This is a genomic window from Brevibacterium moorei, from assembly GCF_024580735.1.
Classification (GTDB): Bacteria; Actinomycetota; Actinomycetes; order Actinomycetales; family Brevibacteriaceae; genus Brevibacterium; species Brevibacterium moorei.
Window position 1 is genome coordinate 1 of the sequence record NZ_JANIJX010000009.1, and the last position, 57,671, is coordinate 57,671.

46 protein-coding genes (1 of these 46 running past the window's edge) are annotated in these 57,671 nt (G+C 64.9%); 24 read left to right on the forward strand and 22 right to left on the reverse strand.

Features of this window, described 5'->3' with window-relative positions; all coding sequences use genetic code 11:
* Positions 1-107 precede the first annotated feature (107 nt).
* Positions 108-1,253 (reverse strand): hypothetical protein, encoded by a 1,146-nt coding sequence (locus NQ034_RS07540; RefSeq protein WP_257048040.1) that lies wholly within the window; start codon positions 1,251-1,253, stop codon positions 108-110.
* Positions 1,254-1,618: 365 nt separating this feature from the next.
* Between NQ034_RS07540 and NQ034_RS07545 the strand changes: the two genes are divergently transcribed.
* From NQ034_RS07545 to NQ034_RS07565, 5 genes are read left to right on the forward strand one after another with little or no spacing between them, the layout of a single operon-like run.
* Positions 1,619-3,871 (forward strand): CocE/NonD family hydrolase, encoded by a 2,253-nt coding sequence (locus NQ034_RS07545; protein ID WP_257048042.1) that lies wholly within the window; start codon positions 1,619-1,621, stop codon positions 3,869-3,871.
* 11 nt (positions 3,872-3,882) lie between these two features.
* The gene (locus NQ034_RS07550) at positions 3,883-4,884 is read left to right on the forward strand and encodes an ABC transporter substrate-binding protein (RefSeq protein WP_257048043.1); all 1,002 of its coding nucleotides are present in this window, start codon (positions 3,883-3,885) and stop codon (positions 4,882-4,884) included.
* Between the two features lie 20 nt (positions 4,885-4,904).
* On the forward strand, positions 4,905-5,909 hold the full coding sequence (locus NQ034_RS07555; RefSeq protein WP_257048044.1) for an ABC transporter ATP-binding protein: 1,005 nt from the start codon (positions 4,905-4,907) through the stop codon (positions 5,907-5,909).
* On the forward strand, positions 5,902-6,621 hold the full coding sequence (locus NQ034_RS07560; protein WP_257048045.1) for an ABC transporter permease: 720 nt from the start codon (positions 5,902-5,904) through the stop codon (positions 6,619-6,621). Before NQ034_RS07555 ends, NQ034_RS07560 begins: the two co-directional genes overlap by 8 nt.
* Positions 6,622-6,624: 3 nt before the next feature.
* Positions 6,625-7,284: an ABC transporter permease gene (locus NQ034_RS07565; RefSeq protein WP_257048047.1), complete on the forward strand. Its 660-nt coding sequence runs from the start codon at positions 6,625-6,627 to the stop codon at positions 7,282-7,284.
* Positions 7,285-7,297: 13 nt separating this feature from the next.
* Here NQ034_RS07565 and NQ034_RS07570 read toward each other — a convergent pair whose 3' ends face one another.
* Genes NQ034_RS07570 through NQ034_RS07585 form a run of 4 tightly spaced genes read right to left on the reverse strand, consistent with a single transcriptional unit; the run spans position 7,298 to position 12,650 of the window.
* The gene (locus tag NQ034_RS07570; protein ID WP_257048049.1) at positions 7,298-8,995 is read right to left on the reverse strand and encodes a thiamine pyrophosphate-binding protein; all 1,698 of its coding nucleotides are present in this window, start codon (positions 8,993-8,995) and stop codon (positions 7,298-7,300) included.
* Complete coding sequence (locus NQ034_RS07575; RefSeq protein ID WP_257048050.1) at positions 8,988-10,187, reverse strand: Glu/Leu/Phe/Val dehydrogenase dimerization domain-containing protein; 1,200 nt, start codon at positions 10,185-10,187, stop codon at positions 8,988-8,990. Before NQ034_RS07575 ends, NQ034_RS07570 begins: the two co-directional genes overlap by 8 nt.
* Positions 10,188-10,209: 22 nt before the next feature.
* A complete protein-coding gene (locus NQ034_RS07580) occupies positions 10,210-10,821 on the reverse strand; it encodes a TetR/AcrR family transcriptional regulator (protein WP_257048053.1) in 612 nt (203 codons plus the stop codon).
* Positions 10,822-10,823: 2 nt separating this feature from the next.
* Positions 10,824-12,650: an ABC transporter family substrate-binding protein gene (locus NQ034_RS07585; RefSeq protein WP_257048054.1), complete on the reverse strand. Its 1,827-nt coding sequence runs from the start codon at positions 12,648-12,650 to the stop codon at positions 10,824-10,826.
* Between the two features lie 110 nt (positions 12,651-12,760).
* Here NQ034_RS07585 and NQ034_RS07590 point away from each other — a divergent pair, with 110 nt between their 5' ends.
* The 3 genes from NQ034_RS07590 (at position 12,761) to NQ034_RS07600 (ending at position 15,184) form a co-directional block, all read left to right on the forward strand.
* A complete protein-coding gene (locus tag NQ034_RS07590; protein WP_257048055.1) occupies positions 12,761-14,512 on the forward strand; it encodes a DUF885 domain-containing protein in 1,752 nt (583 codons plus the stop codon).
* 61 nt (positions 14,513-14,573) lie between these two features.
* Positions 14,574-14,891: a type II toxin-antitoxin system RelE/ParE family toxin gene (locus NQ034_RS07595; protein WP_257048056.1), complete on the forward strand. Its 318-nt coding sequence runs from the start codon at positions 14,574-14,576 to the stop codon at positions 14,889-14,891.
* Positions 14,888-15,184, forward strand: a complete 297-nt coding sequence (locus NQ034_RS07600) for a helix-turn-helix domain-containing protein (RefSeq protein WP_257048057.1) — start codon at positions 14,888-14,890, stop codon at positions 15,182-15,184. Before NQ034_RS07595 ends, NQ034_RS07600 begins: the two co-directional genes overlap by 4 nt.
* A gap of 315 nt (positions 15,185-15,499) precedes the next feature.
* Here the strand turns inward: NQ034_RS07600 and NQ034_RS07605 are convergent, their stop codons facing one another.
* The 5 genes from NQ034_RS07605 to NQ034_RS07625 are packed head-to-tail and all read right to left on the reverse strand — an operon-like array spanning position 15,500 to position 25,366.
* Positions 15,500-17,260, reverse strand: coding sequence for a hypothetical protein (locus NQ034_RS07605; protein WP_257048058.1), 1,761 nt, complete (start codon positions 17,258-17,260; stop codon positions 15,500-15,502).
* Positions 17,257-20,532, reverse strand: a complete 3,276-nt coding sequence (locus NQ034_RS07610) for a type I restriction endonuclease subunit R (RefSeq protein WP_257048059.1) — start codon at positions 20,530-20,532, stop codon at positions 17,257-17,259. Before NQ034_RS07610 ends, NQ034_RS07605 begins: the two co-directional genes overlap by 4 nt.
* A 60-nt stretch (positions 20,533-20,592) precedes the next feature.
* Entirely contained in the window at positions 20,593-21,738 is a 1,146-nt protein-coding gene (locus tag NQ034_RS07615; RefSeq protein WP_257048060.1) for a restriction endonuclease subunit S, read from the reverse strand.
* Entirely contained in the window at positions 21,735-23,324 is a 1,590-nt protein-coding gene (locus NQ034_RS07620; protein WP_257048068.1) for a class I SAM-dependent DNA methyltransferase, read from the reverse strand. The genes NQ034_RS07615 and NQ034_RS07620 overlap by 4 nt, the downstream gene beginning before the upstream one ends.
* A gap of 2 nt (positions 23,325-23,326) precedes the next feature.
* Entirely contained in the window at positions 23,327-25,366 is a 2,040-nt protein-coding gene (locus NQ034_RS07625) for a helix-turn-helix transcriptional regulator (protein WP_257048069.1), read from the reverse strand.
* Positions 25,367-25,538: 172 nt separating this feature from the next.
* Here NQ034_RS07625 and NQ034_RS07630 point away from each other — a divergent pair, with 172 nt between their 5' ends.
* The 3 genes from NQ034_RS07630 to NQ034_RS07640 all read left to right on the forward strand — a co-directional run bounded on the left by NQ034_RS07630 (position 25,539) and on the right by NQ034_RS07640 (position 28,169).
* Positions 25,539-26,153, forward strand: coding sequence for a hypothetical protein (locus NQ034_RS07630; RefSeq protein ID WP_257048070.1), 615 nt, complete (start codon positions 25,539-25,541; stop codon positions 26,151-26,153).
* Between the two features lie 134 nt (positions 26,154-26,287).
* Positions 26,288-27,256: a hypothetical protein gene (locus tag NQ034_RS07635; protein ID WP_257048071.1), complete on the forward strand. Its 969-nt coding sequence runs from the start codon at positions 26,288-26,290 to the stop codon at positions 27,254-27,256.
* Positions 27,257-27,317: 61 nt separating this feature from the next.
* A complete protein-coding gene (locus tag NQ034_RS07640; RefSeq protein WP_257048072.1) occupies positions 27,318-28,169 on the forward strand; it encodes a hypothetical protein in 852 nt (283 codons plus the stop codon).
* A 464-nt stretch (positions 28,170-28,633) separates the two neighbouring features.
* Here the strand turns inward: NQ034_RS07640 and NQ034_RS07645 are convergent, their stop codons facing one another.
* The 3 genes from NQ034_RS07645 to NQ034_RS07655 form a co-directional block, all read right to left on the reverse strand.
* Positions 28,634-30,343: an AMP-binding protein gene (locus NQ034_RS07645; protein WP_257048073.1), complete on the reverse strand. Its 1,710-nt coding sequence runs from the start codon at positions 30,341-30,343 to the stop codon at positions 28,634-28,636.
* Positions 30,343-31,308: a cyclase family protein gene (locus tag NQ034_RS07650; RefSeq protein ID WP_257048074.1), complete on the reverse strand. Its 966-nt coding sequence runs from the start codon at positions 31,306-31,308 to the stop codon at positions 30,343-30,345. The genes NQ034_RS07645 and NQ034_RS07650 overlap by 1 nt, the downstream gene beginning before the upstream one ends.
* A 175-nt stretch (positions 31,309-31,483) precedes the next feature.
* Complete coding sequence (locus tag NQ034_RS07655; RefSeq protein ID WP_257048075.1) at positions 31,484-31,972, reverse strand: HPP family protein; 489 nt, start codon at positions 31,970-31,972, stop codon at positions 31,484-31,486.
* Between the two features lie 118 nt (positions 31,973-32,090).
* Here NQ034_RS07655 and NQ034_RS07660 point away from each other — a divergent pair, with 118 nt between their 5' ends.
* On the forward strand, positions 32,091-33,626 hold the full coding sequence (locus tag NQ034_RS07660; RefSeq protein ID WP_257048076.1) for an OFA family MFS transporter: 1,536 nt from the start codon (positions 32,091-32,093) through the stop codon (positions 33,624-33,626).
* Between the two features lie 69 nt (positions 33,627-33,695).
* Here NQ034_RS07660 and NQ034_RS07665 read toward each other — a convergent pair whose 3' ends face one another.
* Together NQ034_RS07665 and NQ034_RS07670 are read right to left on the reverse strand one after the other, a co-directional pair.
* Positions 33,696-34,478, reverse strand: coding sequence for an enoyl-CoA hydratase (locus tag NQ034_RS07665; protein ID WP_257048077.1), 783 nt, complete (start codon positions 34,476-34,478; stop codon positions 33,696-33,698).
* A 3-nt stretch (positions 34,479-34,481) separates the two neighbouring features.
* Positions 34,482-35,684 carry a CaiB/BaiF CoA transferase family protein gene (locus NQ034_RS07670; RefSeq protein ID WP_257048078.1) on the reverse strand — a complete coding sequence of 401 codons (1,203 nt, stop codon included), beginning with the start codon at positions 35,682-35,684 and terminating at the stop codon, positions 34,482-34,484.
* Positions 35,685-35,757: 73 nt separating this feature from the next.
* Here NQ034_RS07670 and NQ034_RS07675 point away from each other — a divergent pair, with 73 nt between their 5' ends.
* From NQ034_RS07675 to NQ034_RS07700, 6 genes are all read left to right on the forward strand, one after another.
* Positions 35,758-36,519, forward strand: a complete 762-nt coding sequence (locus tag NQ034_RS07675; protein ID WP_257048079.1) for a GntR family transcriptional regulator — start codon at positions 35,758-35,760, stop codon at positions 36,517-36,519.
* Between the two features lie 59 nt (positions 36,520-36,578).
* Positions 36,579-37,925, forward strand: a complete 1,347-nt coding sequence (locus NQ034_RS07680; protein ID WP_257048080.1) for a GntP family permease — start codon at positions 36,579-36,581, stop codon at positions 37,923-37,925.
* Between the two features lie 266 nt (positions 37,926-38,191).
* Entirely contained in the window at positions 38,192-39,691 is a 1,500-nt protein-coding gene (locus tag NQ034_RS07685) for an aldehyde dehydrogenase (NADP(+)) (protein WP_257048081.1), read from the forward strand.
* Positions 39,688-40,881 (forward strand): fumarylacetoacetate hydrolase family protein, encoded by a 1,194-nt coding sequence (locus tag NQ034_RS07690; protein WP_257048082.1) that lies wholly within the window; start codon positions 39,688-39,690, stop codon positions 40,879-40,881. The genes NQ034_RS07685 and NQ034_RS07690 overlap by 4 nt, the downstream gene beginning before the upstream one ends.
* Positions 40,878-41,630 carry a GntR family transcriptional regulator gene (locus NQ034_RS07695; RefSeq protein WP_257048083.1) on the forward strand — a complete coding sequence of 251 codons (753 nt, stop codon included), beginning with the start codon at positions 40,878-40,880 and terminating at the stop codon, positions 41,628-41,630. Before NQ034_RS07690 ends, NQ034_RS07695 begins: the two co-directional genes overlap by 4 nt.
* Before the next feature lie 4 nt (positions 41,631-41,634).
* Complete coding sequence (locus NQ034_RS07700) at positions 41,635-42,327, forward strand: FadR/GntR family transcriptional regulator (protein ID WP_257048084.1); 693 nt, start codon at positions 41,635-41,637, stop codon at positions 42,325-42,327.
* Between the two features lie 124 nt (positions 42,328-42,451).
* Here the strand turns inward: NQ034_RS07700 and NQ034_RS07705 are convergent, their stop codons facing one another.
* The 7 genes from NQ034_RS07705 to NQ034_RS07735 all read right to left on the reverse strand — a co-directional run bounded on the left by NQ034_RS07705 (position 42,452) and on the right by NQ034_RS07735 (position 49,380).
* Positions 42,452-43,222 (reverse strand): SDR family NAD(P)-dependent oxidoreductase, encoded by a 771-nt coding sequence (locus tag NQ034_RS07705; RefSeq protein WP_257048085.1) that lies wholly within the window; start codon positions 43,220-43,222, stop codon positions 42,452-42,454.
* Positions 43,223-43,224: 2 nt separating this feature from the next.
* Complete coding sequence (locus tag NQ034_RS07710) at positions 43,225-44,121, reverse strand: fumarylacetoacetate hydrolase family protein (protein WP_257048086.1); 897 nt, start codon at positions 44,119-44,121, stop codon at positions 43,225-43,227.
* 96 nt (positions 44,122-44,217) lie between these two features.
* Complete coding sequence (locus tag NQ034_RS07715; protein ID WP_257048087.1) at positions 44,218-45,207, reverse strand: aldo/keto reductase; 990 nt, start codon at positions 45,205-45,207, stop codon at positions 44,218-44,220.
* Positions 45,204-46,178, reverse strand: coding sequence for an amidohydrolase family protein (locus NQ034_RS07720; protein ID WP_257048088.1), 975 nt, complete (start codon positions 46,176-46,178; stop codon positions 45,204-45,206). The genes NQ034_RS07715 and NQ034_RS07720 overlap by 4 nt, the downstream gene beginning before the upstream one ends.
* Complete coding sequence (locus tag NQ034_RS07725; protein ID WP_257048089.1) at positions 46,178-46,591, reverse strand: RbsD/FucU family protein; 414 nt, start codon at positions 46,589-46,591, stop codon at positions 46,178-46,180. Before NQ034_RS07725 ends, NQ034_RS07720 begins: the two co-directional genes overlap by 1 nt.
* 23 nt (positions 46,592-46,614) lie before the next feature.
* Positions 46,615-47,976, reverse strand: coding sequence for a sugar porter family MFS transporter (locus NQ034_RS07730; RefSeq protein ID WP_257048090.1), 1,362 nt, complete (start codon positions 47,974-47,976; stop codon positions 46,615-46,617).
* Positions 47,977-48,018: 42 nt separating this feature from the next.
* Positions 48,019-49,380 carry an enolase C-terminal domain-like protein gene (locus NQ034_RS07735; protein WP_257048091.1) on the reverse strand — a complete coding sequence of 454 codons (1,362 nt, stop codon included), beginning with the start codon at positions 49,378-49,380 and terminating at the stop codon, positions 48,019-48,021.
* A 253-nt stretch (positions 49,381-49,633) separates the two neighbouring features.
* On the opposite strand from NQ034_RS07735, the gene NQ034_RS07740 reads away from it, so the two are divergent.
* The 6 genes from NQ034_RS07740 to NQ034_RS07765 all read left to right on the forward strand — a co-directional run.
* The gene (locus tag NQ034_RS07740; protein ID WP_257048092.1) at positions 49,634-50,959 is read left to right on the forward strand and encodes an MFS transporter; all 1,326 of its coding nucleotides are present in this window, start codon (positions 49,634-49,636) and stop codon (positions 50,957-50,959) included.
* 49 nt (positions 50,960-51,008) lie between these two features.
* Complete coding sequence (locus tag NQ034_RS07745) at positions 51,009-52,067, forward strand: Ldh family oxidoreductase (RefSeq protein ID WP_257048093.1); 1,059 nt, start codon at positions 51,009-51,011, stop codon at positions 52,065-52,067.
* 9 nt (positions 52,068-52,076) lie between these two features.
* Positions 52,077-54,740, forward strand: a complete 2,664-nt coding sequence (locus NQ034_RS07750) for a UxaA family hydrolase (RefSeq protein WP_257048094.1) — start codon at positions 52,077-52,079, stop codon at positions 54,738-54,740.
* Positions 54,741-54,901: 161 nt separating this feature from the next.
* Positions 54,902-55,966, forward strand: a complete 1,065-nt coding sequence (locus NQ034_RS07755) for a DctP family TRAP transporter solute-binding subunit (RefSeq protein ID WP_257048095.1) — start codon at positions 54,902-54,904, stop codon at positions 55,964-55,966.
* The gene (locus tag NQ034_RS07760) at positions 55,966-56,556 is read left to right on the forward strand and encodes a TRAP transporter small permease (RefSeq protein ID WP_257048096.1); all 591 of its coding nucleotides are present in this window, start codon (positions 55,966-55,968) and stop codon (positions 56,554-56,556) included. Before NQ034_RS07755 ends, NQ034_RS07760 begins: the two co-directional genes overlap by 1 nt.
* Positions 56,556-57,671: the 5' portion of a TRAP transporter large permease gene (locus tag NQ034_RS07765; RefSeq protein ID WP_257048097.1), read on the forward strand. It continues 165 nt past the right edge of the window; the window shows 1,116 of its 1,281 coding nt (coding positions 1-1,116); it begins with the start codon at positions 56,556-56,558; the stop codon falls past the right edge of the window. The genes NQ034_RS07760 and NQ034_RS07765 overlap by 1 nt, the downstream gene beginning before the upstream one ends.

The window sequence follows — 57,671 nt, forward strand, 5'->3', positions numbered from 1 at the left end:
GGGATCGGCCCGGGCATGGATGACGAGCGCGACGGCGCGAGCCTTGAGTTCGTCGGTGTATTTCACTGGCACGAGAGAATCTCCTTCTTCCAATCTCCCTGCCTCTATTATTCCCGGGGCGATTCAGGGATGTGGTAGCTGCGGGCGTGTTCGTCGAGGATGGTGCCAGTTGCTGGGTCGGTGAGGAGGCGGCGCAGTGAGGGTGCTTGTGAGGCGAGGTGGCAGGCGATGTCGGCGGGGATGGGTCCTTTGCCTGCGAGTTGTCCGGGGAGCGGTTCGTCGCCGGTGAGGGTGAGGAAGGGAACCGTGGTGGAGACCTGGGCTTGAGAGGCCAGCCAGGAGTCATTGCGCGGGATGGTCACGGTGACCTGATGGATAGCGTCGACCAGCTGGGCAGGCGCTTGGCCGTCCGCGTTGTTGGTGGCGTCAGACTCCTGCGTGTCACCTGCGGGTGCTTCCGAGGAAGCCGCCGTGGCAACTTCCGTCACCGTGATGTCCAGGCTGTGCGGGGTGTTGATGAGGATGTCGAACATGAGTTGGCCAAGGTTGCGGTCATCCGTGATGGTGTGGGAATCCGCTTCTTCGAGGAGGACGGGATCACCCTTACGGATAAGCCGCGCGAAGGCCCTGAGACGTGCCTCCAGAGCGGTCAGGATGTGGACGGGGCCGGAGAGTTCGAGGAGGCCGAGTCCGTTGCCCAGGTCGGTGAGGTGAACACCTCGTTCTTCGAAGGCGTGTTCCGCCGAGTGTTCGGGGGTTTTGAGTAAAGCGACGGCCGCGCTGAGAGCCGCGCGGTAATGGGTCGCGCTGGTGGTGGGTGCCAGCTGGGCCAGTGCCCGGTCGAGGTAGTCGTAGGAGCCGGCTTCGATGTCTTGGGCGCGGGAGGTTGTGTGGTCGTAGAGGTCGAAGGGTAGGTTCCCGGACTGCATGGCGGTGGTCAGCCGGGGGAGGAGGAACCGTCCTTTGAGGATCCGTGTGGCGAAGGCCCGAACTTGACCACGGGTCTTTCCCAGCGTGGTGGCGAGTTCCATCCAGGTGGTGGCGGGTATGGCGGTGAGTAGGTCTTTGAGGGCTTCGATGATGGCCTGTGGGTTGCGGGTGTTCGGGGCATCATCAGAGTTACCGGCGTGTTCGATTTCCTTCACGGTGGTGCCGGTGGCGGTGAGGAGGTAGTCGATGATGGTGGACCAGCGTCCGGATTGGATGTGTTGGTAGTCGTCTTGTACCGCGCGGAGACTGGGGAGAGTGGTCATCATTCACCTCCTTGACAGGTGTCGTGTCCGTGCCGATTCGTAGTCTGAAGGAGCCGGACTGCGGTGGATCGCCGATGATCTACCGATATCCATATTCTATTACATTGTGAACGCTTTGGGTAGAGCTAATCGAAGATTGTCACAGAGATATTTTTCTATCCACAGACTGTTGACGCACAGTCACATCTAGATACACATCTGTGGATTAGACCTGTGTATATGTGGATAACGTGGGGACTTGGCAGAACTCGCCGCGTCCCCTGGGAACGGCGCTACCGAACACCCTCCAATCGGACCCCGCACCCCATGTCACCTGGTGAGATGCCCTCATTTCCCACAGTCCTCCTTGATAGAATCGGCCCATCATGACTGAACCGACGCCTGAACCGATGACGCCCGCACAGCAGACCTCCACGGACTCCTTCCGCTACCGCAGCGATCCCCTGCCCGTGCACGTCATCGAGAACGCCCGCATCCCCCTGGCCGACGGCGTCGAGCTGTCCGCCCGCGTCTGGCTGCCGGCCGACCGGCACACGCAGCTCGACGCGACCCAGACCTCGGGCGATCGGGGAGACGCCGGTACGCAGGGATTCGAGCCCGTGCCGGCAGTGCTGGAGTACATCCCCTACCGCAAGAACGACATGACCGCCGCGCGCGACCAGACGATCCACCCGGAGTTCGCCCGGGCCGGCTACGCCAGTGTGCGCGTCGACCTGCGCGGCTGCGGCGATTCCACCGGAGTGATGACCGACGAGTACTCGGCCACGGAACTGGACGACGGCCTGCAGACACTGGCCTGGATCGCCGCCCAGCCGTGGTGCAACGGCAAGGTCGGCATCATCGGCAAGTCCTGGGGAGGGTTCAACGGCCTACAGCTGGCGGCCCTGCGCCCGCCGGAACTGGCCGCCGTCATCACCGTGTGCTCGACCGACGATCGCTACGCCGACGACGTCCACTACAACGGCGGGGCCATCGTGGGCGACCAGATGCTGTCCTGGGCCTCGACCATGTGGGCCTACAACGCCCGCCCGCAGGACCCGGCCGTGGCCGGGGCCGGCTGGCTCGAGGACTGGAAGCACCGGATCGACGAATCGCCGAACAACATCGCCGAATGGCTGGGACATCAGCGTCGCGATGCCTACTGGAAGCACGCGTCGGTGTGCGAGACCCCCGAGGCCATCGAGGTCCCCGTGCTGGCCGTCGGCGGCCTGCAGGACGAATACCGCACGACCCTGTTCCGGCTGATGGAGAACGCCGCCGAGCAGCGGCGCACCAACCCCGACTACCCGCCCATCCACGCCCTGCTGGGCGGGCACGCCCACAACTATCCGCACCAGGCCGCGCCCGGGCCCGGTTACGACTTCATCGGCGAGGCGATCCGCTGGTGGGACAAGTGGATGAAGGGCATGGACAACGGGGTGCAGGACGATCCGCAGTTGCGCGCCTTCGTCCCCGACAGTGCGCCGATCGGCTCCGATCGGGAAACCCGGCCCGGCCGCTGGGTGGCCGAACAGGTCTGGCCCAGCCCGCAGGTGGCCGAGGTCGAATACGGCACCGCGGCTCCAACCGGCTCTGCAACCCCTGCTGCACTCACCGCAACCCCCGCCGGTCCCCGGACCCTGTCCTCGTCGGTGCTGTTGGGCTTCGACGGCGGCAGCTGGCTGCAGTTCGGTGAGGCCGCCGGCATCCCGGGAGATCAGGCCAGGGACGACGCCCAGTCCTTCACCCTGAGCTGGCCGGCCGCCGAGGGTCTGGAGATTCTGGGCACCCCGCGAGTGCGGGCCACCGTGTCCTCGAGTGCCGACCGCGGCGTGATCGCAGCGCGCCTGTGCGATGTGGACCCTGCCGGGCAATCCCGCCTGCTGACCCTGGGCCTGTTCAATCTGACCCACCACACCGGCCACGAGTTCCCCGAACCACTGACGCCGGGAACCCCGGTCGAGCTGGACTTCCCGCTGCTGGCGACCGCGGCTCGGCTGGCTCCGGGTCACAGCCTGCGCCTGAGCATCTCCGCAAGCTATTGGCCGAACCTGTGGCCCTCGCCCGGGGAAACCCTCATCACCGTGCACGATGCGAACCTGCTCGCCCCCGTGCGCACGGCTGCGGACCCGGTGGCGGATTCGGCGCTGAGCGCACGGGTCACCGCGGCCCTGGGCACGCCGCCGGAGCCACCGGAGAACACGATCGACGCGGACTATGCGCCGATGACGCGGACCCTGGAGACCGACCTGGTGACGGGCCGGACCAAGGTGGAGACCTTCACCGAATCCTGGCAGACGGACCTCGCCGATGGACTGTTCTACTACTCCTCCGAACGCGACTCCTACTTCCGGACGGCCGGGGACTCCTCCTCTCCCGAGGCCGTGTGCGAGCGCAGCATCCGCTACCGGCGCCCTGGACTGCCCGATGTGCAGGAGGCCCCCGGCCGGGCCCACACCGCGCAGGCGGACGCCCCGGCGGCGGCTGATCACGGCTGGGACGTCGAACTGCGCACGCGCAGCCGGATGACCGGGGACGCCACGAGCTTCACCGTGACGAACGAGCTCGTCGCCTACCACGATGGGGTGCCCTTCCACCGGCGGAGGACCAACACCACGGTGCCCCGCGATCTGAACTGAGGTGCATGCGGATGAATGGACCCGGAAACGACGGAATTGGAAACGACGGACCCAGAACACATAAGTCGCGCAGCCGCGGGCCCCTGACCCGGCGCGGCGCCCTGGGACTGCTGGGCGCGGGCCTGGGCGCCGGGCTGGGGCTGGCGTCCCTGGCCGGGTGCGCGGGCCCGGCAGGGGCCGAGGCCTCGGGGAGGAAGGGCGGGAAGCGGAGTCTGACGGTCGGCTCCAAGGGCTTCGCCGAAAGCTGGGTGATGGGCGAGCTCTATGCCCAGGGCCTGCGGGAGCGCGGCTACCGGGTCGATTTGAAGACCAATGTGGGCTCCAGCGACATCATCTATTCGGCTCTGCAGTCCGGGCAGATCGACATCTACCCCGAATACACGGGCGTGATCCTGGTGAACTTCATACACGAGGACCGGCTGATGGATTCGGCGCGCGAGACCTACGATCTGGCGGCGAAATGGGCCGCCGGCGAGCATCTGAGCATGCTCAAGGCCACCCCGTTCGAGAACAAGAACGCGATCGCGGTGCGCCGGGAGTTCGCGCACGAACACGGCCTGAAGACCATGTCGGACCTCAAGGGGATCGGCGACTTCACCTATTCGACCTACCCGGACAATGTCACGGGCGCCCAGGGCTATGAGGGCATTGTGAAGGCCTACGGGCTGGACAATATGAAGCTGAAGACCCTGAGCATCGGCCTGAACTATCGGGCGATCGAACGCGGAGAGATCCAGGCGGCCGATGTGTTCACCACCGATCCGCAGCTGTTGCGCTCGGACCTGGTGGTGCTCGAGGACGATAAGAAGATCTACGGCTTCCAGAACGTGGTGCCGCTGATCCGCCAGGATGTGATGGATACCGTCGACGATGACCTCACAGAGTTCCTCGACACCCTGCACTCCCTGCTCACCACCACCGCGATCCAGGCGCTCAACGAGGCGCAGGCGATCAACCGGCTGGACCCGGCGCAGGTGGCCAAGACCTTCCTGCAGGCCAACCGGCTGATTTGAGCGGACCCGATCCGATACGAATGCGAGTTGAGAACACGATGATCGAATTCGTCGACGTCACCAAGGTCTATCCCGGCCAGAGCGAACCGGCCCTGGCCGGGCTGAACCTGAGCGTGGGCGCGGGCGAGCTGGTGTGCCTGGTGGGGCCATCGGGCGGTGGCAAGACCACCGCCCTGCAGCTGGTCAACCGGCTGATCGACCTGAGCTCGGGGAAGATCCTGATCGACGGGAAATCCATTATGGACATCTCGCCCATCGAACTGCGCCGCACGATCGGCTATGCGATACAGGCATCCGGCCTGTTCCCGCACTACACGGTCGCGGAGAACATCGCCACGGTGCCGAAGATCCTGGGCTGGGACAAGCAGCGGATCAAGGACCGCACCGTCGAACTGCTGGAACTGGTGGGCCTGACCCCTGTGGACACCTGGCTCAAGCGCTATCCCGGCCAGCTCTCCGGAGGGCAGCAGCAGCGCGTGGGGATCGCCCGCGCCCTTGCGGCCGATCCGCCGGTGATGCTGATGGACGAGCCCTTCGGGGCCCTGGACCCGATCACCCGGGTGTCCGTGCAGGACGAGTTCCTGCGGATCCAGCGGGCCGTGGGCAAGACGACGCTGTTCGTGACCCACGACATCGACGAGGCGATCAAGATGGGCGATAAGATCGCCCTGCTCAAGCCCGGCGGCAGGCTGGCCCAGTACGGCACCCCGCAGGAGCTGCTGAGCCACCCGGCCGATGACTTCGTCGCCGAGTTCCTGGGCGCCGAACGCGGCCTCAAACGCCTGGCCCTGGCCACCGTGGGCGAGGTCCTGGCCGCGCGCCAGGGCGCTGCAGCTTCGGCCGAAACGGCTTCCTGGCCCGAGGCCGCACCCGCCCTGACTCTGCGCGAGGCCCTGTCGCTGGTGTCGGCGGCAGGAGCCGGGGGTGCCAGGGTCGTCGAAGCAGGCCGGGCGCTGGGCACGGTGAGCCTGCATGAGCTGGTGTGCGCACCGGGCACCGGGGTCGCCGAGGGCAGCGATGAGTGAGTTCGCGCCGGCGGGCGATCCCGTCATCCCCGACTACGGCACCGCGACCGACTGTGTGGCCAATGATGGGCTGTTCTGCACCGGCTGGTTCGTCCAGCAGTGGCCCAGCGTGTTCTGGCCCGCCCTGGTCTCCCATATCTACATGGTCGTCATCGCGGTGGTCGTGGGCTTCATCATCGCCTTCGCCGCCGCCCTGCTGGCGTACCGGAAGAAGTGGCTGGCCGGGCCGCTGAACTGGGTCGCGACGATCCTCTACACCCTGCCGCCGCTGGCGCTGTTCCAGCTGCTGGTCCCCTTCACTGGCCTGAGCATGTGGACGGTGGAGATCGCGCTGGTCTGCTTCACCCTGCTCATCATCTTCCAGGCAGTGCTCTCCGGTCTGGCCGGGGTGCCGGCCGAAGTCAAACGGGCTGCGACCGGGATGGGACTGGACTCCGGCCAACTGCTGCGCCAGGTCGAGCTGCCGCTGGCACTGCCCGCGATCATCTCCGGGGTGCGGATCGCCACGGTGCTGACCGTGAGCATCGCGACAGTCGCGGCCTTCGTCGTCGATGCGGGCCTGGGCTCGCCGATCATCAAGGCCGTGTCATCGCCGTTCAACACGCAGTTCATCGCCGCCGGCGCGCTCGCCGTGCTGCTGGCCTTCGCACTGGACGGCCTGCTGGTCATCCTGGGCCGGATCGTGACCCCCTGGACGAAAGCGAGGGCCTGAGCCATGGAATCCGTATTCGGGGCCTTCCCCTTCATCGCGAACAATCTGGGCCTGCTGCTGGAGAAGACCGGCGAGCACCTGGTCATCAGCCTCATCCCGATCGCCGCCGCGATCATCGTGGGCGTGCCGCTGGGCGTGTGGCTGGGCCACATCCACCGCGGCGAGTTCCTGGCGGTGAGCGTGACGAACATCGGGCGCGCACTGCCCAGCCTGGCACTCGTCGCGATCCTCATCGGCCTGGTGGGCATCGGAATGCTCAACGCCGTCATCGCGCTGTTCCTGCTGGCCTTCCCGCCGATCCTCAGCTACGCCTTCCAGGCGGTCGACTCGGTCGACCGGGACCTGAGCAGAGCCGCCAGGGGAATGGGCATGACGCCCCTGCAGGTGCTGACCAGGGTGGAACTGCCCTTGGGCCTGCCGATGATCATCAGCGGCATCCGGACCTCCGTGGTGCTCACGGTGTCATCGGCGACGGTCGCCACGATCGCCGGCTCCGGCGGGCTGGGCGATATCATCCTCAACCAGGTCGCCTACGGGATGGCCGGCGTGGTCGCCGGCGCCCTGTGGGTCGCCCTGCTGGCGATCCTGCTCGACCAGCTGCTGGCCTGGCTGCTGCGCGCGGTATCGCCCTCGGGGGTCAAGTACCTGCAGGCGGCCGGCTAACCGGGGCCCCGGCTCACCAGCGCACGTGCAGCACGGTGGGGCGATCGGCCGCCAGCGCGCGCTGAAGTCCCTCACGCAGCGCTGCGGCGTCCTCGGGCGCTTCGCCGGCACAGCCCATGGCCCGCGCCAGGGCCACGAAGTCCACGCCCGGCAGGTCCACCGCCTGCACGGGATCGTGGCGGGCCACCATCTCATCGCGGATCTCACCGTAGCCGCCGTTGTCGACGACCACGATGGGCAGGGCCAGGCCCAGGTGGGCGGCGCACGCCAGTTCTGAGACCGTGAACATGATCCCGCCGTCGCCCTCGAGCACCACGATGGGGGCCTCGGGTTCGGCCAGTTTCGCGCCGATCCCGGCCGGCAGCCCGTAGCCCAGGGTCCCCAGGCCCGAGGGGTAGAGCAGGGAGCGGGGCCGGTGCGCCGGCAGCAGGCCCAAGGCGCCGTAGTACGAGGCCTGGTTACTGTCCGCGGCCAGCACGGCCCGGCCGGCGGTGGCCCGGTCGATCGCCTCGACCACGGGCAGGTGCCCGCCGGCGGTGCGCAGCGCCTGGGCGCGGATCGCCTGGCGCAGCCGCCCGGCCGACTCCGGCAGCCCGACCGACTCCACCGGCGCGGTCTGCTGCACGGTCGGTTGCGCGGGTGCGGAACCCGCTGCGGCCTCGGCCCCGGCAGTGCGCAGAGCGGCGGTCAGAGCGGTCGTCCCCACCGCCGCATCGGCGAGTACGGGCACGGTGGCCGTGGCATTGGCGCCCAGCCCGTGGGGGTCGACGTCGATCCGGATCACCGGTGTGTCAGGCGGGACGGGGCCGGCCCACATATCCGCCGGTGCCAGTTCCGTGCCGATCGCCACGAGGACCACTCCGGGCCGCGCCAGGTACTCCAGCAGGGCCGGTTCGTGGATCCCGGCCCCGGTGAACAGCGGGTCGTCGGTGGGCACGATGCCCTTGCCATTCGCGGTGGTCAGCACGGGGGCCGCGAGCAGGCGGGCCAGCTCAAGCACCTGCGCGGCCGCGTGCGAGGCCCCGCCTCCGGCGATGATGACCGGGCGCGCGGCCCCCTGCAGCAGGGCTGCGGCCGAGGCGATCGCCCGCTCGTCAGGCGGCAGGGGAGCGCCGAGTACGGGCACCGGAGCGGGCAACCGGGGACCGTCCGCGGGCAGCGCGGCCGGCAGCAGGTCCAGCGGGATCTCCAGGTGCACGGGACGCGGCCGGCCCCCTGTCAGCAGTGCGAAGGCCCGAGTCACGGCAGCCGGGATGTCGGCCAGGGACTCGATCCGCCAGGCCGCACCCGCGACCGCCTCCAGCGCGCCCAACTGGTCCTTGACCTCGTGCAGATAGCCGTTGCCGCCGCTGGGATGGGCCAGGGGCAGGCCGGGGGAGATGGTCAGCAGGGGGATCGAATCGGAGTAGGCCTGGGCGACGGCGGTGACCGCGTTGAGGATGCCGGGGCCGGTCGTGGTGATGCACACCCCGGGCCGCCCGGACAGACGCGCATAGCCGTCGGCCGCGAACCCCGCACCCTGTTCGTGCCGCGGATTGACCGTCCGGATGCCGGAGGCGGCCAGTGCTGCGAAGAGGTCCAGATTATGGGTGCCGGGGATGCCGAAGACGGTGTCGACGCCGTGGGCCGCCAGGGCCTCGACCAGCAGCTGGGCGCCGGTCCTGGCGTCCTGTGGCACGGTGTTCTTAGATGCGGCGGCGTGCTCAGTCATTGTGTCCTCCAGAGGTGTGGGTCGCAGTAGGATCGGCCAGTGCCCGTCGATTGTGTTCCACGATGCACAGGGCACCGGAGCGCACGGTGTGATCGCCGGCCAGCTCGAAGGCCAGGCGCGTCAGCCGGTCCAATTCCCGGTCGATCATCGCGAAGGCCGAATCGACGTTGGGTTCGACATCGCCGAACAGGGTCCACCACCACCAGGCGTTGGTGGCCGAATTGGCCAGGAAGTCCGGCACCACCGGCACCCCGCGGGCGGCCAGCAGGGATTCGGCCACCGGCAGCACCGGCATGTTCGCCGCCTCCACGATGAGCGCTGCGGTGATCCGGTCCTGATTGTCCGGAGTGATGCAGTAGGACACCGCCGCCGGCACCAGGACCTCGCAGTCGATGCCCAGCCAGGCGTCGCGCTCGAGCACCGCATCGCCCGGGCCCAGGGCCGAGCGGTCGATGCGCCCGGCGGTGGTCCGCGCGGCCAGCAGGGCCTCGACGTCCAGACCGGCCGGGTTGGCGATCGTCGCGTCGATATCGGACACGGCGACGATCCGCAGGCCGGCGGCGGCTAGGAACCGGGCGCTCGCCCCGCCCATCGAGCCGAAGCCCTGGACCACGGCGCGCGCGCCCCGGACCGGGATGCCCAGGGTGTCCAGGGCGCTCAGGGCCGCCCGTGCCACGCCGCGCCCGCCCACCAGCAGGTCCAGCCCGATCCCGCCCGAGGTGACGGCCGCCGCGGCGGCCAGCTTCGCCTCGGCCGCGGTTATCGTCTGCGCCGAGGCGCCCAGGCGCTGGTAGGCCGCCTGCACTCCGCTGCGCAGCCCGGCGGCGGTGACGGCCGCGTCGAGGCCCTCCTGGCGGATCCCCAGGTCCTCGCCGACGGCCCAATAGGATTCGAGGATCGGGCGCAGATCGGCGATGAACCGATCGAGCACCGCCTGTGCGTCGGGGGCGTCCGGATCGTAGTCGATCCCGCCCTTGGCCCCGCCGAAGGGCAGGTAGTTCGCGCCAGGCCGGAAGTGCAGGGCCTCCTTGAGCGACATGGCCCGCGCCAGGCCCCTGACCTCGTCGAGGGTGCAGCCGGGGCGCATCCGCAGGCCCCCGCTGGCGGCCCCGCCGAGCAGTTCGGTGATGACGACGTGGGCGGTCGCAGGGGAGTGGCGGTCGTGCCAGGCGATCTCCAGGAAGTTCTGCATGGAGCTCCTTACCGTTGTGGAGTTATTGTTGCGGGATCAGGCGGTCGGCGGGAATGTCGAGTTCCCGGGCCAGCGCCTCGGTCGCCCAGGCCCGCAGGGTGTCGGCGGGCAGGTCGCGGCGGTAGACGACCTGCTGGATGGCCAGCCCGTCGAGCAGCGCATGGACCCGCAGCGTGGCCGCGCGCGGATCGGCCACCCGGAACTCACCGGCGGCCCGCCCTTCGGCCAGCAGGTCACAGAAGGCGGCCTTCCAGCGGTCGTCGAGCTCCCGGGTGATCGCGGTGGCCCGCTCATCGCGGCCGGCGAACGCCCAGCCCTCGATCCAGAAGCGCCAACCGGCTGCCCGCTCGCTGGGCGCATACCAGCGCAGCATGCCGGGCAGGCGCTCGCAGGCGCTGCCGCCGGCGCCGGCCAGGTCCTCGAGCCGGGCGATGTCGCGATCGGCCACGAACTGCAGGGCCTGGGTGATGAGGGCGTCGAGGGTGGAGAAGTGGTACATGATGAGCGCGGGGCTCACCCCCAGTTCGCGTGCCACATCCGCCACTCGCACGCCGCCGGTGCCGTGTGCTGCGATCTGGTCGGCGGTCGTCTCCAGGATCTCCGCGCGGCGCTGCTGCGAGGTTTTGCGCGTCACCGTCAGTCCTGCACGGTCCAGTCCTGGAAGTTCCAGAACAGGGTGGGCATGACGGTGATGGGGTCGACTCCCTGCACCCTGTTGCGGGAGGACACGATTGCGGGGAACTGGTAGAGGATCGTGCCGTAGGCATCGTCGACCAGGTGCTTTTCGACGTCGCCCAGCAGGGCCGTCTGTTTGGTTTCGTCGGTTTGGGTCTGCAGATCGTCCAGCAGCTTGTCCACCGTGGGGTTGGAGTACTTGCCGGCGTTGTTGGTCCCGCCCGTGCGGAAGTAGGAGTCGGTCTCCGTCTTCGCGGTGGTCTCCGTGGCCCAGCCGAACAGCCCAGCGTCGTAGGTCTCCGTGTTGTTCAGGTGTGCGCTCCACTGTGGGTCGGCATTGGCGACGACCTCGAAGCCGGCCTTCTCCGCGCTCTCCTTGATCAGCTGGAAGACCTGTTCGCGGCGCGGATTGTCCTTGGCGTAGAGGATGCGGACCTTCGGTTTGTCCGCGCCGGCCTCCTGCAGCAGGGACTTGGCCTTGTCCGTGTCGAGGGTGCCGAAGCCGTCCTTGAGCCCGTTCTGCGCGACGATCGTGTCGTACGCGGGCGAGCCGGGGACCTGGGTGAAGGAATCGCGGGTGGTGGCGTCCGGGTTCAGCGGCTTGATGATGTCGTCGACGATCTTCTGGCGCGGCACCGACATGAGGAACGCCTGCCTGACCTTCTTTGCCTTCTCCTTGTCCCCGCCGTAGCTGGCCGGATCGAAGGGGCCCTTGTTGTCGAATACCGTGTCGAGGTGTTCATAGGTGCCGTCCAGGCCGTTCTGAGTGGTCACCCCGTCGAGTGCATCCAGGGATTTGCGGATATCGGCTGTGGGCTGCGGGTCGATCACGTCGACCTCGCCGTTCTGCAGGGCCTGGACCGCGGCGGTGGGGTCCTCGTTGTAGCGGATGGTGATCTTGTCCAGCTTGGGTTTGCGGCTGCCCTGGTAGTCATCGCGGCGTTCCAGGGTGACGTACTGGTCCTTTTTGAACTCCGTCATCTTATAGGGCCCCGTGCCGATGAGCAGGTCCGGGTCGTCGGGCAGTGTGGTGAAGTCGAAGCCCGAGTTCCAGACATTGGCGATCTTCGCCAGTGCGGCCTTGTCGTCGTCTTTGAACGCCTTGAGGATGGCGGCGTTGGCCTTGGTGGGATCGTCGATGCCCAGGGCCTTCTTCGCCACGATGTGGGCGGGCAGGCCGGAGTCCTGGATCGTCATATTGATATTCCAGTCGGCGAAGGGCCGGGAGTAGGCGAAGGTCGCGGTCTTCCCGTCAGCGGAGACTTCGGGGAAGTCCTTGATCAGCGCCAGCCCGGGGTCGGCGGAGTTGAAGATGACGCTCTTGCCCTTCTGCTTCTTCACGTAGCCGTCCTCGTCGGTGGCATCGGCGGCCTCCTTGGTGTTGAAGTTGCCACTGCGCGCGCCCCAGGCCAGCACCAGGTCGGCCGCGGAGTAGGGCGTGCCGTCGGACCATTTCGCGGTGTCCGCGATCGAGTACTTGACCTTCATCGGCTTATCGGAGACCTTCTCCACCGTGCCGAAGGAGGGATTGGGCTGCAGCTTGAGGTCCTTGTCGTAGTAGGAGAAGGCGTCGTTCATCATGTAGGTGACGTTCGAATTGGTCACGGCATTGCCGCTGTTGGTCTCCGCGTTCATGGAGTAGAAGACCTGATCGGACATGACCGAGACCTCGGAATTCCCGCCGCCGGCCTCCTGGGCCGGTGAGTCCGCGGTGTTCGGCGTGCACCCGGCCAACAGCAGGGCCGTGGTAGCCGACAGGGCGCAGATCGTCTTGGTGGGCTTGAACATGGGAGTGTCCTCTCAAGGTGGCTTGCGTCATTTCAGCCTATCCTGAATGGCCATTCAGTTCCAGGGGGCCTGCTGCTGTGCGCGAGTGCGGGCCCCGATAGGGTGCAGGTATGAACTCTTCGAAGCCCGTTTCCGGCGTTGGTGCTGATGGCCGCGGAGCCGGCGTTGCTGCCGGCAATGCCGCCGGTCCGGCCCGCGTCCTGTCCGCGATCGACGCACTGGCCGATGAATACGCGGACCGGGTGATCGCCCGGATGCCCTCCTGGCAGGTCTACCTGGGAATCGAGGGGGACCCGGCAGGGCTGGACGACTACTCCCCGGACGCGGTAGACGCGGCGGCCGAGCTGAATGCGCAGACCCTGGCCCGGCTGGAGCAGATCGAGAGTTCCGCCGCCCCCGGAGCCTTCGACGAGGTCGACGCGGTCACCGCCGACGCCCTGCGCGAACGCCTGGGGCTGGCCGCCGATATGCATGCCGCCGGCCTGGATCTGGCGCCGCTCAACAACATCGAATCGGCCACGCAGTTCATCCGCAACACCTTCGACCTGCTGCCGAAGTCCACCGCCGATGACTGGGAGTCCAACGCTGCGCGGATGCACAGCGTGGCCGGCAGCCTGCGAGGCTATGCCGAGTCGCTGCGCCGGGCCGTAGCGGCAGGAAAGGCACCCACCCGCCGGCAGGTCGCCTCGGTCGTGGAGCAGACGGATGAGGTGACCCGGGGCGATGGCTTCTTCGACACCTTCATCGCAGGCGCCCCCGAGGCGCAGGCCGCCCGTCTGCGCACTGCGGCCGACGCCGCCAAGGCCGCCTACGGGGAACTGGCGGAGTTCTTAACGCGTGAGATCCTGCCGGCCACCGCGGCCGATGACGCCTGCGGGCGGGAGGACTACGCCCTGTACAGCAGGCAATTCCTGGGCGCCGAGGTGGACTTCGAGGAGACCTACGCCTGGGCACTGGACGAGGTCGAGCGGCTGCACGCGGCCCAGCAGGCCACCGCCGAGGCCCTGTACCCCGGCGCCACCGTCGCCGAGGCCATGGAACGGTTGGACCGGGAACCGGAGCGGATACTGCACGGGGCCGAGGAACTGCGGGCCTGGATGCAGGGGGTGGCCGACGAGTCGATCCGCGCGGTGAACGGGACGTACTTCGACATTCCCGAACCGCTGCAGCGCATCGAGTGCATGGTCATCCCCAATGGCTCGGGCGAGGTCTACTATTCGGGGCCGACAGACGACTTCTCACGCCCTGGCCGGATGTGGTGGTCGGTGCCGCGCGGGGTCACCGACTTCACCACCTGGCAGGAGAAGACGACCGTCTTCCACGAGGGGGTGCCGGGGCATCACCTGCAAATGGGTGGGGCGACGTACAACCGGGCCACGCTGAACAATTGGCGCCGCAACCTGTGCTGGGTGTCGGGGCATGGCGAGGGCTGGGCGCTGTACGCCGAGGCGCTGATGGCCGAACTGGGCTTTATGGACGAGCCGGGGGACTATATGGGCACCCTGGACTCGCAGATGCTGCGCGCCACCCGTGTGGTCGTGGACCTGGGCGTGCACCTGGGACTGGCTGCGCCGAAGTCAGTGGGCGGCGGGACCTGGGATGCGGACAAGGCCTGGACCTATCTGCGCGCCCACCTGGCCACCGTCGACACGTCCCTGCGGTTCGAGTGGACCCGGTACATGACCTGGCCTGGGCAGGCGGCCAGCTATAAGATCGGCCAGCGGATCTGGGAGCAATTGCGGGCAGACGCCCAGGGTGCTGCCGTTGCCGCGGGCCGGGCCTTCGACCTTAAGGACTTCCACTCCCGCGCTCTGGACCTGGGCTCGGTGGGCCTGAGCACCCTGCAGAAGTTCGTGGGGTAGCAACGCAAGCGAGGTCAAAATATCATTCGACATGTATATGCATCTGAAGTAATGTAGGGGTGTGGAAATATGGACGGTGGTCTACTCCGACGAAGTGCAAGCGTGGCTCGACGGCCTCACCGCTGGGCAGTACGCTACGGTGCGTCGAGTGGTTGCGCGTCTCGAGGTGGCGGGTAATATGCTTCGCATGCCGCTGTCGAAGCCGCTTGGTGAGGGGCTCTTCGAACTCCGCTTCAACTTGGAGAATAAGGCTCGGCGCATCACCTACACCTTTCAGCCAGAGCAGCGCATTATCACCCTGACTACCTTTTATAAGCAGAAGAACAACGAGCGTAGGGAGATTCTCCGCGCTCGCCGTGCACAGAAGGAGCAATCATGACTATCGAAGCCTCTGAATATCACGCCAAGCGTCTCGCGGCCATGCCTCCTGAGGAACGGGCAGAGTTTGATGTTGCTTCCGATGTTGCGGAGCTTTCCCTCGACCTTGCTCAGGCCATTTACGATGCACGGCATGAAGCGGGAATGACACAGGCACAGCTCGCTGCGGCGATGGGGGTTACGCAGTCCTATATTTCCAACCTCGAAGGCGGAGGTAGCCTCCCTACGCTCAAGACTCTGGCCCGGGTGGCTCGTTCCACAGGCGGACACCTGAGCGTCAAGTTCGCGGCTTGAACCGAGCAATCGTGCTTCTTGATCGGTAATTCGATGAAGCGCTGGTGTGGCCTCGCCGCAGACCAGCTGACGAGCTCCGAGGTCGTCAGCTAGTCCGAGGGTTCGTCAGTCGTCGTGGGATGACTGTTTGCGCTGGCCGCGACGATGCGCGGAAACCTCTGCGACCTTCCCATTGGGCATGCGCCGCTTGTGGGCACGGATGACGTGACCGGTGGACGTTTTAGTAGCTTCGACCGCTGGCTCTGGCTGGCCTGTGGTGTTCTCTGACACGGGGCTTGTTTGTGCGTCTGACATGGTTGTTCTCCTTCTGATTGGTTATTTGCGTTTTTTCCCGCCGGTCCGATAGGCGGATACCAGGGTATGTCCCCCGCTGGGAACTCGTCTCTTATACCCACGGGTATTATGAGGTTTCCTTTGTGTGGTTGGCTCCGGTGGTACTGAGATGGTTGTTAACTCTGGCGCGATAGCCCGGGCTCTGTCATTCTCAATTAGATGTTCGATTCGGTACACATCTGTAGGATAGAACTTATTTCCTGACACTTGTTCAGCTCGCCGCCAATATTCAGAAACACTTGTCTTGAATATCGATCCTGTTTCGCCAAAAACATATAGTATTGCGATATTTGTCAAGAGGCGCAATCTGCTGTTGGATCTGTCGCCAGTATCGTTATACGAGGAAAGTCCTAGCTGATCAATAGTGGACCCGGAAGAAAGTTGCACAATTCCGTTGGCCTGGAAGAACTGTACATAGAGGCGGCTTGCTCCGATGACAGATATGTCAATAATGGAGACATTCCCAGACCCGCCTCGCCATTTAACTGGGATTTTCTCACTCAGGTAAAGTCTCCAGTGCTTGTGAATTGTCAGTTCTTCAGCGAGGAAACGGGATGCTTGGTCGAGACGGACATCCTTAAGTGATTGAAACTGTCGCAGTATCTCTTTTGCAACAGATTCGCCTACCAGTACGACTGCACAAGGACGGGACCCCGAGGATACTACCTTAGTTTGAGGTATGCTCCCTGATAATGTGTTGATACCCCTAGTTTCTTGAAGTCGGGTGGGGTTGGAAGACTTGGTTTCTTTCTTGCTTAAGGATTGGGCTACTTCCGACCAGCCTACACTTGTGCATAGATCCGCGAGTGCTTTTTTCTTATTTCGGTCACCTGCGCATCTAACCAGAATTTCGGTAAAATCTTTTTTCCGTGAATTGGAAGATCCTCTTAAGCGAATCTGCACCGTCATTTCCCTGAGCCTCGCTTGTGCGCCGGGAGAGTTTCGTAGTCCTGCTGTTGTTATAAAATCTGCTTGGTCAACCCAAGGCAAGGTTTTAACCCGGGACTGTAGTGCAGACCACAAGATTGAGCTAAGCTCGGTCGATTGTAATCTGGAAATTTCGGTAGGCCAGTCAAAAAGCGGGTTGAATGGCATAGTATGGGCAAAATGGTAGCTTATTACGTCGGCGGGACTTCTCCTGCTGCGAGTCACTGGCGCATGCCCGAGCTGCATGCTCCTGAAGCTTTGCTTGTCAAGAAATTCATTGTACTGAGTGATTATCGCATCTGGGGTGAATGGCTCAGGATTGATAGAGTATACCAGGTCTGCAAATTCGTTCCATCCTAGTCTGTCTGAGATTTCGGAAATTAAGTCATATTCTTTAATCAATTTCGAAATGCGACGTTCGACTTCCTCAACTTGTTCCTTGTTGTAGGGGTTTGATTTGCGAATCAGGTTTTGTATAGCGGTGTTGGTGTGGGTGTTTGGTGATGCGGTAAGGCTGAGGATGAAACGTGCCTGATCCCACCAGCTCTGTGTTTTTACTCTGAGAGATAGGCCAAGCGCTAATGCTGTGCGTAAGGGTGAGTCCGGGAGTGCTATTGTCTCAGATATCCAGTCGGTTTGAACAGGCATGGCGCATATTGTCTGAAAGTCATTAGCCAGGGCGTCGAGGAGCTCTCTGTCTTTAAGGGTCCGGTACGAGTCAAATCGCGTGGTGCTGGTTCGGATCTGGAACTGGTCCAGGAAATTTCGATACTGCTTGATGAGGACGTTGGCTTCGACCCGCTGCTCACCCATCACTGTGCCCTCTTCTTCGCTAGCTGTTCCATTTGATCAATGACCGCGTCCATGGCCTCTTTGCGCCGATCCGGCGGGTACTTGTACTTGGCCAGCAGGATCTTGACCGATGACCTGAGTTTGGCACGGACATCGTCGCGCACAGTCCAGTCCGTCTTGACGTCCTGGTTCATGATCTTCACCAATTCCCTGGCGATCTGCGCCAGGACATCGTCACCCTGCAGCTCAACCGCGGATTCGTTGTCGGCCAAGGCATCGTAGAAAGCCAGTTCGCTATAGGCCAGTGGGGGATCGAAGTGGTCACCGCGGGTCGCCTCGGCTGCAACGTCCTTGGCCATTGCGATCAGTTCCGCCATGACCTCGGCACTGGTCAGCTGCTGGTTCGTATAGCGGTTCATCAGCTCCTTGATCCGTTCGGCAAAGGCCTTCTGCCTGGTCAGGTTGTTGTGGGTCAGCCGGTCGGATTCGCGCACCAACTCATTGCGCAGCTCTTCTATCGCCAGATGAGCCTGGTCCGGATCCTCGACTCGCTTGCGCAGCTCGGGCGCAAGCTCGGTAATCGACTGTGTCTCCAAGCCTGCCAGCGCATAGATGTCGATGACCTCGCCGGTCTGCGTCGCGCCCTCCATCAGAGAGGCCAACAGGCGCTCGACGTCCTCGGGGACGGGCTGTCCCTCGGCCTGGCGTTCCTGGGCGTCGTACTTCGCCATCCACACGCGGACTTCTTCGTAGAAGCGCACGTCCCGGGTCAGTGCCTTCTCCTGGTCCAGGTCGCCTCCGGCCAGAGCCCAAGCGCGGGCTAACTGCCCGGCACGCTCCCGGAACCGACCGGCTAAGGTTGGGGTTGAGGACTCTTCGCCCTCCAGCCCCGAAGCACCTACAGCCTGGTCCACTTTGTCGTCGGCATTTCCACGGTCAGGCGCACCGAGTCCGGCCACGTGTTGGTTTGCCGGCTTGCGCAGGTAGTTCGTCAGTTTCAGCACGGTGCGGATCCAGACGGAATTGCCCTGTTCATCCAAGGCCGTGCGCCAATCAAAGCCGGCGCACAGGGTGTCCAGTTCCGCCAGGACCTGGCGGACGGTTTGCTGCGCCTGAGTCGTGTCGCGCCCGACAGGCTTCTTCCGTTGATCCGTCTCCGTATATTCGGCCAGGGCGTCCTGCAGGTTTTGGGTGATCGGCGCATAGGCCACAAGTAGACCCGCGGGTTTGTCCCTGAACGTCCGGTTGACCCGGGCCAGGGTCTGCATGAGCAGCGCACCCTTGAGTGGCCGGTCCACATACAGGGTGTGCAGCGGGGGAGCGTCGAATCCGGTGAGCATCATGTCCTTGACGATGACCAATTCCAGCTCATCGTCGGGATCGCGCAGACGGTTCTGAATCGCCTGATTCTGCGCCTGCCTGCGGCGGTGCTCAGTTACAATTCCCTGGTCGGTAGCGTCGGACGAATAAACGACCTTGACCTTGCCGTCATCCACCCCGGCGGAGCCGCTGGCTCCCTCCCACGAAGGCTCAAGGGCGATGATCTCCTTGTACAGCCTGGCGCAGATCTCACGGGTGGCGCACACGATCATCGCCTTGCCGCCCGTTGGGTGTCCCGGGGTGGACAGGAATCCCCGCATCGCCTCAGACCGGACCTTCCAATGCGACACGATGTCCCGGGCCAGCACCTTCAGGCGCTTGGGATCACCATAGACCGCGTTGATGACGGCAACTGACCTTTCGACCTTTTCGCGCTCCACGTCGTCGAGACCGACAGTGGCCTCATCCGCGGCGTTGTTCAGATCGTCTTCCGAAACGTCATCGCCCAGTCCCATGGACACCAGACGGGGTTCGTAGATGACGGGGACCGTCGCCCCATCCTCCACGGCGCGGGTCAGATCGTAGATGTCGATGATCGGGCCGAACACGGCTTCGGTGTTCCTGTCCGCGAATGAGATCGGGGTACCGGTGAAGGCGATGAACGACGCATGCGGCAGCGCGTCGCGGATGTGCCGGGCATAGCCGTCGAGGTTGTCGTAGTGGCTGCGGTGGGCCTCGTCGACGATCACGATGATGTTGTGCCGCTCGCTCAGCCGAGGATGGGACAAGCCATTGTCCCTTTCCGCCTTGGTCAGGCCGAACTTCTGCAGAGTGGTGAAGAAAATCCCGCCGGTGGCTCGAACGCTCAGCTGCTCCCGAAGCTGGGAGCGGGTCTCGATGCGGATAGGGGATTCGCCCAGCAATTGCGAGGACGCGAACCCGTCGAACAACTGCGAATCCAGTTCTGTGCGGTCGGTGACGACCACCAGCGTGGGGTTCTTCAGTTCGGGCTGGCCGGCCACCAGGTGCGCGTAAAGTTCCATCTCCATGGACTTGCCACTGCCCTGGGTGTGCCAGACGACGCCCACCTTGCCATCGTTGCGCACGGCATCGACCGTGTTGCCCACCGCCTTCGTCACCGCGAAGTACTGATGCGGCTTGGCGACCCGCTTGACCAGACCATCAGCACCCTGGGAGAAGGACACGTAGTTCTTCACGATCTGATTGAAGCGCTCCTGGTTGAACAGGCCGTCGGTGAGCACCTCGATGGGCAGATTGGTGTTGTCGTCCTTGGGGTCGGCGCCCAATGGTACGGGCACACCGTCATCGTCGACATTCCACGGGCTGAAGTGGTTCAGCGGCGTGAACGGGGTCCCGTACTCGGCCTGCAGACCATTGCTGATCACAGAGAGGACGGGACAGGTGAAGGCATCGGGGAATTCCTGCAGATAGGTCTGCAGCTGGGCGTGCGCGTCCGCGATGGTCGCCGACTCCGACCCAGCCCGCTTGAGCTCCACGAGCACCAACGGAAAGCCGTTGACGTAGAGCACGATGTCGAAGCGGCGTTCGTGGTCGCGGTCGCGGATGGTTACCTGGTTGACCGCCAGGTAGTCGTTGTCTTTGACCCTACTGCTCATCAAACGGATCGTCGGGTTCTGCTCGATTCCCTCGGAATCGACGTAGCTGATTCCGCGATAGCCATCCGTCAGCGCCTGATGGAAACGGAAGTTCTCATGTAGGGCGTCCGAGCTGGCGGTGGCCAGGACCTCTTTGAGTGCTTCCTCCAGGTACCGACCGGGGACGGTCGGGTTGAGTTTGCGCACCGCGGCCGAGGCCCTGGCCCGGATTACCGGGTCGGCCCAGGTAACGCGCCCATCGGGTGCGCCGGGGGCTACGTCCTTGCCTGCCATGGTCTCCCAACCATGGTCGTACAGGCGGTTCAGCATGAACTCTTCCCAAGCATCTTCGGGGATCATCGGTGCTCCTTTGCAGAGGTTCGGGCACGGGTGGGTTCGTGCCCGAACCTCATATGGTCCTTATACGGCGTCCGAGGCGATGGCTTCGGCGTCCTTAACTGTGATCTTGCCAGACATGAGCAAGGGCAGCAGCTCGTCTCGGGTCCTGGCCAGGGCTGTGGATTCCCCATCTACCGCTGAAATGGATGCTTGGAAGGAGGCCGCAAGATTAGAAATCGTCCCTATCTGCTCGCTGGATGGAATCATTATTGGTTGTGAATATGCCTCATCTCTATTCAGCCCTGGTACAGCAGAATCAGAATTCAGGCCAGTGAAGTCGACAGTTTTCACTAGTCTATAAAGTAGTTCATTTGAATAGGGTAGGGAGGATTCGACAAAATATGCGGTATCTATAGGATAGTGAGGGCCATTGACCCAGTATGTGGCGCCTACTGTCCCCTTTCGGCCGATCACTGTTCCCGAATTTTTGACCAAGTAAGTGTCGTGGTAACCGGATATTCCTCCGCTTCCGACCACTGGAATATCTCCTGGGTTACGCAGTTTTGCCGGGAGTGATTTTCCATAGTTAAGAGTGAGAATGTCGCCTACCATCATTCTTTTCCCCTGTGCGACAATTTGATAGACGAGGGCATCAATGAGGGCATCCAACTTTTTTGCGACTCGTTCGTTGGCGGCGATTTTGTCGTCGAGCGCTCCCAGCACCTCGGCAATCGCCTGCTGCTCGTAGAGTGCAGGAATAGAAAGGGGAACGGCTGACAAAATTCCCGTGTTTAAATTGAGCATGGTGGCGCCTACTGCATGTTTACGAATCCACGTGCGCGACTGTTCAAGGCCCAAAGCGTACGAAATAAATCGCGAATCGTGTACGTTCTGGTCCTTAATTCTAACTCGCAGGCAACCGGTGCCGCACAGCCAACCAACGTTCGACTCACGGACGAGTGCACGTCTCTCGACGTCGCCGCGCCGTGAATAGACTATGTCTCCATAGGCCAGTTGGTGACGGGACAGACGGCTGACGTCATCTACGCCAATTCTTGCAATGTTCTCAGTGGTGATGACGTTGTCGCCGATGTCCTGCGGCATGACCACAGGAATGCCCTCGGCGACATAGTCAGATGCATGTAATTGTGATCCAAAAGGTCCGGTCTGGATGCCTCCATCAGCTTGACTGCAGATCTCGCCTAGAGTGACAGTCTCCCAGCTCATCCCAGCCTCCCCAGCTGTTCGCGCACGACACGCTCCAGGCGGGCGGACTCGTCGAAGGCCTCGGCCAGTTCCTTCTTCAATCGGGCGATCTTCTGATCGATCGGCTCCAAGTCCTCCGGCGCCGGTGGGGCACCGACATAGCGGCCAGGAGTCAGCGCGTAGCCGGCAGCCTGGATGTCTGCCAAGGTGGTGGACTTGCAGAAGCCCGGCACGTCCTCGTATTCGGCATCGTCGTCCGAGGTGCCCATCCACCGGTGGAAGGTACCGCTGATCAGCTTGATGTCCTCGGGGCTCAGATCGCGTTCCGCACGGCTGATCATGTGCCCCATATCGCGGGCGTCGATGAACAGAGTCTGACCTTTGCGTGATCCCTTGTCTTTGGCGAAGAACCATACGCACACCGGGATGCCGGTGGAGCGGAACAATTGGGTGGGCAGTGCCAGCATGCAGCTGACCAAGTCAGCCTCCACGATCTGCGCGCGGATATCACCCTCGCCGCCGGAATTCGACGACATAGAACCATTGGCCATGACGACTGCGGCCTTGCCCGAGTCGTTCAGCTTCGAGATGATGTGCTGAATCCACGCATAGTTCGCATTGCGGGCCGGCGGCACGCCGTAGGCCCAGCGCGGATCGTCCTCCCGGCGCACCCACTCCTTGAGGTTGAATGGCGGGTTTGCCATGACGAAGTCCATCTTCACATCCGCGTGGATGTCACGGGCGAAGGTGTCGCCCCAGCGTGCGCCCAGCCCTTTGTTGCTCATCTGGTGGATCGCCAGATTCATCTTTGCCATCCGCCAGGTTTCCTCATTGGATTCCTGGCCGAAGATGTTGATGCTCTGCGGATCGCCGCCGCGGTCGGCGATGAATTCCTCCGACTGGACGAACATGCCGCCGGAACCGCAGCACGGATCGTAGACCCGGCCACTGTACGGTTCCAGAACCTCGACCAGGGTGCGGACCACCGAACGCGGGGTGAAGAATTCCCCACCGCGCTTGCCCTCGGCCCTGGCGAATTCCGCCAGGAAGTATTCGTAGACCTCGCCCATCAGGTCGCGGGCGCGGTGTTCCCCCTGGGCGGAGAACCGGGTGGAGTTGAACAGGTCGATCAGTTCACCCAGGCGGCGCTGGTCGATATTGTCCCGGTTGTACAGACGTGGCAGCGTGTCCTTGAGCGACGGGTTGAAGGCCATGAGCCGTTCCATCGCGGAGTCGATCAGCGAACCGATCGTCCTGTCCGGTTCACCATCTTGACCTTTCAGACCCTTGGCATGCTGGGCCAGGAAGGTCCAGCGGGCCTCGTCCGGGACCAAGAAGACACCAGATCCCTCGTACAGGTCAGGGTCGACCGAGAGGGTTGCCAGGTCCTCTTCGTCTGTGATGCCTTCGGCGGCTAGACGGTCCTTGACGATCTGCTGCTGTTCATCGAAAGCATCGTTGACGTACTTGAGGAAGACCAATCCCAGGATGACGTCCTTGTACTGGCTGGCGGACAGAGAACCGCGCAGCCGGTCCGCTGCTTTCCATAGTGTCGCCTTGAGCTCAGCCATGGTGCTGGGCGCATGTGGAGACTTTTTCTTGGCCATGTTCAGTTGGTGCCTTCCTGTTCCTCCGCGCCGACCCATCCGGACCGGTCAACGATGTTCAGCGTGCCGTCGGAGATCCCCGCAATGAGGTGTTCACTCAGTGAGGAAGCGGCGGCGAGCCGTTGGTTCAATTCTGTTCTATACGCTTGGGCATCCCGCAATGCGGACTCCAAGGCCTCCGCCTGGTCGGTGGGGATCAGCGAGATCTGCCAGGCCAGGTGTTCGGTGCCGGTCTGGCGGTTGATCTGATCCGCCAGGGCATGCGGTCCCACCGTGCGTTTCTGGGGGCGATGTTCGACGATTTGCCCGGCCGCATCCACCTCCGGCTCCGCGGGTGGGTCCTTGTGTACCCGCAGGATTCGGCTGGGACTCATGACGATGGAACCACCTGTCTCATCGACATGGGCTGCCGGTGGATTGCATGTGAAGACCACATCGCCGGGCTCCGTATGTGCTGCTTGCGGGTAGGCCTTCGTCGCGTCGATGGGGTCCAAGTAGAACAAAGGTGTTTCGGATCCGGCGCTGCGCACGGGGACTGTCCCGTTGGAGTCGGAATCCCGAGGATCGATGCGGCTGCCGTTGATCCGCTTGATCTGTGTTTGACGCTTGCCTCCCTTGGTGTCATGGAATCCCAGCAACTGGCCCAAAGGTACGGTCGGAAGCCGCATATGACCGGGTGCGGGCTGCACCGCGACGTCCAAGCAAGGTGCGGATGTGGACGCAGTGAGCACTGTGGCGGCCTGCACCTGATCGATGTGCGTGGTCGTCTCCAACCCGAACCGTTCGGCTATGGCTCCAGCGGGGACTACCGGATGGCCGCTGAAGATGTCGGCTGCACTGTAGCCCTGCAGATATTTGAACGACCGGCCGGAGCTCTGTGCAGTGCCGGCATCCGCTGGATGAATCAAGTGAAGGACTGCAGCCAGATCATTCTGTAGTTCGGTGAGGTCGATGCGCTGGTCGACAAGGTCGGCGACATACGGGTGCTTGATGCCCCCGGTCCCATCCAACAGCCACAGTCCCATGGCCTGGTTGACGGATTCCTTCCACCAGCCCCGGGGCAGGCGCAGGGCCGCTGCCAGACGTCCACTGTTCGATGAGTGCGTGGCGCGGAGGGCCACTGCGCGGTCCTCGGCCGTTGCTCGGTTCTCCGGACGCTCGCAGAGCATATCGGCCGGTCCGATCACGATGGCCCTGTCCTGATCAGTCAGGTTGAGGGCCAAGTCGTCAATAGCGGAGAACACTGACTCGCGGGGGAGTCCATGCACTGACATGATGGCGCAGCATGGGTCCGAATCCGGCGTCGCCAGGGGAATTCCGGTGATATGGGCCCGCAGTCTGGTCAAGCGTTCCTGCGTGGTATCGGTTGCTTCGGTTTCGGAGTCGGCGGCTTTCATCTGCAGGCCGGCGCACATCTTCGCCCTGGTTATCGGGAGGAAGTCCGGGGAATCGACAGACACCGTGACGGGGGACCCACTTGCGTCAATGACAGCGCACAGCGCGTCCATAAGGTCGTCTGTAAAGCCGCGCTTGCCCTGGTTCCTGGCGATCCGGCCAGCATCCAGACGGGCCAGTGCATCGTTTGAACCATAGGAGGCGGAGTACAGCCCGTCGACGAATTGCAGCTCTTCAGGGGTGAACTCCGCGTCCAGGGCTTCCGAGAACAAGAAGGAGTCCTCCGGGTCCAGCTCTACAGCAAGAGTGACCAGCGCATCGGGCGGAAGGTTGACCAGGTCATCGGGCGCAGCAGTCCGCAGAGCGAGTAGCACCAGCGCGGTGGCCTCGGCGATAGCCGGTTCGGGGAGTGCCAGGGAGGGTGCGTCCTCGGCGAATTCGGGGTTGTTGCCCCTTTCCGTTTTGCGTAGCCATGCTGTCACGTCGTCGTAGGCGAAGCGCTCCACGCCGGAGTGACGGGATACGGGGGAGGGGAAGGGGACGTGGGCGCCACGGATGGTGTCGCGGCGGCGCCACTGGGAAACGGCTGGGCGGGACACCTGTGCCAGATTGGCGATGTCCTGCATGGTCAACAACTGTGCCGTCACGATTCCTCCTTCCTGCGGCGGGCTTATCGATATCAACAGTAGTGGAAAAGTGTGTGGATGAGACTCGAAAAAGTGTTAAGGGGGCTTAACGGAATAGCTGAGGACAAATGAGCATGGTCTGTCCCACGATGGATACCGATCAACACACATTCGCTTCCCGGAAGGACCTACTATGAAGACCTCGAAGACCCTCATCACCCGCATGTCGGGCACCCTGGCCGCTATTGCATGCAGCGCGCTCATGCTGACCGGTTGCGGAACCGGCCTAGACTCCAGCACGCCGGTCAAGGACATCGACGAAGTGGCGGACGCACCGGTGGAGACCGGAGCTGGTGCTGCGCCGGCCGGCGATGACGCGCTCTCCGGTGATGCCGGGGAGTCGGACGTCAAGGCATTCGGCGAAACCTGGACCTACGACGACGGACTCGCGGTCACCATCAAGTACTTGGGATCCGGTCGGGTCACGTCATCGGGAATCGGCGCTGAGGACAGCGGCGGTGCCCTGCAGAAGTTCTCCATCACGGTGAAGAACGGTTCGGACAGGACTTTTGACGGAAGGCTTGCATCCATTGATTCCGTCTCTGTCGGCGATGAGGGAACAGAGGCCCAAGAGGTCTTCGATACTGCCGGTGGTCTGGAAGGGGCCGACTTCTCCAAGATCCAGGCGGGGCGTAAGCAGACGCGCACTGTGGCCTACGGGATCAAGGGCGCTGAGACCGTTCAGATCGAGTTCAGCGCGGGTAGCTCCTACGCATCAGTGCTCTACGAAGGAAAGTTGAAGAAATGAGTTGTGTGCGGTTCCAGTCCGCCAGAGGGCCATAGAAGACGTAAAGACCTCGGCAGCACCACCGCGCTATAGAGCACATCAAGAGAAGAAGAGGGAACCGAACCGACAGGCACCATCGAACGGAAGGCAAGAACATGAACGACTTTGTGGAAAGCATCGCCAGCGGAACGATCTCGGCGATCCTAGGCGCACTGTTCGTCGCAGCGCTCCCGCTGGGCAACAAGATGGGTTTCACCCACGAACCGCCCAGCTCGGGCAAACAGGTCAAGGCGAAGAACAAGGACGGGCAACAGGCCGTCGTCACCGATAACTCGGGAACGGTCGATATCGACCAGACACAGAACCACACGACAATCCAGAGAATCCAGTACAACATCCGGCACTCTGTCGGATATACCAGCGGTGGCCAACCGGGCATGAGCAACGGCATGTTGGCTCTGGTGATTGTTCTGCTGCTGGTCGCGGCAGCAGCATTCGGACGCTTCTTCATCCCCGTCCTGGGCGGCATGGTTGGTGCGGCGCTCATGCTGACCGTGGTCACCATCCGGTTCCTGGTGTCCGACCGACGACATGCGAAGAGTCCGCAGACCGCATATGTCGTGGTCGAACTGTGCTTGTCGATCATTGCGACAGTGCTGTTGGGATACTTCATCTTCCAGTTCAGCTGGGACGGCAAGACGATGGTCGATGTAGCCAATGCCTTGCACGATGTCACAGTGGTGCCCAGCATCAATGATGGCGTTCTGCCCTGGATTCTGTCCTTCACTATTGAACCGCCGGCGGAGCTATTCATCCGCGATCCGCAGCTGCTGGTGATGGCCCTGCTCGCACTGGTCGGACTGACAATGACTCTGCTTCTCGATGTGAGCGCCGCGTTGTCACTTGTCGGTTGGGACGCCTATAGCCGGATGAGTCAGAGTCTTTCGCGGTTCTCCTGGGTGACTAAAGCAGCACAGAGCTTTGAGACTACTACTTGGAAGTCTGTCCTGGTTCTGCTGGTCGTGTTCGCGCTGGAGATGGGCTTCCTTTTCGGATTCCCGTCCGTGCTAGACGGGTCGTTCATCGAAGTGGTGCTGGGGCCGGCGGCGAGTGCTGTCCGGTGACGGAACAAAGGTCGGCGGAGGGCAGAATCTCCTGTGGCCGCACCAAGAAGGGTAAGAGAGGATGAAGAAGATGGAAGCGTTGACTCATGAAGCACTGAAGTTGGCAGTCTGGATGGCCGAACACGGGGTGTCCAGTGCCAAGGTTTCGGACGGTGACCTCGCGCTGGAGAACAAAGCCGCTGCGGAACAGAAACTGTTCGAGCGGGGAGTCGTCTCTGGGGAGAAGGACCTGACCGGTCAGCGTGATGTGCACCTGAAGCCTGGTCAGGACGTCGTCCTCAGGCGGAAGGCGAATCAGGTCCGACGCGACGAGATCGGACTGGGGATCTTGGCGGTACTTGAGGAAGACCGAATTGGGGGTTCTGCGGACGAGCTGGCTGCCCATCTGGCGGGTGCTGTCCGCCCAGCCGTCTCTGTGGGCGAATGCGAGCAGGAGGTTCAGGAACTGGAAGAAATGGGAATGGTTAAAGTTTTGGCCTCTTGGGGAGTCCCCTTGGTGCGGTCCTCAATCGAGCGGCGTGGCCGCCGGTGTCTGGAATCCGGCTATGGTCCAGAGGATTTCGACAAAGTGGAAGGAAACCACATGGGAACCAACATCAACAACAACTTCACTGGCAGCAGTATTGCCGCAGTGTCGCAGGGTGACCACAACACGTTGAACACTCAGCAGAACGTGAACACTGACCTGCAGACGGCATTGGACATCGTTGCCGGTATTCGCGCAAAGGTGGCCGAGGCGGCACCCGAACAAGCAGAGCTGGTCGACGGGATCGAAGATGGCCTGAAGACCGGTAAGGGAAAAAAGTTCATCTCAGCACTGGGCACCGGCTTGGCCGGGGCACTCGGTGGTGAACTGGGGCAGTGGGTGTTCGAGCAGATTCAGACCTTGCTCGCACTCCCACTCTTCGGCTGAAGTACCCGACTTTCAGGGCAACGCTTGACTAGCTAGGCGCTCGACCGCATGCTCATACCAGTCACCCGTTACGACGGGACAGGAAGAAAGCCTCAGGCACCAGTAGGACGATTGGTGCCTGAGGCTTTCGTCGTTACCGCTAGTTTTAAGAGGCCAGACAGATCGCCGACCACCAGGCGATTGGAAACGTGTGCCCGGCGGGGGCCGTGCGGGCATAGGCGGTTCCTCCGATGAACCTGAGTCTTAAAAAGACTTAAAAAACTTAAAATTCTAGCAGTGGATCGGCGGTTTGGGCCTGCCGGCGTGCCGGTTTCGAGGCTTTGGAACCAGCGGCGGCTCATTCCCGTCCGTGCGGCCAATTGCGTTCAACGGTATAGGCGCATGATGCTGCGCTTTCCTATGGAAGCGCAGCATCATGCGCTTGCGATGACCGGCCGGCGCTCCCGCCTCGCCGGGACAGCCCGCTACTGATCCCGCAGCACCCGGCGCAGGATCTTGCCGGTGGCGGTCTTCGGCAGCTCGTCCACGACCTCGACCTGGCGTGGGTACTTATAGGCCGACATGTGCTCCTTGCCGTAGGCCACGATCTCCTCCGGCGTCGCAGTCGTCCCGGCCTTCAGGGCCACGAAGGCCTTGACCGTCTCCCCGCGGTACTCGTCGGGCACGCCGACGACCGCGACCTCGGACACGGCCGGATGACCGTAGAGCACATCCTCGACCTCGCGCGGCCACACCTTGTAGCCCGAGGCGTTGATCATGTCCTTCTTCCGGTCCACCAGGTAGAACCAGCCGTCGGCGTCCTTGAACCCGATGTCCCCGGTCTTCAACATTCCGTCGTGGAAGGTTGTCGCATTGGCGTCCGGCCGGTTCCAATAGCCCGGGATGATCTGCGGGCCCGCTGCCGCCAGCTCACCATAGGTGCCGTCGGGCACAGGGTTGCCGTCGTCGTCGAGCACCTTCACGGTCGTATCGTAGATCGCCTTGCCCAGTGCCAGCGCACCCGATTCCGGATCCACCGGTGCCCGCTCGCCCTGTGGCACGGCGACCACGGGCGATGCCGTTTCGCTCATTCCGAAGGCCCCGTGGATGTACGCTCCGAAGATCCCCTCCAGCCGATCCTGCAGTGCAGGGGCGATCGGCGCCCCGCCCGAATACAGGACCTTGAAGGACGCGAAGTCCGGGGAGGGTCCACCATCGGCACCCGCCTGCACCTGCGGGCAATCCGCCAGGGCCATGAGCGCTGTGATCGCACCGATCGTGAACACCGGCTGCCACCGGCGTACCGATTCGAGCATGACCTCGGGCTGGAACCGGTGGCTGAGCACCACCGGCGCACCGATCCGAATCGCCAGGGTGATGTGCCCGACCAGCCCCGTGATGTGGAACAGCGGAGCGATGCCGAGGATCGGCTCACCGGCCTGCAAGCCCGTGAACCCGACATAGGACTCCGAATTGAAGGTCAGGTTCCCGTGCGTGTTCATCGCACCCTTGGGCTTGCCCGTAGTGCCCGAGGTGTAGGACAGTACCGCGACCGACTCGCCCGTCAGGCCCGGGTCGGGCAGCTCGCCGCCGGGTGCGGCGGCCACAGGGCCGGGGGCGACCTCGACCACGGCAACGCGCTCGCAGTCACCGGCGCCGGGCAGGTCCAACTCGACACCCAGACCTTCGGGCAGTGCGACCTCGGTGATCGGGGGAACCGAACCGGCGGGAGCGTCGGTGCCCAGCGGCGACCAGGCGCGGTGCGCGCCGATCAGCGCGAACTCGACGGCGGTATCGCCCACCACTCCGGCGGCCACGGACTCCCACAGGTCGGGGATAGTGACCAGGGCCTTGGCCCCGGAATCCTCCAGATGGTAGCGCAGCTCATGGGCGGTGTTCATCGGGTTGATCGGCACCATCACGCCGCCCACCCGCCAGATCGCGACCAGGGCCAGCAGGAACAGCGGATCGTTCTGCAGATACAGCGCAACCCGATCGCCCCTGCTGACGCCGCGGCGGTGGAGCTCGGCGGCGATGACCCGCACGCGGGCATCGGCCTGCGCGAAGGTGAGCGTGTCCTCGAAGGAGTGGATGAACGGACGCTCGCCGTGTTCTGCCACGGTCGCATCCCACATGGCCGGCATGGTGTCGTGCGGCGGTTCGAGGTGCGTGGAGAACGGAAGCGTCGCACCCATCAGCGGATCGCCACCGGGTTGACAGGGGAGCCCGAGGCACGGTTGATCTTCAGCGGGGCCGCAACGTAGAAGAAGTCCCACTTGCCGTCCGCGGCGCAGGCCGCCGCCAGCTTCTCCAGGTCGCAGATCTCGGAGAAGACCACGCCCAGATTGCGCATCAGCGCATTGTGCAGGGTCAGGGATACCCCGGTGTCCGGGTCGGTGGTGACCTCGTTGCCGATCAGGTCGGTGACCAGGTTGGGGATCTCCATGTCCTGGAACCACTGGACGAGTTCGGGGGAGTACTGCAGGCCCGGCTCGCAGAAGTCCTCGTAGAAGGCGTCGCCCTGTTCGAAGAACAGCTGCAGGTGGTTGGTGCGGATGACCAGGATGTCGTGCTTCTCAATGGTCACGCCCTGCTGTGCAGCCGCGGCCATCAGGTCGTTGTGGTCGAAGGTCTTGCGTGCCGGCAGGGCGTCGACGCCGAAGTAGCGGGCCATGTCGATGAGCACACCGCGTCCGGCCACGCCGCGTTCGGCGATGGGTTCGACGCTGGCCTTGTCCAGGCCGCCCACGGTGGTGCGGGCGTCGTAGCCGTTGTAGATCTTCCCGCCGTACCAGACATGGCCCAGCGCGTCGTACTGCGTGGAGCCCTGCAGGAAGGCGTGCATGGTGTCGTCGGCGTAGTGCAGGCCGCCGGGGAACTGGGGTGCGCCCTCGCCGTCCCAGCTGGCTTCGTCCCACACCATTTCAACGGTGGCGGGTTCGCGGCCGGGCCACACGGGGTCGCCCTTGGGATCGCCGATCAGGCGCTGCAGGGTGAACAGGTCGCCGGAGTTCACGGACTTGATGCCGCGCAGGACCTCGGCGTTGGTCAGGTAGTTCAGAGAGCCGACCTGGTCGTCCGGTCCCCACTTGCCCCAGTTGGTGGGTGAGTCGGCCAGTAGTTCGGTCAGCTCGGGTGCTTTCTTGGTGCTATCGGTCATCATCGACCCCTTTCGGACAACGTCGTCGTTATCTGTGCACTTCCGGATTCGGGCAGTTCGTCTTCGAAACAGCCTTCAAACCGGCCGAACGTACGTTCGGTGTTTAGACACTAACAAGAGATGGGCGGCTTTGGGAAGTGATGGCATGTGGCGGGGCGGTGGAGAACCGTTTGGCCTATGCGGTCCTTCGCCTGGCCAGGAATGCCCGGTAGGCGGCACCTGCGGCTGCCAGAACCACTGCGCCCACCAGGACGGGCAGCAGCAGATACGACCAACCGGCGCCGGCGGTGATGACGACGATGGGGGTCCCGCAGGCCGGAGGATGGGCGATCCGCAGCAGTCCCATCGTGGCGATGGACAGGGTGATCGCGATGGCGATCGCCCACCAGGCGTGTGGCAGGAGGAAACGGACGGCCAGTCCGATGACGGTCGCACTCAGATGCCCGCCCAAGACGTTGATGGGCCGTGCCAGGGGAGAATCCGGGACGAGGAAGATCAGTGCCGCCGAGGACCCGAAGGCCGCCGCCAGCAGGGGTTGACCGGTGAGGGTGGCGAGTAGTCCCAAGCCGGCGATGATGATTCCCGCACCGAGCGCACCCGAGACGACCTGGAACGGGGAGACCGGGGGTTGGGTGCGGGTGATGAGAGTGCGCCAGGTGCTCACCGGGATGTCCTTTCAAGCGATGCGTTTAACACCGTAGCCCAGTCATTGTCACCTCCGGCTATGATCGGGCTGTTCGGACGCCATCCCCAGTGACCTCGGAAAGGTCAGTATCCTCCTTATGCACTCCACGTCCCCCCTGACCCGCTCGCGCCCCGGTATCCTCGACCGCGAGGCGATCGTCGCCCCACTGCGCTTCAATCGCTGGCTGATCCCGGCGGCGGTACTCGCCATTCACCTGTGCATCGGCCAGGTCTATGCGCTGAGCGTGTTCAAAGCGCCGTTCATGGACCGCTTCGCCGCGGGCGAGGTCGCGGTCGGCTGGGTCTTCTCCGTGGCCATCGCGATGCTCGGGATCTCCGCTGCGATCGGTGGTACCTGGGTGGAGCGGGCGGGCCCGCGCAAGGCCATGGTGGTTGCAGGTGTGTTCTGGGTGGTGGGCTTCGGGGTGGCCACTCTGGGGATCGTCACGGGACAGTTGTGGCTGCTGTATCTGGGGTATGGGGTGATCGGCGGGATCGGTCTGGGGATCGGTTACATCTCGCCGGTGTCCACGCTGATGAAGTGGTTCCCCGACCGGCCCGGTCTGGCCACCGGTTTGGCGATCATGGGCTTCGGCGGGGGTGCGCTGATCGCCAGTCCTTTGTCGAACTCGTTGATGAGCATCTTCGGTGGGGGCGGCGCCCCGGAGCAGTTGGCCGCCGGTGCGGCACCGACCTTCGGGACTCTGGCGCTGATCTATGCGGTGGCGATCGCGGTGGGCGCTTTCGTGATCCGCCTGCCGCACCCTGACTGGCATCCGGAGCATTGGGATCCGGCCCGCGTCGCCGCGCACAAGGTGGCGACCACGGGGCAGGTGTCCGTGTCCCGGGCGATGCGCACTCCACAGTTCTGGTTCTTGTGGATCGTACTGTTCACCAACGTCACCGCCGGGATTGGGATCCTGGAGAACGCCGCGCCGATGGTGCAGGGCTTCTTCTCCCAGATCACACCTGCCGCGGCGGCCGGTTTCGTGGGTCTGCTGTCGATCGCGAATATGGTCGGCCGGTTCGTCTGGTCGACCGCCTCGGACTATATGGGCAGGCGGAATGCCTACACGCTGTATTTGGGCGCGGGCATTCTGATGTACCTGTGTGTGGCCCTGTTCGGTGGGGCCAATATCGTCCTCTTCGTCGCGGCCTCCATGCTCATCCTGTCCTTCTACGGCGGGGGTTTCGCCGCGGCTCCGGCGTATTTGAAGGACCTGTTCGGTACCTATCAGGTGGGTGCGATCCATGGCCGGCTGCTCACCGCGTGGTCGGCCGCTGGCGTGGTGGGTCCGCTGATTGTCAATACGGTTATCGAGTCGCGCACCCGGGCGGGCGCGACGGGGCCGGCCGTGTACACCCTGTCCATGGGCATTATGGTCGGGCTCCTGGCGGTGGGCTTCGTGGCGAACCTGCTAATCGGCAAGGTCGCCGATAAGTACCGTGCAGAGCCGGCCGAGGTCGAGGCCGCCCTGGTGCACGAGTCCAATGCCTCCGGTGGGGACTCGCCCATGCTGTCGACCGGGGGCTTCTACCATGTGGCGGCCTATGCGCTGACCGGCGTGGTGATCGTCGGCCTGCTCTATGCGCTGGTCCAGACCGTGATCAAGGCATCCGCGCTGTTCGTGTGAGGGGCGGAACACCGACCAAAGTGCTGGCAGGACCCCTGGGGTCCTGCCAGCACTTTGGTCGGTCGTGGCTTAGCGACCAGACCACTCATAGGATTGCTTGGTCAGGAATGCTTCGACTGCGTGCGCGAAGTCGGCACTGCCGTACACCGCCGATACGACATCTGAATCATTCGGCTCCGCTGATTCTGCAGCCGAGGTCTGTGCAGCCTTCAGTCGCCGCAAGTTCTCTTTGATGGACCACTGGGTCAGGGGTGCTAGGTGGGAAATCCGGTGTTCGTACTCGTCCTGTAGTTCGTCAAGATTCTCGCTCACCTCCGTAAGGAACCCACAGGCAAGCGCTTCCTCGGCTCGCACAGCCCGGGCCCCGATGAGCATGGAGCGGACGCGCGACTCTCCGAAGCCCTGGACGAGCACATCCAATGTCGTCGTATTGAGTGTGTTGCCGAGTGTGCGGGCGATCGGAACGGCGAAACTGGCCCGAGGATTCCCAACGCGGACATCTGCACATGCGGCAAGGCCCAGACCACCTCCAACGCAGTGTCCGTCGATGAATGCGAGAAGGGGTTTCCGCATCATCGCAAGCCGTGACAAGGTATCGGCGATCGTCTGCTCGTACGCTATGCCGTCTTCTCCCGTGAATCCGCGGAACTGCGCGATGTCTGTGCCGGCGACAAAGGCCTTTCCCCCGGCGCCGCGCATCGACACCGCGCGAATTTTCGGATCCGCATCGGCTCTTTCACAAGCCTCCAGTAGACCTGCGTACATGTCCGAGGTCATGGCATTCCTGGCTTCGGGACGGTTGAAGACAACTCGAAGTACCGAATCGTGAACGTCGACTTCCAAATCTGCCATGGGTCATACCTCCAGATCGAATTCCTCGGCGAGCGGGACATTGTGTTCGCCGAGCATCGGCCCCGCCTTGCTGCGCACAGTGCCCGAACGTGACAGATTGATGGGGTTGCCCAGTTGTTCGACGTCACCTAGTTTCGCATGGGGCGCAGTCCAGAAGTAGTCACGGGACGCGAGATGTTCATCGGTGAAGACCTGGTCGTACTTCGAGATGGGGCCAACGGGTACTCCGGCCTCATTGAGGGCATCGACGACTTCCTGGACGGTCCGATCCTGCAGCCGCTGCTCGATGATCGAGATCAGCCGTGTGCGGTTGGTCATCCGCGTAGGAGGATCGACGAAGTCCGGGTCATCGGCAAGATCTGCGAAGTCGAAGGTTGTGCAGAAACGCTCCCAGTTCCCCTGGGTGTTGGCGCCGATCGTCACGTAACCGTCCTTGGCCTGCACGGCCTGGTAGGGCGCCAGAGCCTGATGCGCCGAGCCATTGGCAGTGGGCACACTGCCATTGCCGTAGTAGGCCCCGGCTTCCCAGACCGCGAGGGACACGGCGGATTCGAAGAGGGACACATCGATGTACTGTCCCTGCCCGGACGTCTTCCGTTCATAGAGTGCCGAGAGGATTCCGATTGTCGCGTAGAGCGCGGTGGTGAGATCACAGATCGGAACCCCGACCTTGGCCGGCGGCATATCAGGAAACCCGGTAATACTCATCAGGCCAGAGCGCCCTTGGGCCATGATGTCGAGCCCGGGCAGCTTGGCCAGGGGCCCGGTCTGTCCCCAGCCTGAAACCGATGCGTAGATCAAACCTGGATGGTCGCCCTTGAGGTCGTCATACCCCAAGCCCATCTTCTTCAGCGAGCCCGGGCGGAGGTTTTCTATCAGCACGTCTGCGTGATCCAGCAAAGTCAGGAACGCCTTCTTGCCCTCTGGAGATTTCAGGTCCAGGGCAATCGATTCCTTGTTCCGATTCATCCGGATGAAGGTGCTTGATTCCCCCTCGAGGAAGGGCCCAGAGGATCGCACTGGATCGCCGCCCTTGGGCGGTTCCACCTTGATCACGCGGGCCCCGAGATCAGCCAGTTGTGTTGTGGCGAAAGGCGCGGCGATGAACACGCCCACTTCCAACACCGTCACACCGCTGAGGGGCCCTGTGGGGGAGGTGCCGTTTGTCGTCTGCGCGGACTCGAAGCCCGGATTGGTCTGTGCCATCATCACTTTCTTGTGTTGCGTGTCACTTTCTATTGTCTACAATAATGCAGACAATAGAAATCGTCGAGGGGCCATGATGAACAACACGGGCAATCGATCCGCCAAGGGTCGGGCATCCGGCAAAGCTGCCGGCCTGACACAGTGGGCCGCTGATCAGATCAGTGAGCTGGTGTTCTCCGGTGAGCTCATCCCCGGCGAGCGCCTGATCGAAGAAGACCTGACCGAGCGTTTGGGAATCTCCCGCGGACCGGTGCGAGAAGCACTGCACCTACTCGAAGGTGCCGGAATCGTGACCCGTCAGCCGCGCTTGGGCGCCAAAGTGACCAAATTGGACCGTGATGATCTCTTCGAGATCGTCACGTTCCGCGAGGGTTTGGAGCATATGGCCGTCCACCACCTTTACGGTCATGGGCGCGGCGGGGACGTGGATGCGTCTCAGGCCAACCTTCAGCTCTCCCGAATGGAGGAACTCTTCAGCACCAATCAGCCCACGTCTGAGCTCACCCGTGTGAGCTTCGACTTCCACATCGAAGTCGTCCGCCTGTGCGGTAACGATCGGATTGTCTCCGCCTACATAGAGTCGATCGCTCAAGTCAAGCTCGCGATGTCCTTGAACCTTCGCATGCTGGCCGAGACCGAAGATCCGGCGCACAACGTCGAACGACACAAGTACCTTCTACAAGAGGTGCTCTCCGGCTCTGAGACCCGTGCCCATACTGCAATCGATGAGCACGGTCATAACTACCTTCTGGATGGGCGCATCGGCCGCACGAGCCGTGAGTCCGTCCAAGCCTCAGGCAAGCCGACTGTGTCTGGATACTTTCCTGTGTCCTGATCCAACCGGTTTGTCACTCATGTATCGATCTCATTCAATGGCGAATCGAGGAGACTCCCGTGGCAGACAGCCTCATACTCATCAACACCGGTATCACTATCGTCGGTGTCATAGTCCTCATCATTGCTCTTAAGCTGCATCCGCTTTTCGCGCTGGTAATCGGCGCCCTATACCTTGGTCTGACGTCTGGACTCGGTCTTGAGAAGACTGCGGAGACCGTCGTCGAGGGCTTCGGAAAACTCATGGCGGACATCGGCATGCTCGTCATGTTCGGTGTTCTCCTCGGCGTGATTCTGTCCAGACTTGGAGCGATCGAAAAACTGGTGTCCGTGCTGATGAAGATGTCGGGCAGGCGCCTGGCCCCATATGCTCTGGGCGTTACCAACGGCACGATCATGCAGTCGATCTTCTCCGATGTCATTCTGGTCATCACCGCACCGATCGGTCGCAATGTCGCACGCAGGATCGGCCCGGCCGGCGTCGGTATCATGTCCGTCTCGCTCTGCATGGGCTGCCTGTTCGGCCTGACCATGATGATCCCCAGCGTCGGCTCGCTCGCACTGAGCTCCTTGGTGGGAGTTCCCCTCCCCAAATTCCTGCTATTCGGAACTCTGTTTTCCATCGTCGGCGTTTCTGTGACGATCTTCATCATGAAGACGCTCTTCGTGCGTTTCAAGTTCTGGAAACCTGAGACCGACGAGGACCCGGTTGCGCTGGAATCGTTCCGTATGGCGCAGCCGGAAGAGGACGGTAAGAAGCATCGACTGCCCTTGCCGCTGACCATTAGCCCGGTGATTCTGGCTCTGGTGCTCATTGCCGCCAACTCCATTGTCAGCAGCATGAAAATCGAGGCGCCGCTGTTGACGTTCATCGGCGACCCGATGGTCGCCATGTTCCTCGCAACGTTCATCGCGTCCATCATGCTTCTCGTCCACGAGGGCAATGACATCCTCAAAGAGACGATGAAGAAGGGCTTCTCCGCAAGCGGGGAGATCCTCGCCCTGACCGGGCTCGGTGGTTCTCTGGCCGGAGTCGTCAAAGCGATCGGTCTGGGCAAGGTGCTTGAAGGTATGTTCAGCACCGGTGCCGCCTCTCCCATTCTCCTGGCCTGGATCCTGGCCGTTGTTCTGCACGTGGCAATCGGTTCGGTCTCCGTTGCTTCGATCACCGCAGCAGGGTTCCTCGCTCCGGTTGCCTCCTCTGCCGGCGTCGATCCCCTACTCATCGCCTTGTCCGCGGCTGCTGGATCGCTGTTCTTCATGACGGTGCACAGCAACTACTTCTGGATGGCGAAGACCATGCTCGGACAGACAACCAAGGGTGCAACCAAGTCGGTCAGCCTTGCGACCTGTGTGGGCAGCGTGGTGGGCCTCGTTATGGTCTACATACTGGCCGTATTCATCTGACACCCTGAAGTGCTCTGCACATTTCAGGCAGGGGCTGCGCTGGAATGTGCTCTCGTGGGATTCGGTGGCAGCAAAGACGTGAGGTTCTACAGCAGCAAACGCGCGGGCGTGTCGCCGGTTGGGAGCACATTCCAGCAGCCTGCGCCGCTGGAATGTGCAGAGCGCCTAGAGGATTTAAACACCTATAGGAACCTAGGGTTTCCTATAGGTGTTTGATATGGTGGGGACAACAAAGTCGTTGCATCATCTCAGGAAGGACTGACACCGTGTCCAATCCCGCGAATCCCGAAAACCCGAATCCCGAAAACCCCGTGGTCTCCGGAGCCCAGGCCGCCTCGGCCGCCATCGTGGCCGCCGATGCCGCGTTCCGCACGGCTCGCACCCACAGCAGGGAGGAACGCGCCGGCTGGCTCGACGCGATCGCCGACGCGCTGGAGGCCCGCCGGGCCGAAATCGTGCCGTTGGGAGTCGCGGAGTCCAACCTTCCCGCCGGCCGCCTCGAAGGCGAACTGACTCGCACCTGCTTCCAGCTCAAGCTGTTGGCCCAGGAGGCCCGCGAGGGCCAGTTCCTCGACGCCACGATCGACCACGCCGATTCGACCTGGGGGATGGGCCCGCGCCCCGACCTGCGCCGCATCAACGTCCCGCTGGGCGTCATCGGCGTGTTCGGCGCCTCGAACTTCCCGTTGGCCTTCTCCGTCATCGGCGGGGACTCGGCCGCGGCCCTGGCCGGCGGCAATGCAGTGGTCCACAAGGTCCACGACGCACACATGGGCCTGGGCACTCTGGTCGTCGAGACCGTCACCGCCGCTCTGGCAGCCGCCGGCGCGCCGGCCGGCCTGTTCGCGGGAGTCTCCGGCCTCGAGGCCGCACAGACCCTGGTCGACCACCCCCTGACCAAGGCCATCGGCTTCACCGGCTCCGAGGCCGGCGGCCGCGCCCTGTTCGACCGCGCCGTGGCCCGACCCACCCCGATCCCGTTCTACGGCGAACTGGGTTCGTTGAACCCCGTGGTCATCACCGAGGCCGCCTGGGACGCCCGCGCCACCGAGCTGCTCTCCGGTTTCGCCGGCTCTTTGACCAATGGTGTCGGCCAGTTCTGTACCAACCCCGGCATGGTCTTCCTGCCGGCTGCCGCCGCCACGCAGGCGAACGCCGAACTGCCGGCCCTGCTGGCCGCCCAGGACATGGGCGCCGGCATGCTGACCGAGGGCATCGCGCACAACTTCACCGTCCACCGCGATGAGGTCGCAGCCGCCCCCGGCGTGACCACGGAGGTCGCAGGCGACAACGCCAATCCGCCGGCCCCTGCGATCCTGACCATCGCGGCCGCGGACCTGAGCGCGGACCACCCGGCCCTGCACACCGAGATGTTCGGCCCCGCCGCCGTCATCATTACGTATGCGAACCGCGAAGAGCTCATCGAGACGATCGGCCTGCTCGGCGGCCAGCTCACCGGTACCCTGCACAATGAGGACGGCGAGGACGTCGCCGACGTGCTGACCGCTCTGGCCGATAAGGCCGGCCGCGTGCTGCGCGGGGGCTGGCCCACCGGCGTCACCGTGTCCTACGCCCAGCAGCACGGCGGGCCGTATCCTGCCGCCACGATGTACGGCACCTCGGTCGGCACCGCCGCAATCGGCCGCTTCATGCGGCCGGTGGCCTTCCAGGACTACGAGGACGCGCAGCTGCCCGCCGAACTCCAGGAGGCCAACCCGACCGGCATCGCCCGCCGTGTGGACGGCGTTTGGCAGGCCGCCCGATGAGCACCACCGGCCCGCTGACCGCGGCCTTCCCCGCCACCGTGCGCGAGGTCCTACCCGTCGACCAGACGGACGGCACCTTCGTCGCCCGCCTGTACGACCCCGCCCAATCCCGCCCCGTCGTCGCGGCCTACCGCGGCGAAGAGCTCTGGGACGCCTCGGCGCTGGGACTGACCTGTGCCGATCTGCTCGAGCGCGAGAACCTGGCCGGCGACCTGGCCGGCCTGATGACCAGGCCCGCGACGTGGACGATCGACCAGGTGCAGCTGCCCGACCACGCACAGGCGGGGCCCCGGCCCGAGCGCCTGACGCTGTTGCCACCGGTCGACCTGCAGGCGCTCAAGGCCTGTGGTGTGACCTTCGCGGGCTCCATGATCGAACGCGTCATCGAAGAGCGCGCGGCCGGCGATCCCGCCCGCGCCGCCGCGATCCGCACCCAGATGGCTCAGGCCGTGGGCCGCGACCTGTCCGCGATCGTCCCCGGCAGCCCCGAGGCCGCGGCCGTGAAGGAACAGCTGATCGCCGCCGGTTGGTGGTCGCAGTACCTGGAGGTGGGCCTGGGCCCCGACCCCGAGGTCTTCACCAAGGGCCAGGTGCTGTCCGCCGTGGGCAGCGGGGACACGATCGGCATTCCCGCCTTCTCCAGCTGGAACAATCCGGAGCCGGAACTGGTCCTCCTCGTCACCCCGACGGGCCGGATCGTCGGTGTCACCCTGGGTAATGACGTGAACCTGCGCGATGTCGAGGGCAGGTCCGCCCTGCTGCTGGGCATGGCCAAGGACAACAACCACTCGACCGCCCTGGGCCCGGTCATCCGCATCTTCGACGAGAGGTTCACGATCGAGGATGCGCGCACCTTCACGATCGACCTGAGCGTCAGGGGCACCGACGGCTACGAACTGCACGGGGTGAACTCCGTTGGCTCGCTCTCGCGGACCTTCGAGCGCCTCGTCGCCGCTGCCCTGGGTGCCCATCACCAGTACCCGGACGGCTGCGCCATTATGACCGGCACGCTGTTCGCCCCCACTCAGGACCGCAATGTCCCGGGCGAGGGCTTCACCCATGCGAACGGGGACGTGGTCTCAATCCAGAACCCCCTGGTGGGCCGCCTGGTCAACCGGGTGGGCGCCTGCGAGGAGCTGGCCCCGTGGACATACGGACTGCGCGAGCTCATGGCCGATCTGCGCCCATGAGCACCCCCGGCACCGCCAAGTCCGACCGCGCCAAGCAGGACACCGTCGCTGCGGTCTACGAGTCGATCAGCGAGCGGATCTCCGCGAAGGACCTGCCTCCGGACACCCGGTTGAACATGGATCGCCTGGCCCGTGAGTTGGGGGTCTCGCAGACCCCCGTACGTGAGGCCCTGCGGATGCTCGAGGGCGCGGGCCTGGTGGTGGCGGCCCCCCGCGGCTACACCACCACCGGCCTGCTCGACGGTGCCGCGCTGCGCGATATGTACGAGGTCCGGCTGCTCTTGGAACCCTGGGCCGCGGGCGCGGCCGCGACCAGCCGGGTGGGCAATCCGGGCCGTGCGATGCTCGCCGAGCTCGACCGGTTCCGGGCGCTCGAGGCCGCTGGTGCCGCCGGAGACGAGCTGGTCCGCCAGATGTCGCACCATGACGAGGTGTTCCACCGGGCGATCTTCGATTCGGTTGACAACCCCTTCCTGACCACGGCCTTCACCCAGTTGCACGCCCATTTGCACCTGTACCGGCTGTATCCGCCCGGCGCGGATTCCACCGCGACCATCACCGAGCACCAGGCGATCGCCCAGGCGATCGCGGATGCCGATCCGGCTGCTGCCAGGGCTGCGATGGAGGAGCATCTGCGGTGTTCCCTGGACCGCTTCGCCCAGGGCATCGAACCCGCGCAGCGGCCCGGAATCGCGCAGATCCGCTCGGGCCGTTCGGGGCCGAACAGCCCTCCTGCACCGGTAGGATAGTGGCATGGCGCTCACGGACGATGCACTGGCGAAGATCAAGGACCTCATCGTCACCGGTGAGCTGAAACCCGGGGACCGCCTGCCCCCGGAGGCGGAGCTCTCCGAGCGCTTGGGCCTGTCGCGCAATTCCCTGCGCGAGGCGGTCAAGGCCCTGGACTTCATCAATGTGCTCGACGTGCGCAGGGGCTCCGGCACCTATGTCACGTCCCTGTCAGCGGCGGACCTGACCGATGCCATCGGGTTCTTAGTCGAGGTCCACTCCTCGGGCTCGCTGGCCCAGATCCTCGATGTGCGCCGCGTGTTCGAGGCGGAGACCGCCTACCGTGCGGCCCAGCGGATCGACGCCGCCGGGCTGGCCGAACTGCAGCGGTTGATCGACGAGACCGATCCGCAGTCCATCGAATCGCTGGTGGACAAGGACTTCGAGTTCCACGGCACCATCGCAGGTTATGCGGACAACGACTACCTGGCGGCCCTGCTGCAGGCGGTGTCCGTCAAGACCAGCAGGGCGCGCACCTGGCGTGGGCTGACCCAGGACGGTGCGGTGGAACAGACCCTGCAGGAACACCAGGCGATCCTCGACGCCCTGGCGGCCGGCGACCCGCAGCGGGCGCAGGCGGCGATGATCGTGCACGTCTCCGGGGTCCAGGATTGGGCGGCGGAGACGGGCGGACCCGAATACGAATCGGCCAGCTGAGCCGGCTCCAATAACAACGCCGCCCCGTCACACATATTCGCGCATCGGTTGAACCGGGGAATATGTGTGACGGGGCGGCGCTCTGGGTTCCGGGCCCGGGCCCAGCCCCGGAATCAGCCTGGAATCAGTCGCGCAGGCGCAGGCCCTGCATGCCGCCGTCCACGGCGACAGCGGTGCCGGTGGTCGAACCCTGCAGCGGGCTGGCCAGGAATGCGATGGTCCTGGCGACCTCGGTCGGCTCGACCAGGCGGCCGTGGGGCTGGCGGGCGTTGAGCTGGCGCAGCTCCTCCTCCGGGTTCTCCGCCTTGCTCAGCAGTCCACCGGTGACCCAGGGGGTGTTGGCGGTGCCGGGGCACACGGCGTTGACGCGGATGCCCTCGTGGATGTGGTCGGCGGCCATGGCCAGGGTCATCGAGTAGATCGCGCCCTTGGTCGCCGAGTACAGCACGCGCTCGGGCAGGCCGGCGGTCGCGGCGATCGAGGCCGTGTTGACCACGGCACCGTGCTCGGACTGGCGCAGGTGGGGCAGGGCCGCAGCGGTCACCCGGGCCACGGAGACCACGTTGACGTTGAGCACCTTGTTCCACTCGGCGTCGTCATTGGCGTCGACCTGTCCCTGTGCGCCGATCCCGGCGTTGTTGATGACGATGTCGATTCCACCGAATTCGCCCGCGGCGGACTCGACGGCGGCGTTGACCGAATCACGGTCGGAGACGTCGCACTTGATGCCCAGGGCACCGGCCGGTGCCGCATCCGGGTTGAGGTCGAAGACCGCGACCTTGGCCCCACGGGCCAGCAGCAGTTCGGTTACGGCCTTGCCGATTCCCGAGGCCCCACCCGTGACGATGGCCGACAGGCCGGTGAATTCCGTATCGATGCTCTCGCTAGCACCCATGTTCACTTGTCTCCCTTCAGACGATCCATAGCGGTCACAGCACCCGCGCCGGCGGGGACGGTGACCTGGAAGTACTCCTGCTTCTGGCAGCCCAGGCCCTCGACCTCGACCTCGGAGACGTCGCCCGGGGCCAGGAACGGGAACTTGCCCGACAGCGCCACGCCCTTGGGCGTTCCGGTGGAGATGATGTCACCGGGCTCCAGCTGCATGAACTGGGACAGGTGGTAGACGATCTCCTCCACCGGGAAGATCATGTCCGAGGTATTCGAGCCCTGCCGGGGTTCGCCGTTGACGCGGCTGGACAGGTTCAGATTGTGCGGGTCGATGGCATCGGCGGTGACCAGCACGGGGCCCACCGGCATCGAGTCCTTGACGCACTTGCCCTTGGCCCACTGGCCACCGGAGTAGGTCTGCTGGTAGTCGCGCTCGGACAGGTCGTTGGCGACCATGTAGCCGGCGATCGCATCCAGGGCGTCATCCGTGTTCGTCAGGTACTCGACCTGCTTGCCGATGACCACGCACAGTTCGACCTCCCAGTCGAACTTCTGCGCCTGCGGCGGAATGCCAACGGCATCGTAGGGACCGGTGACCGTATTGGGGGTCTTGAAGAAGATAATGGGCGACTCCGGGGGATTGTCCCCGGACTCGGCTGCGTGCTCGGCGTAGTTCTGGCCGATGCAGATCACGGAGCCGGCCGCGGCGATCGGCGCTCCGATGCGCTGGCCGGCCACGTCGATAACGGGCAGGGAACCGGACTCCAGCGCGGCTGCGACCCGGGCCGGGCCCTCGGCCCAGAACTTCCCGTCGATGTCGCCGATGGAGCTGATGTCGTAGTGCTTGTCGCCGGCGTGGACGACGGGGGTCTCGTGCCCCTTCTCGCCGATGCGCAGGAATTCCATAACGTCTCCTTATATAGGTTTTTTCTTGGCTGAGCAGTCACTTTGGTCCGAGAATCCGGGCAGATTTCAGACCAAAGTGACTGCTCAAGCGGGGGGCTAGCGGTAGTCGGCGGGGTCGCGTTCCAGGAGGCCACGCGAGACCGCTTCGGCCCAGAAGGCCTCGGGGACTTCGGCATCGAACAGTTCGACGTCGCGCGCCACCTGTTCCGGCGTGCGCATTCCCAGAGTCACATTCGTCACCGCGGGGTCGCGCAGGCTGAACTGCACGGCCGCCGCGGGCAACGTGGTCCCATGGGCACGGGCGAGGTCCGCCAGAGCCTGGGCCTTGGACACGATGTCCGCAGGAGCTTCCTCGTAGTTGTACTTCGCCTGCGTCAGCGGGTTCTCATTGGCCAGGATGCCGGAGTTGAACACGCCCACATTGACCACGCCCACACCGCGTGCCGCGGCGGCCGGGAGCAGGTCGGTGCGACCGCCCTGTTCCAGCAGCGTATAGCGCCCGGCCTGCATGACGACGTCGATGTCCGTCTCCTGGACGAAGCGGGTCAGCATCTGCGCCTGGTTCATTCCCGCGCCCCAGGCTCCGATCACGCCCTCATCGCGCAGCCGGTTGAGGGTGGGCACCGCGCCCTCGAGCGCTTCGACCCAGAATTCGTCTGGATCGTGGATATAGGCGATGTCGATCCGATCGACGCCCAGGCGCTCCAGGGATTCGGTGATGGAGCGCTCGATCCCTGCCGGCGAATAGTCGCGCACCCGCGCCATATCACCGGGCACCGCGAAGCCCTCGTCGTCAAACTCCTTGGGTTCTTCGGCGGGCCGGATCAGTCTGCCGACCTTGGTTGAGAGGATGTACTCATCGCGTGGCTTATCGGCCAGGACCGCGCCGGTGCGCTTCTCGCTCAGGCCCAGCCCGTAGTGCGGGGCAGTGTCGAAGTACCGGATCCCGGCGTCCCAGGCGGCGGATACGGCGGCCCGGGCCTCGTCATCGGTGATCTGCCTGTACAGGTTGCCGATCGGAGCGCCGCCGAAGCCCAGCGTGTGCAGATCGGCCAGTCGGCCGATCAGCGGATTCTTCACAGTCATCGTGACTCCTTCATAGTCTGAGTGTTCCCGGCCCGGTCGTCTGCGGGCAGGTCTTCGTCTGTCGGCAGGTCTGCGAGGCCGTAGAACCGTAGAGCGTTGTCGCTCAGTACCGCCTCAAGCTCATCGGCCTTAAGGATGCCGGCCAGGGTGAGGTGGAGCGCGCCGAACCAGACCCGGTAGTCCAGCCCGTGGGCCAGGGTGGAGACCGGGTGGTCGCTGCCGAATAGCACCCGGTCCGGTCCGAAGGCCTCCAGCAGCGGTGGGAGGAAAGTCTGTGCCAGTTGCCCGGCCAGTTCGCCGGTGACGGGACCGGGTACCTGGCCGGGCAGGCCGGAGATCTTCACGGCCAGGGATCCGATCGTGGCCAGGCGCCGGATCCCCGGCAGCCAGGCGTCCCGTGCCGCGGCGAGCACCGCCGAGCGCTGCGCGGCCTCGGACACCCCGGCCAGCCCCTCCAGGCCGGGTTTGGCGATGTGGTCGAGCACCACGCCCGAGGCGTCCCCGCGGGCAGCGGCCACGGCCTCCAACAGCCCGGCGAGTTCTGCTGCCTGCTCGTGGCGGATGCACACATCCACCCGCAGACCGGCCGCCAAGACGGCCAACAGGCCGGGCAGGCGCTCGGCCAGGGCCCCTGCGGGCAGGCCCTCGAAGTTATCGCGCACCCCCACCACCAGGGGGAATTCCCGCAGGTCGGACAGATGCCGGGTCAGCGCCACGGTGTCGAGCAGGTCCACCGCCGCGACGATCCCGCGGATGTCTGCGGCCGCGGCCAAGTCCGTGACCCAGGCGACCTCGTCCAGGCGCTGGGCCTCGGCCACCCCGGCCTCGATGAACACCGCGCCGGCGGGCAAGCCCCCAGCGGGGAAGCCGGGGGCTCCCGGGAGACTGGCCTGCGGCAGGTCCGCGTTGCCGTCCATCCACGGATAGGCGAAGCGGTCCCTGTCCCACAGGTGCAGGTGCGCGTCGAACATCAGGCCACGACCCCGATGGTCAGCAGCAGGTTCGCGTACTGACGCTGATCCCCGGTGGCCACGACCACCGCGATGTTGGGATCGCGGGCGGCATCGTAGAAGGCGAAGCGCTCGAGGCCGGTGAACGGCACATCGGGCAGCAGCGCGCCGTAGCCGTCGACCGCAGGGGCCCGCCCGCCGGTGGCGTCGAGCATGAAGGTCGCGGCCTCGATGTTGACCGTGGCGGCCAGGGGCTCAAGCACCTGATCGACGCTCAGCAGTCCCGGGGTCACGTTCAGCGGGATTCGGGTGGCCGCGGCCGGGGCCCCCGTATTGTGCGGATAGTTGCCGTCGGCCAGCAGCACCTGGGTGCCGTGGCCGCAACGGCCCAGGGCCGCCAGCAGCTCGGGGTGGAGCAGTGGAGTCTTGAGCATATCGGTTCCCCTTTCTGAAAGCCTCAGGCCGTGGCCGAGGCCTGGCGCCAGTGCGCTTCGATCTCCTCCAGCGACTTGCCGCTGGTCTCCGGGACCCGCGCCAGCACATACCAGCATGCCAGAGCGGACAGGGCGGCGAAGATGAAGAACACCCACGGCCCGATCCCGGCGAGCACGACGGGGAAGATCGCGGAGAAGATGGCGTTGAACAGGTACTGGGTGAAGGTGATGACCCCGGTGCCGATCGCGCGCACCGACAGGGGCAGGACCTCGGGCACCAGCAGCCAGAACACCGGACCCATGCCGATGCCGAAGGCGAAGGTGTAGACGAACACCGCGGCGATCGAGAACCAGCCGGCGTCGGGCAGCAGCCACAGGGCGATCATCGCGATGGTCTGGCCGGCCATGGAGATGGCCAGCAGCTTCACGCGGCCCAGCCGGTCGATGATCGGCAGGGCGATCGCGGTGGACACGACCAGGGCGATGCCCACGCCGTAGTTGGCGTACATGCCGGCCGAATCGCCCATCCCGGATTCCTGGAAGATGATCGGGGCGTAGTAGACGACCGCGTTGATGCCGGTGAAGACCTGGAAGAACGTCAGGATGAACAGCACGATCAGCGGTTTGCGCGATGAGGTGAACAGCGCCTTGATCCCGCCGGTCTGGCGGCTCAGGCTGCCCGCGATGTCATCGGCCTCGGCCCTGGCGATGTCCTCGGTGGCGCGCAGGGTGGAAAGCACCTTGACGGCGTCCTCGTGGCGGCCGCGGGTGATGAGCCAGCGCGGGCTGGCCGGGGCGATGATCATGCCGATCAGGAAGATCAGGGCGGGCACGGCGCCCAACCCCAGGATCCACTCCCATTTGCCGGATGCCTGGAAGGCGTCGCCCACGATGTAGGCGCACAGGATGCCCAGGTTCACCGCCAGCTGGTACATGCCGGTGAGCAGCCCGCGGATCCGGGTGGGGGAGAGCTCGGAGAGGTAGATCAGGCCGAACATGTTCGCGATCCCCACGCCCAGGCCCAGGAAGAAGCGGGTCGTGCCGATCAGCCCGACGCCGGGGGCGAAGAAGAACACGAGCGAGCCGACGAGGAAGATGACGGCCGCGACGATGAGCAGGTGGCGGCGGTCGAACCGGCGCGCGGCGATCGATGCGCCGATGATCGAGGGCAGGGCACCCCACAGCAGCAGCGAGGTGATGAGCCCCTGCTGGCCCGCGTCGAGCCCCAGCTGTTCGGTCATCGGCGGCAGCGCGCCGGAGATGGCCCCGGAGTCGTACCCGTAGAGCAGTCCGGAGAATCCGGCCAGGATCGCGATGAACACGACCTTGCCCGTGATCGGCTCCTTCGAATGGTCCACAGCGGCGTGGGCCGAGGTTGTAGTCAAGGCTGGATGCCTTCTTTCGTGAAGCGGTGGTTCGATGGTGGACTACTGGGCGGCGGGTGCCGCCGGCGCCGCTGCGATGGCGGCGCGTCCCTCGGGGGTGTCGGCCCATTCGGGGCCGAACGGGAAGGCGAAGTCGTGCAGGGTGGCGGGCAGGACCTCGGCGCCGGAACCGGGTGCGGCCGGTGCCCAGTAGCGTCCGGCGTGCACATCGGTGGGGGTGACGAAGTGTTCGTGCAGGTGGTCGACGAACTCGATGCAGCGGCCCTCCATGGTGCCGGAGACGGCCACGAAGTCGAACATCGACATGTGCTGGACCAGCTCGCACAGCCCCACGCCGCCGGCGTGGGGGCACACGGGAACGCCGGCGTGGGCGGCCAGCAGCAGGTTCACGATGTTCTCGTTGACGCCGGCCACGCGGGAGGCGTCGATCTGCATGACGCGCAGCGCATCGGCCTGCAGGAACTGCTTGAACAGGATGCGGTTCTGGCAGTGTTCGCCGGTGGCCACCGGGGTCGGCGAGATGCCCTGCTGGATCGCGGCGTGGCCCAGCACATCGTCGGGGCTGGTGGGCTCCTCGACCCAGCGCAGGTCGAACTTGGCCAGGTCGTTGATCCAGGAGATCGCCTCGGCGACGTCCCAGCGCTGGTTCGCGTCGATCGCGATGGGGAAGCCCTCACCGCAGATCTCGCGGGCGATCGACAGGCGGCGGATGTCGTCTGCGCGGTCGGCGCCGACCTTGAGCTTGATCTGCTCGAAGCCGTCGGCGATCGCCTCGCGGCACAGTCGGGCCAGTTTCTCATCCGAGTAGCCCAGCCAGCCGGGACTGGTCGTGTAGGCCATGTAGCCGTTGTCCTTGAGGTACTGGATGCGTTCGGCCCTGCCGGCCTCGCCGCGCTTGAGGATCGCCAGGGCGTCCTCGCGGGTCATGAAGTCGCTCAGGTAGCGCAGGTCGACCAGGTCCAGCAGGTCCTCGGCGCTCATGGTGCCCAGCAGTTCCCACAGCGGCATGCCGGCGCGCTTGGCCTTGAGGTCCCACATGGCGTTGACCACGGCGCCGATCGCCATATGGCTCACGCCCTTCTCCGGGCCCAGCCAGCGCATCTGGGAGTCGTGGACCAGCTCACGCCAGAAAGATCCCATGTCTTCGAGGATCGGTTCGACCTCGCGGCCCTTGATCGTCTGGGCGATGACGCGGATCGCCTCGGTCTGGATGTCGTTGCCGCGTCCGATCGTGAAGACGAAGCCGTGGCCGGCGTCGGGGGCGCCCGCGGCGTCGTCCGTGGTGCGCACGATCAGGTAGGCGGCTGAGTAGTCAGGGTCCGGGTTCATGGCGTCCGAGCCGTCGAGGCTCTTGGACGTCGGGAAGCGCAGGTCGACGACATCGATGTCGGAGATGGTGGACATGATGGCCTTTCCGTGGAGATCACTGGTGGATTCGGGCGGCGGCCAGCGCACGATAAGCGACATCTGGCGGCGCTGCCCGTCATGTCTTGATTCAAACATAGGATGTTTCGCGCGGTCAACCGAATTCGGTGTCTCCTTGCGCATAACCCCGATGTCTTATAGGTTACTTGAAGTTCCTATAGGAACGCCCGATAAGTGACATGACGGAACGGTGAGAGCCTCCGCCGTGACCCCGTGCAAAGGAGCATGCCCGATGGCAATCGCGCTCGATCGATCCAAGGACGGATCGCAGACCGCACCCGCAACACCCGCGGACCGGAAGAAGAACGTCAAACGGACAGCGGCGGCCGGCATCGTCGGCAGCATCATCGAGTTCTACGACTTCACCCTGTTCGGCCTGGCCGCGGCCGTGGTCTTCGGCCCGCTGTTCTTCCCCAGCCAGTCGCCCGCGGCGCAGACGATCAGCGCGCTGCTGACCTTTGCGATCGGCTACATCGGCCGCCCGATCGGCGGCATCGTGTTCAGCCACTTCGGCGACCGCTGGGGCCGCAAGCCCATGCTGCTGGCCACCCTGCTCATCATGGGTGTGTCCACACTGGCCATCGGCATGCTGCCGACCTACCAGTCGGTGGGCCTGTGGGCACCCGTGCTGCTGGCGATCTGCCGGATCGTCCAGGGCATGGGGGCCGGTGCCGAACAGGTCGGCACCATGGTCATGATGGCCGAGAACGGCGGGAAGAAGGGCCTGGGCCTGCGCATCTCCCTGCCCGGCATGGGCACCTTCGGCGGCATCGTCATCGCCACCGCCGTCTTCGCCCTGGTCTCCACCCTGCCGGAGGAGGCGCTGTTCAGCTGGGGCTGGCGCCTGCCCTTCTTCTTCGCCGTCATCACCATCGCCATCGGCATCTGGATCCGCTTCGGGATCACGGAGACCGAGGAATTCTCCCAGGTCGAGGACCAGGGCAAGGTCACGAAGGTCCCCGCGCTCGAGGCCATCAAGCAGCAGTGGAATCGCATCCTGGTGGGCTGGGGAATCGCCGGACCCTATCTGGCCTTCTCCACCCTGGTCCAGGTCTACATGCTGTCCTACATCACCAAGACCCTGGAGATGCCGGCGAGCTTCGGGCTGACGGCGAACCTCGTCTCCTCCATCCTGGCGGTCGCAGGCGTGCCCTTCTTCGGCTGGCTGACGGACAGGGTCGGCCGTGTCACGGTGTGGCTGTTCTCCATGCTGATGTTCGTCGTCTTCGGCCTGACCGCCTTCGGGCTCTTCGGCACCGGCAATGAGCTCATCATCATCGCCACCATGGTGCTGGGCCTGAGCATCGCACTGGCCAGCGGCTACGCCTCGCACAGTGTGCTGCTCTCGCGCCTGTTCAAGCCCGAACACCGGCTGTCCGGCCTGGTCCTGGTGCGCGAGCCGATGTCCGCCTTCCTGGCCGGGCCCATCGCAGCGGTCGCCGCTGCCCTCGTCACGGCCGCCGGGGACAAGCCGTGGCCCGTCACCCTGTTGTTCGTGGGCTTCGCCGTGATCGGCGCCGTCACCGCCTTCGCGACCCGCGCCTGGTACAAGGACTGACGTCCTGCCCCTGTCACAGCCCCACCGACTCATAGAAGGAAGCCATCCCATGAAATACGATGTCACCGGACTGCTGGACCTCGCCGCCGCCGCCCTGCAGACACAGCACGTGCCGGCCGAGGACGCCCGGCTGACCGCCCGCAGCCTGGTCCTGGCCGACCAGCGCGGGATCAACTCCCACGGCCTGCTGCGCCTGCCGCTCTACGTCTCCGCCCTACGTGAGGGCGGGATCAAGGCCAACCCCGAACCCGTGCTGCGGGCCACCGGTGCCACCGCAACGCTCAATGGCGACGCAGGCCTGGGCCAGGTCGTCATGCAGCGCGGGGTGGACTGGGCCGTGCAGGCCGTCGCGGAATACGGAATCGCCGCGATCTCCGTGGAGAACTCGAGCCACTACGGCGCAGGGCAGTTCTGGACCGACCAGCTGGTGGCCCGCGGGCTGGTGGGCTTCCTGACCTCGTCCACGGGACCCACCGTCGCCCCCTACGGCGGCGTGTCCACGGTGCTGGGCACCAACCCGCTGACCATCGCCATGCCCAGCGCGGGGACCGACCCGCTGACGGTCGATATGGCGACCTCCAACGGGGCCTTCGGCAAGGTGATGGCGGCCAAGCAGGCAGGCCGGCCCATCCCCGCCGGCTGGGCGGTCGACGCCCAGGGCAATCCGACGACCGATCCGCAGGGCGCGATCGACGGGGCCCTGGTGCCCTTCGGCGACCACAAGGGATCCGGCGTGTCCGTGCTGCTGGAGGGCCTGGCCTCGGCCCTGAACACCGCGACCTACGCCTTCGACACCCAGGACATCTGGGACAACCCCGCCTCCCGGATGAACAACGGCCACTTCCTCATCGCCTTCGACACCGAGCGCTTCGCCGGCCGCAGTGCGGTCGAAACCAAGGTCGCGGCCCTGCAGGACGCCGTCCACGGCGCCGGCGCCCGGGCCGCCGACGGGACCAGGGACACGCTCCTGGTACCAGGGGAGAAGGAATACACGCTGCAGCGGGAGTATGCGGTCGCGGTGGAACTGGGCGACGCCCTGGTCGCCGATCTGCGCGCCCTGGCCGCCGAGCTGGACGTGGACGCCGCCGCGCTGACCGCGGTGGGGTAGGGTGCCGCCATGACCCTGGAGACCGCCGGACCCCACGGGGCCGTAGGGGCGAAGACGCCCCAGTACATCCTGCCCACACCCGAGGACAACGTCGCCATCGTGCCGCGGCGCCTGGACGCCGGGACCGTCCTGCGCATCGACGGGGTGGAGCGCGTGCTCACCCACCCGATCCTGCAGGGCCACCGCGTGTGCGCGCGCCCGATTGCGCGCGGCGAGGCGCTGACATCCTGGGGGATGCCCTTCGGCCACGCCCTGGCCGATCTAGCGCCGGGGGACTATGTGTGCAATGAGAAGATGCACGGCGTGCTGCTGGCGCGCCATCCCGGCGAGTTCCCCGCTGACCTGCCCGTGACCTTCCGCGACCGCGACACCGTGGCCGATCGGACCCTGCCGGAGCACCCGGCATACGGGCCCAATGTGCCCACCCGGGCAGATGAGCGCACGTTCCCCGGGTACCACCGGGGACCCAAGCGGGGCTGGGGGACGCGGAACCACCTGGCGATCATCGGGGTCACCTCGCGCTCGCGGGCCGCTGTGTTCGCCGCCGCCGCACGACTGTCCGAGCTCTACCCCGCCACCGCGGACTTCGACGGGGTGGTCCCCGTGGTCCACACCGAGGCCGGCGGGGCCACGGCACCGGCGAACAAGGACCTGCTGCTGCGCACCCTGGCCGGCTTCGCGGTCAATCCGAATGTGGGCGCTGCGGTGTTCGTGGGCGATCCGGACAATGCGGTGAGCAATGCCGAGGTGCTGGCCGCCCTGACACAGGTGTATGCGGATCCGCAGGAGTACGCGGTGCGCTTCTGCCTGGCCGCCGACGCCGGGGACGAGGCGGTCGAGTCCATCGTGCGGGTGGCCGAGACGGTGGCGCCGCGGGTCGTGGCCCAGCGCCGGACGCCCGCGCCGCTGTCGGCCCTGCGGGTGGGTCTGCAGTGCGGTGGCTCCGACGCCTTCTCCGGGGCGAGCGCCAATCAGGTCCTAGGCGATGCGATGTTCCGTCTGGTCGACCACGGGGGCGCTGCGAACCTGGCCGAGACCGATGAGCTGATCGGCTCCGAGGTCCACACCCTGGCCCGGGTTGCCGATGCCGGTGTGACGGACAGGTTCTTAAGCGTTCAGCAGCGCTTCAAGGACTATGCGGCGGCCCATGGCCACACCGCCGAGGGCAATGTGTCCGGCGGCAATATCTACCGCGGCCTGTACAACATCACGCTGAAGTCCCTGGGTGCCTCACGCAAGAAGGACCCCAGGCTGGCGATCGACTACGTGATCGACTACGGCGAGCCGATGACGGCTCCCGGCTACTGCTTTATGGACTCACCCGGCAATGACCTGGAGTCCATCGCGGGCCAGGTGGCCGCCGGTTGCAATCTCATCATCTTCACCACCGGCAACGGCTCGATCACGAACTTCCCCTTCGTGCCCACCCTCAAGGTGGTCACGACGACCGAGCGCTTCACCAAGCTGGAGTCCGATATGGACTTCAACGCCGGCCGGATGCTCGACGGGCTGCCCCTGTCCGTCTGCGGGGAGGAGCTGTTCGAACTGGCCCTGGCCACGGCCGGGGGAGTCCGGTCCAAGGGCGAGGCCTCTGGCCAGTCGCAGACTCAGATCTGGCGGTCCTGGAGCGACCGGCCGGTGGCCTCGGCCAGGCCGGCGGGGCATCCGCTGGTCGCGGCGGCGGCCGCGGGTGGGGACCTCGGGGACGGCGCGCCGGTAGCAGCCAGGGTGGACCTGGTGCTGCCCACCAGTCTGTGTTCGGGCCAGGTGGCCGAGCAGATCGCCCACGGCGAGAGTGCCCCGGGTCACGGGCAGGGCGGCGCCGGACTGCCGGTGATCGCCCTGCCACACACCGAGGGCTGCGGGGTGTCCAGTGGCAGTGCCGAGGAGATCTTCCGCGATACCCTGATCGGCTATGCGACGCACCCCTATGTGGGCAGCTGCGTGTTCTTGGAACACGGCTGCGAGAAGACGCACAACGACTACTTCCATTCGGCCCTGGCCGAACGCGGGGTGGACGCCGGGGCCTTTGGCTGGGCGAGCATCCAGGGTGACGGCGGAATCGCGGCAGCCACCGCGCACGTGCGCGGCCTGTTGGGCGACCGGGACGATGCGGGGGCCCCGGCCGCCGGCCGTCTGGACGGTCCCGTCGTCGGGATTGCCACCGGCCGGGGGGCCGCTGACGGACTCGTGGCCGAGGCGATCGAGGTGATCCGCGGACTGTTGGCCCAGGGCGGCTCCGTATTGGTGGCCCAGGGAGATCCGCTGCTGGCCGATCCGCGATTCCGCACGGCCTTCGGCATCCCGGGCACCGGCCCGGTGGCGCCGACTCTGGCCTATGCCGCCGTGGTGTCAGAGCCCGGACTACACGTGATGGAGCTGGGCACCGGGGACTGGCTCGAGGCCGCCACCGGGATGGGCGCATCCGGTGCTCTGGCGCTGCTCGTGTTCACCGCGGGCCGGCCCTGGCAGCCGCACCGCTTCATCCCCACCGTACAAGTGGGGGATCAGCCCGTCGCCGGGCTCGACGTGGTGCTCGGCGGTGGCGGAGCCCGGCCGAGTGTGCAGTCGGTCCTGGCCGCGGCACTGGCCGGTGAGTTCGCCTCGCAGACCCCGCCGCGGGCCGATGTGGGCTTCCAACTCACCCGCGGGGCCCTGGGTATCTCGATGTGAGTATCCCGTGTTTCGGATCCATGTGGATCCATCGGATTCATATGGATCCGAAACATGGGATGACTCTTGCAATGCACATCACATTCATATAGGTTGTTCAGCATTCCTATAGGAGAGCTTTGGGGGAATGGACCCCCACTTACCGTTCGAGGGAGAACGATATGAGACGACGACTGGCAACGGCTGCCGCCGCCTGCCTGAGCGCGCTCGCACTGACATTGTCCGGTTGCGGCTTGATGGACCCGGTGGACATCAGCGGCTTCGCCAAGGACGCACCGGATCCGGACGCCAAGGTGATCCGGCTGGCCAATGTCTACGAGTCCAAACATCCGTCCAATCGCTGCGGCACCGCCACTATGAAGAAGGAACTGGCGACCAAGGGCATCGATCTGCAGGTCTACCCCTCGTCCCAGCTGGGCACCGAGGCCGAGATCGTCGAACAGGTCGCCACCGGGGCCCTGGACATCGGCATCTCCTCCGGTGCCTTCTTCGGAGTCTGGTACCCGGATTCGGCAGTGGTCGATGCGCCCTATCTGTTCACGAGCGCGGACGAGTACGATCAGGGCACCCGCGGCAAGACCCTGGAGAAGGTCTACGACGATATGGCCGCCGAAACCGGCCTGCACGTCTTCAGCTCCTGGTACTACGGGGCGCGCCATGTCACGGCCAACAAGCCGGTGCGCAACCCCGACGACTTCAAGGGCCTGAAGATCCGGACCCCCGATGCTCCGCTGTACCTGCAGATGATCAACGCCTTCGGCGGGACCGCCACGCCGATGGCCCTGACCGAGGTCTACCTGGCCCTGCAACAGCACGCGATCGACGCGGAGGAGAACCCCATCCCGACGGTGTCCTCGAACAAGTTCGAGGAAGTGCAGTCGACCATCAGCCTGACCGGGCACATCGTCCAGGGCATCCAGCTGGTCACCAGCGACCACTTCCTCGACGGGTTGGAGCCGGCCGACCGGGACGCCGTGATGCACGCGGCGGATTCGGCCCGCCGGGCGAACCTGCAGTGCGTCAAGGACGAAGAACGCGACATCCTGGCCAACTGGAAGTCCGATGACACGATCAAGGTCGTCGAGGATGTGGACGTGGACGGTTTCCGCGACCGCATCAAGGACCAGATGCTGCCCAAGACGCCCTATCAGCAGCTCTACCTGGACATCCAGAAAGAGGTCGCGGGTATGCCCGCCGGCAAGGCATCGCAGGGCGGTGAGAAGTGATGAGTGAGTCCACCGTACCCACGCCCACGGAGCCGGTCGCAGATGACCTGGAATTCCCGCAGGATCACATCGAACGGCGTTCGGCGGTCTACCGCTGGCTGATCAACATCGAGCGCTTCATCACCAGCATCCTGCTGGTGGGACTGTTCGTCCTCGTCATCACCCAGGTCGTGACCCGCTATGTGTTCAACTCCCCGCTGTCGTGGACCGAGGAATCGGCCCGCCTGTTCCTGGTCTGGCTAACCTTCCTGGCCGCGGCCTTCGTATCATCGCGGCGCGCCCACATCACCGTGGACCTCATCGCCACCGTGGTGCCCAAGCGGGTGGCGCAGGTGATCTCGGTCATCGCCGACATCATCGTCGCAGCGACCTCCGTGGTCATCGCGATCGGCGGCATCATGCTCATCGACATCGTGCACACCGTCACCCTGCCCGCCACCGGCCTGCCCACCGGGTTGCTTTACGCCGCTGCGCTGGTGGGCTTCGTGGGCGTCCTGTTCCACACCCTCATCGCCCTGTATCTGCAGCTGCGGTACCCCGACGACGAACCCGACCCCGCCGACAAGGCCGCCGGAATGGAGGGCATCTGATGACGCTCTTATGGATGATCGTGGGCCTGCTGGTCCTCCTGGCACTGCGCGTGCCCGTGGCCGTCGCCCTGTTGGTGCCGTCCCTGCTCTACATCCTGTTCGACCCAACGGCGACGCTGGCGATCGCCGCCCAGCAGAGCACCTCGGGGGTGTTCGACTTCGCGATCCTGGCCGTTCCGATGTTCATCCTGCTGGGCAATCTGGCGAACATCTCCGGGGCCACCGATAAGCTCTACGACTTCGCGGTCTCGGCCATCGGCCACGTCCGCGGTTCCCTGGGCTATGTCAACATCTTCACCAGTTTCGGCTTCTCCTGGATCTCCGGGGCCGCGATCTCCGACGCCGCTGCGATGGGCCGGATCCAGGTGCCGGCGATGGTGCGCCGCGGTTACCCCAAGGAGTTCTCCCTGGGCATCACCGGCGCCTCCTCGCTCATCGCCCCGATGCTGCCGCCGTCGATCCCCGCGATCATCTTCGCGGTTACCGCCGGCGTGTCCGTCGGATCGCTGTTCGCCTCCGGTATCATCCCGGCGCTGATCCTGGTCGTGCTGCTGTGCATCACCGTGTGGTTCATGATGCGCAAGCGCAACGATCTGCGTCTGGACAAGGCGAGCTGGGGCGAGCGCGGTAAGAAGGCGCTCAAGGCCATTCCGCCGGCCGGTGCGGCCGTGGTGATCCTCGGCGGCATCCTCTCTGGCATCTTCACCCCGACCGAGGCCAGCGCGATCGGCGTGGCCTATGTGGCGGTCCTGGCGATCTGCTACCGGAACCTGAGCTGGAAGAACCTCAAGCACGCCCTGGTGACCACGGTGGAGACCGCCGGCGGCACCCTGCTGATCGTCGCGGCGGCCGGCCTGTTCGGCTGGGTCCTGGCCCGTGAGCAGGCCCCGCAGCTGGCCGCCGATGTGATCCTGGGGATCACCGACCGGCCCCTGGTGTTCCTGATTCTGGCCAATATCCTGCTGCTGATCGTGGGCGCGGTACTCGAACCGACCTCGGCGATCCTGATCCTGGCGCCGGTGCTGGTCCCGGTGGCCGAGGCCTTCGGCCTGAGCCCGATCCACTTCGGCACCATGATGATCTTCAACCTGATGATCGGTCTGCTGACCCCGCCG

Coding starts and splice junctions, on each gene's coding strand:
- NQ034_RS07620 (WP_257048068.1), bottom strand. CDS start 23,324: ATGGCCAAGAAAAAGTCTCCACATGCGCCCAGCACCATGGCTGAGCTC.
- NQ034_RS07710 (WP_257048086.1), bottom strand. CDS start 44,121: ATGGAATTCCTGCGCATCGGCGAGAAGGGGCACGAGACCCCCGTCGTC.
- NQ034_RS07650 (WP_257048074.1), bottom strand. CDS start 31,308: ATGACCGATAGCACCAAGAAAGCACCCGAGCTGACCGAACTACTGGCC.
- NQ034_RS07630 (WP_257048070.1), top strand. CDS start 25,539: ATGAAGACCTCGAAGACCCTCATCACCCGCATGTCGGGCACCCTGGCC.
- NQ034_RS07550 (WP_257048043.1), top strand. CDS start 3,883: ATGAATGGACCCGGAAACGACGGAATTGGAAACGACGGACCCAGAACA.
- NQ034_RS07715 (WP_257048087.1), bottom strand. CDS start 45,207: ATGACTGTGAAGAATCCGCTGATCGGCCGACTGGCCGATCTGCACACG.
- NQ034_RS07600 (WP_257048057.1), top strand. CDS start 14,888: ATGACTATCGAAGCCTCTGAATATCACGCCAAGCGTCTCGCGGCCATG.
- NQ034_RS07545 (WP_257048042.1), top strand. CDS start 1,619: ATGACTGAACCGACGCCTGAACCGATGACGCCCGCACAGCAGACCTCC.
- NQ034_RS07750 (WP_257048094.1), top strand. CDS start 52,077: ATGACCCTGGAGACCGCCGGACCCCACGGGGCCGTAGGGGCGAAGACG.
- NQ034_RS07755 (WP_257048095.1), top strand. CDS start 54,902: ATGAGACGACGACTGGCAACGGCTGCCGCCGCCTGCCTGAGCGCGCTC.
- NQ034_RS07635 (WP_257048071.1), top strand. CDS start 26,288: ATGAACGACTTTGTGGAAAGCATCGCCAGCGGAACGATCTCGGCGATC.
- NQ034_RS07660 (WP_257048076.1), top strand. CDS start 32,091: ATGCACTCCACGTCCCCCCTGACCCGCTCGCGCCCCGGTATCCTCGAC.
- NQ034_RS07745 (WP_257048093.1), top strand. CDS start 51,009: ATGAAATACGATGTCACCGGACTGCTGGACCTCGCCGCCGCCGCCCTG.
- NQ034_RS07585 (WP_257048054.1), bottom strand. CDS start 12,650: ATGTTCAAGCCCACCAAGACGATCTGCGCCCTGTCGGCTACCACGGCC.
- NQ034_RS07560 (WP_257048045.1), top strand. CDS start 5,902: ATGAGTGAGTTCGCGCCGGCGGGCGATCCCGTCATCCCCGACTACGGC.
- NQ034_RS07760 (WP_257048096.1), top strand. CDS start 55,966: ATGAGTGAGTCCACCGTACCCACGCCCACGGAGCCGGTCGCAGATGAC.
- NQ034_RS07720 (WP_257048088.1), bottom strand. CDS start 46,178: ATGTTCGACGCGCACCTGCACCTGTGGGACAGGGACCGCTTCGCCTAT.
- NQ034_RS07705 (WP_257048085.1), bottom strand. CDS start 43,222: ATGGGTGCTAGCGAGAGCATCGATACGGAATTCACCGGCCTGTCGGCC.
- NQ034_RS07540 (WP_257048040.1), bottom strand. CDS start 1,253: ATGACCACTCTCCCCAGTCTCCGCGCGGTACAAGACGACTACCAACAC.
- NQ034_RS07570 (WP_257048049.1), bottom strand. CDS start 8,995: ATGACTGAGCACGCCGCCGCATCTAAGAACACCGTGCCACAGGACGCC.
- NQ034_RS07640 (WP_257048072.1), top strand. CDS start 27,318: ATGAAGAAGATGGAAGCGTTGACTCATGAAGCACTGAAGTTGGCAGTC.
- NQ034_RS07740 (WP_257048092.1), top strand. CDS start 49,634: ATGGCAATCGCGCTCGATCGATCCAAGGACGGATCGCAGACCGCACCC.
- NQ034_RS07675 (WP_257048079.1), top strand. CDS start 35,758: ATGATGAACAACACGGGCAATCGATCCGCCAAGGGTCGGGCATCCGGC.
- NQ034_RS07695 (WP_257048083.1), top strand. CDS start 40,878: ATGAGCACCCCCGGCACCGCCAAGTCCGACCGCGCCAAGCAGGACACC.
- NQ034_RS07615 (WP_257048060.1), bottom strand. CDS start 21,738: ATGAGCTGGGAGACTGTCACTCTAGGCGAGATCTGCAGTCAAGCTGAT.
- NQ034_RS07555 (WP_257048044.1), top strand. CDS start 4,905: ATGCGAGTTGAGAACACGATGATCGAATTCGTCGACGTCACCAAGGTC.
- NQ034_RS07575 (WP_257048050.1), bottom strand. CDS start 10,187: ATGCAGAACTTCCTGGAGATCGCCTGGCACGACCGCCACTCCCCTGCG.
- NQ034_RS07565 (WP_257048047.1), top strand. CDS start 6,625: ATGGAATCCGTATTCGGGGCCTTCCCCTTCATCGCGAACAATCTGGGC.
- NQ034_RS07700 (WP_257048084.1), top strand. CDS start 41,635: ATGGCGCTCACGGACGATGCACTGGCGAAGATCAAGGACCTCATCGTC.
- NQ034_RS07725 (WP_257048089.1), bottom strand. CDS start 46,591: ATGCTCAAGACTCCACTGCTCCACCCCGAGCTGCTGGCGGCCCTGGGC.
- NQ034_RS07645 (WP_257048073.1), bottom strand. CDS start 30,343: ATGGGTGCGACGCTTCCGTTCTCCACGCACCTCGAACCGCCGCACGAC.
- NQ034_RS07735 (WP_257048091.1), bottom strand. CDS start 49,380: ATGTCCACCATCTCCGACATCGATGTCGTCGACCTGCGCTTCCCGACG.
- NQ034_RS07590 (WP_257048055.1), top strand. CDS start 12,761: ATGAACTCTTCGAAGCCCGTTTCCGGCGTTGGTGCTGATGGCCGCGGA.
- NQ034_RS07665 (WP_257048077.1), bottom strand. CDS start 34,478: ATGGCAGATTTGGAAGTCGACGTTCACGATTCGGTACTTCGAGTTGTC.
- NQ034_RS07690 (WP_257048082.1), top strand. CDS start 39,688: ATGAGCACCACCGGCCCGCTGACCGCGGCCTTCCCCGCCACCGTGCGC.
- NQ034_RS07670 (WP_257048078.1), bottom strand. CDS start 35,684: ATGGCACAGACCAATCCGGGCTTCGAGTCCGCGCAGACGACAAACGGC.
- NQ034_RS07610 (WP_257048059.1), bottom strand. CDS start 20,532: ATGATCCCCGAAGATGCTTGGGAAGAGTTCATGCTGAACCGCCTGTAC.